This window comes from Afipia birgiae 34632, from assembly GCF_000308295.2.
Classification (GTDB): Bacteria; Pseudomonadota; Alphaproteobacteria; order Rhizobiales; family Xanthobacteraceae; genus Afipia; species Afipia birgiae.
In genome coordinates this window covers 133,692-179,855 of record NZ_HG326653.1, presented here as the reverse complement: position 1 = coordinate 179,855, position 46,164 = coordinate 133,692, and the positions used below count along the sequence as shown (strand labels likewise).

Annotated in this window: 40 protein-coding genes and 1 tRNA gene (1 of these 41 cut by a window edge); 23 read left to right on the top strand and 18 right to left on the bottom strand. The window is 61.6% G+C overall.

The genetic code is table 11. The annotated features are described in order from the left end of the window. Positions 1-384 precede the first annotated feature (384 nt). The 3 genes from BN32_RS14745 to BN32_RS14735 form a co-directional block, all read right to left on the bottom strand. On the bottom strand, positions 385-789 hold the full coding sequence (locus tag BN32_RS14745) for a (deoxy)nucleoside triphosphate pyrophosphohydrolase (protein ID WP_019199566.1): 405 nt from the start codon (positions 787-789) through the stop codon (positions 385-387). Then, entirely contained in the window at positions 786-2,027 is a 1,242-nt protein-coding gene (argJ, locus tag BN32_RS14740; protein WP_040426751.1) for a bifunctional glutamate N-acetyltransferase/amino-acid acetyltransferase ArgJ, read from the bottom strand. The genes BN32_RS14745 and argJ overlap by 4 nt, the downstream gene beginning before the upstream one ends. Positions 2,028-2,187: 160 nt before the next feature. Then, the gene (locus BN32_RS14735; RefSeq protein WP_082757500.1) at positions 2,188-3,147 is read right to left on the bottom strand and encodes a peptidylprolyl isomerase; all 960 of its coding nucleotides are present in this window, start codon (positions 3,145-3,147) and stop codon (positions 2,188-2,190) included. Between the two features lie 389 nt (positions 3,148-3,536). Here BN32_RS14735 and secA point away from each other — a divergent pair, with 389 nt between their 5' ends. Beyond that, positions 3,537-6,371, top strand: a complete 2,835-nt coding sequence (gene secA / locus BN32_RS14730) for a preprotein translocase subunit SecA (protein ID WP_019199569.1) — start codon at positions 3,537-3,539, stop codon at positions 6,369-6,371. A 74-nt stretch (positions 6,372-6,445) separates the two neighbouring features. Here secA and BN32_RS14725 read toward each other — a convergent pair whose 3' ends face one another. The 4 genes from BN32_RS14725 to BN32_RS14710 all read right to left on the bottom strand — a co-directional run bounded on the left by BN32_RS14725 (position 6,446) and on the right by BN32_RS14710 (position 10,741). After that, the gene (locus BN32_RS14725) at positions 6,446-7,942 is read right to left on the bottom strand and encodes a L,D-transpeptidase family protein (RefSeq protein ID WP_019199570.1); all 1,497 of its coding nucleotides are present in this window, start codon (positions 7,940-7,942) and stop codon (positions 6,446-6,448) included. A gap of 395 nt (positions 7,943-8,337) precedes the next feature. Next, the gene (locus BN32_RS14720; protein WP_019199571.1) at positions 8,338-9,300 is read right to left on the bottom strand and encodes an acetyl-CoA carboxylase carboxyltransferase subunit alpha; all 963 of its coding nucleotides are present in this window, start codon (positions 9,298-9,300) and stop codon (positions 8,338-8,340) included. A 320-nt stretch (positions 9,301-9,620) separates the two neighbouring features. Next, the gene (gene xerD / locus BN32_RS14715; protein WP_019199572.1) at positions 9,621-10,580 is read right to left on the bottom strand and encodes a site-specific tyrosine recombinase XerD; all 960 of its coding nucleotides are present in this window, start codon (positions 10,578-10,580) and stop codon (positions 9,621-9,623) included. 14 nt (positions 10,581-10,594) lie between these two features. Beyond that, entirely contained in the window at positions 10,595-10,741 is a 147-nt protein-coding gene (locus BN32_RS14710) for a hypothetical protein (RefSeq protein ID WP_019199573.1), read from the bottom strand. Positions 10,742-10,946: 205 nt separating this feature from the next. Between BN32_RS14710 and BN32_RS14705 the strand changes: the two genes are divergently transcribed. The 3 genes from BN32_RS14705 (at position 10,947) to BN32_RS14695 (ending at position 14,120) form a co-directional block, all read left to right on the top strand. Next, on the top strand, positions 10,947-11,570 hold the full coding sequence (locus BN32_RS14705) for a shikimate kinase (RefSeq protein WP_019199574.1): 624 nt from the start codon (positions 10,947-10,949) through the stop codon (positions 11,568-11,570). Further along, positions 11,567-12,709: a 3-dehydroquinate synthase gene (gene aroB / locus BN32_RS14700; protein WP_019199575.1), complete on the top strand. Its 1,143-nt coding sequence runs from the start codon at positions 11,567-11,569 to the stop codon at positions 12,707-12,709. Before BN32_RS14705 ends, aroB begins: the two co-directional genes overlap by 4 nt. A 61-nt stretch (positions 12,710-12,770) precedes the next feature. Further along, the gene (locus BN32_RS14695) at positions 12,771-14,120 is read left to right on the top strand and encodes a hemolysin family protein (protein ID WP_019199576.1); all 1,350 of its coding nucleotides are present in this window, start codon (positions 12,771-12,773) and stop codon (positions 14,118-14,120) included. A 23-nt stretch (positions 14,121-14,143) separates the two neighbouring features. On the opposite strand, the gene BN32_RS14690 is transcribed toward BN32_RS14695, so the two are convergent. Continuing rightward, positions 14,144-14,449: a BolA family protein gene (locus tag BN32_RS14690; protein ID WP_019199577.1), complete on the bottom strand. Its 306-nt coding sequence runs from the start codon at positions 14,447-14,449 to the stop codon at positions 14,144-14,146. A gap of 302 nt (positions 14,450-14,751) precedes the next feature. On the opposite strand from BN32_RS14690, the gene BN32_RS14685 reads away from it, so the two are divergent. After that, positions 14,752-15,399: a J domain-containing protein gene (locus BN32_RS14685; RefSeq protein ID WP_019199578.1), complete on the top strand. Its 648-nt coding sequence runs from the start codon at positions 14,752-14,754 to the stop codon at positions 15,397-15,399. On the opposite strand, the gene BN32_RS14680 is transcribed toward BN32_RS14685, so the two are convergent. Then, positions 15,374-15,928, bottom strand: coding sequence for a DUF1801 domain-containing protein (locus BN32_RS14680; RefSeq protein ID WP_019199579.1), 555 nt, complete (start codon positions 15,926-15,928; stop codon positions 15,374-15,376). The genes BN32_RS14685 and BN32_RS14680 overlap by 26 nt on opposite strands. Continuing rightward, positions 15,925-16,602 (bottom strand): DedA family protein, encoded by a 678-nt coding sequence (locus tag BN32_RS14675; RefSeq protein WP_019199580.1) that lies wholly within the window; start codon positions 16,600-16,602, stop codon positions 15,925-15,927. Before BN32_RS14675 ends, BN32_RS14680 begins: the two co-directional genes overlap by 4 nt. Before the next feature lie 238 nt (positions 16,603-16,840). Here BN32_RS14675 and cobS point away from each other — a divergent pair, with 238 nt between their 5' ends. The 3 genes from cobS to BN32_RS14660 all read left to right on the top strand — a co-directional run bounded on the left by cobS (position 16,841) and on the right by BN32_RS14660 (position 20,906). Next, the gene (cobS, locus tag BN32_RS14670; RefSeq protein WP_040426564.1) at positions 16,841-17,836 is read left to right on the top strand and encodes a cobaltochelatase subunit CobS; all 996 of its coding nucleotides are present in this window, start codon (positions 16,841-16,843) and stop codon (positions 17,834-17,836) included. 130 nt (positions 17,837-17,966) lie between these two features. Continuing rightward, a complete protein-coding gene (cobT, locus tag BN32_RS14665; protein ID WP_019199582.1) occupies positions 17,967-19,865 on the top strand; it encodes a cobaltochelatase subunit CobT in 1,899 nt (632 codons plus the stop codon). 12 nt (positions 19,866-19,877) lie between these two features. Beyond that, positions 19,878-20,906 carry an esterase-like activity of phytase family protein gene (locus tag BN32_RS14660; RefSeq protein WP_019199583.1) on the top strand — a complete coding sequence of 343 codons (1,029 nt, stop codon included), beginning with the start codon at positions 19,878-19,880 and terminating at the stop codon, positions 20,904-20,906. Between the two features lie 184 nt (positions 20,907-21,090). Here the strand turns inward: BN32_RS14660 and rpmB are convergent, their stop codons facing one another. Continuing rightward, on the bottom strand, positions 21,091-21,384 hold the full coding sequence (gene rpmB / locus BN32_RS14655) for a 50S ribosomal protein L28 (protein ID WP_019199584.1): 294 nt from the start codon (positions 21,382-21,384) through the stop codon (positions 21,091-21,093). 359 nt (positions 21,385-21,743) lie between these two features. Here rpmB and BN32_RS14650 point away from each other — a divergent pair, with 359 nt between their 5' ends. From BN32_RS14650 to BN32_RS26240, 5 genes are all read left to right on the top strand, one after another. Then, entirely contained in the window at positions 21,744-22,610 is an 867-nt protein-coding gene (locus tag BN32_RS14650) for a DUF3108 domain-containing protein (protein ID WP_040426563.1), read from the top strand. 351 nt (positions 22,611-22,961) lie between these two features. Then, a complete protein-coding gene (locus tag BN32_RS14645) occupies positions 22,962-26,309 on the top strand; it encodes a helicase-related protein (RefSeq protein ID WP_040426746.1) in 3,348 nt (1,115 codons plus the stop codon). An 8-nt stretch (positions 26,310-26,317) separates the two neighbouring features. Further along, on the top strand, positions 26,318-26,587 hold the full coding sequence (locus tag BN32_RS14640; protein WP_019199587.1) for an RNA-binding S4 domain-containing protein: 270 nt from the start codon (positions 26,318-26,320) through the stop codon (positions 26,585-26,587). A 92-nt stretch (positions 26,588-26,679) separates the two neighbouring features. After that, a complete protein-coding gene (gene fdxA / locus BN32_RS14635; RefSeq protein WP_019199588.1) occupies positions 26,680-27,018 on the top strand; it encodes a ferredoxin FdxA in 339 nt (112 codons plus the stop codon). Positions 27,019-27,426: 408 nt separating this feature from the next. Beyond that, positions 27,427-28,206, top strand: coding sequence for a CarD family transcriptional regulator (locus tag BN32_RS26240; RefSeq protein WP_244438182.1), 780 nt, complete (start codon positions 27,427-27,429; stop codon positions 28,204-28,206). Positions 28,207-28,283: 77 nt separating this feature from the next. Here BN32_RS26240 and BN32_RS14620 read toward each other — a convergent pair whose 3' ends face one another. The 4 genes from BN32_RS14620 to BN32_RS14605 all read right to left on the bottom strand — a co-directional run bounded on the left by BN32_RS14620 (position 28,284) and on the right by BN32_RS14605 (position 32,906). Next, the gene (locus BN32_RS14620) at positions 28,284-29,771 is read right to left on the bottom strand and encodes a M48 family metalloprotease (protein WP_019199591.1); all 1,488 of its coding nucleotides are present in this window, start codon (positions 29,769-29,771) and stop codon (positions 28,284-28,286) included. Positions 29,772-29,775: 4 nt separating this feature from the next. Continuing rightward, positions 29,776-30,414: a thermonuclease family protein gene (locus BN32_RS14615; RefSeq protein ID WP_244438181.1), complete on the bottom strand. Its 639-nt coding sequence runs from the start codon at positions 30,412-30,414 to the stop codon at positions 29,776-29,778. Positions 30,415-30,622: 208 nt separating this feature from the next. Continuing rightward, a complete protein-coding gene (locus tag BN32_RS14610; protein WP_019199593.1) occupies positions 30,623-31,942 on the bottom strand; it encodes a flavin-containing monooxygenase in 1,320 nt (439 codons plus the stop codon). Beyond that, entirely contained in the window at positions 31,935-32,906 is a 972-nt protein-coding gene (locus BN32_RS14605; protein ID WP_019199594.1) for an NAD-dependent epimerase/dehydratase family protein, read from the bottom strand. The genes BN32_RS14610 and BN32_RS14605 overlap by 8 nt, the downstream gene beginning before the upstream one ends. 182 nt (positions 32,907-33,088) lie before the next feature. On the opposite strand from BN32_RS14605, the gene BN32_RS14600 reads away from it, so the two are divergent. The 5 genes from BN32_RS14600 to BN32_RS14580 all read left to right on the top strand — a co-directional run bounded on the left by BN32_RS14600 (position 33,089) and on the right by BN32_RS14580 (position 37,447). Further along, entirely contained in the window at positions 33,089-34,294 is a 1,206-nt protein-coding gene (locus tag BN32_RS14600; RefSeq protein ID WP_019199595.1) for an ABC transporter substrate-binding protein, read from the top strand. A gap of 60 nt (positions 34,295-34,354) precedes the next feature. Beyond that, a complete protein-coding gene (locus tag BN32_RS14595; protein ID WP_019199596.1) occupies positions 34,355-35,143 on the top strand; it encodes an enoyl-CoA hydratase in 789 nt (262 codons plus the stop codon). A gap of 85 nt (positions 35,144-35,228) precedes the next feature. Further along, complete coding sequence (locus BN32_RS14590) at positions 35,229-35,978, top strand: VOC family protein (protein WP_040426743.1); 750 nt, start codon at positions 35,229-35,231, stop codon at positions 35,976-35,978. Positions 35,979-35,986: 8 nt separating this feature from the next. Then, positions 35,987-36,499 (top strand): CoA-binding protein, encoded by a 513-nt coding sequence (locus BN32_RS14585; RefSeq protein ID WP_019199598.1) that lies wholly within the window; start codon positions 35,987-35,989, stop codon positions 36,497-36,499. A gap of 144 nt (positions 36,500-36,643) precedes the next feature. Continuing rightward, on the top strand, positions 36,644-37,447 hold the full coding sequence (locus BN32_RS14580) for an SDR family NAD(P)-dependent oxidoreductase (RefSeq protein ID WP_019199599.1): 804 nt from the start codon (positions 36,644-36,646) through the stop codon (positions 37,445-37,447). Between the two features lie 37 nt (positions 37,448-37,484). Here BN32_RS14580 and BN32_RS14575 read toward each other — a convergent pair whose 3' ends face one another. Further along, a complete protein-coding gene (locus BN32_RS14575) occupies positions 37,485-37,757 on the bottom strand; it encodes a GlsB/YeaQ/YmgE family stress response membrane protein (protein WP_019199600.1) in 273 nt (90 codons plus the stop codon). 87 nt (positions 37,758-37,844) lie between these two features. Further along, positions 37,845-38,453, bottom strand: coding sequence for a YidB family protein (locus tag BN32_RS14570; protein WP_019199601.1), 609 nt, complete (start codon positions 38,451-38,453; stop codon positions 37,845-37,847). A gap of 150 nt (positions 38,454-38,603) precedes the next feature. Here BN32_RS14570 and BN32_RS14565 point away from each other — a divergent pair. Further along, positions 38,604-38,680: transfer RNA gene (locus BN32_RS14565), tRNA-Arg, on the top strand. 100 nt (positions 38,681-38,780) lie between these two features. Here BN32_RS14565 and BN32_RS14560 read toward each other — a convergent pair. Then, the gene (locus BN32_RS14560) at positions 38,781-39,761 is read right to left on the bottom strand and encodes a Bug family tripartite tricarboxylate transporter substrate binding protein (RefSeq protein ID WP_040426741.1); all 981 of its coding nucleotides are present in this window, start codon (positions 39,759-39,761) and stop codon (positions 38,781-38,783) included. 388 nt (positions 39,762-40,149) lie between these two features. On the opposite strand from BN32_RS14560, the gene BN32_RS14555 reads away from it, so the two are divergent. The 4 genes from BN32_RS14555 to BN32_RS14540 form a co-directional block, all read left to right on the top strand. After that, entirely contained in the window at positions 40,150-42,381 is a 2,232-nt protein-coding gene (locus tag BN32_RS14555) for a TonB-dependent receptor (protein ID WP_019199604.1), read from the top strand. A 63-nt stretch (positions 42,382-42,444) separates the two neighbouring features. Then, on the top strand, positions 42,445-43,140 hold the full coding sequence (locus tag BN32_RS14550) for a sulfite exporter TauE/SafE family protein (RefSeq protein WP_040426738.1): 696 nt from the start codon (positions 42,445-42,447) through the stop codon (positions 43,138-43,140). 299 nt (positions 43,141-43,439) lie between these two features. Then, complete coding sequence (locus BN32_RS14545) at positions 43,440-44,312, top strand: patatin-like phospholipase family protein (protein ID WP_019199606.1); 873 nt, start codon at positions 43,440-43,442, stop codon at positions 44,310-44,312. Positions 44,313-44,568: 256 nt separating this feature from the next. Then, positions 44,569-46,164 carry the 5' portion of an FMN-binding glutamate synthase family protein gene (locus BN32_RS14540; protein WP_019199607.1) on the top strand. The gene runs 66 nt beyond the window's last position, so the window shows 1,596 of its 1,662 coding nt (coding positions 1-1,596); its start codon is at positions 44,569-44,571; its stop codon lies beyond the right edge, outside the window.

Genomic DNA, 46,164 nt, shown 5'->3' with positions numbered 1-46,164 from the left:
CTGTCCGCGTCCAGCCACTGAAGGCAGAGCCACGTAGTTGGCCCGGACGCTGACCCCAGCCTCCCGGACGACATGGCTGCGAACCACGCGCGCGGGCGCCGCATCCTGCTCCGCTTCAAAAGCGCCCTCGAGAAGCGCCCCTCACGAACAGGACGATGAAGAATATATTCCTAGGTCGAGACATGTCAAGGAGAGATCGGAAATCTCGACACGTCCCCGCACAGGCGGGGACCCATACTCCCTGAGTCATCGACTTGAGAAAGATGCTGAGCAATCGGCCATCACCACGACGTTTGGTGGTTATGGGTCCCGGCGTTCGCGGGGACGACATTGGATGTGTGGCAGCCGTCTCGTCTGCGGTGCCGGCGTTAGATGACGCCGCGCCTACAGCAGCAAATCCGTCAGATGCGCGATCAGCGGAATGTCCGCAGGCGGCATCGGATAATCGCGCAGCTTGTTGGCGCGCACCCATGCGAGCTGCTGGCCTTCGTGCGGCGTCACGGTGCCTTCCCACTTTCTGCAAATGTACAATGGCATCAGCAGGTGGAAGGTTTCATAGCTGTGGCTGGCGAAGGTGAGCGGCGCCAGGCATGGCTCTTCCACCTTGATGCCGAGTTCTTCCGCGAGTTCGCGGATCAGGGCCGGTTCCGGCCGCTCGCCGGGCTCCAGCTTGCCGCCGGGAAACTCCCACAGCCCTGCAAGCGTCTTGCCTTCGGGGCGCTGCGCGATCAGGACGCGGTTGTCCGCATCGATCAGTGCGCAGGCGACAACGAGGACGAGCTTGATCACGAGCGGTAGTCGCCGTTGATTGCGACATATTCCTTGGTGAGATCGCAGGTCAGCACGCGGTCGCGGCCCTTGCCGAGGCCAAGCCCGACCTTGATCTGGATTTTCGGCTGCTTCATCAGCGCCGAGACTTCCGCCTCGTTATAGGATGGATCGCGCGCGCCCTTGCTGGCGACGCGAATGCCGTTGAACGAGATCGAGAGCTTGTCGCGGTTGGCCGGCTCGCCGGCCTTGCCGACGGCCATGACGACGCGGCCCCAGTTGGCGTCCTCGCCCGCGATCGCGGTTTTCACCAGCGGCGAATTGGCAATCGACATCGCGATTTTCCGCGCGGATGTCTTCGACGCCGCGCCCTCGACAACGACTTCGACCAGCTTGCGTGCGCCTTCGCCATCGCGCGCGACCTGTTCGGCAAGATCGGCCAGCACGGCGTGAAACGCTTTGGTGAAGGCCTTCAACCGCGGATCGTTGGCGCGTTTGATCGCCGGCGCGCCTCTGGCGGCTGCGGCCCCCGTGGCGAACGCCAGCAGCGTATCCGAGGTCGATGTATCGCCGTCGATGGTCACCGCGTTGAACGTATCCCCGACACCGGCCTTGAGCAGCGATTGCAGCACGGCCGCGGACAGCGGTGCGTCGGTGAAGATAAACGCCAGCATTGTCGCCATGTCCGGCGCGATCATGCCTGCGCCCTTGGCCATGCCGTTGATGGTGACCTTGGCCTTGCCGAGCTTGACGGTCGCGGTGGCGACCTTCGGAAACGTATCCGTGGTCATGATCGCGCGCGCGGCGGTGTCCCATCCCTCGGGCGTCGCGGTCTTTGCGAGATCGTCGAGCACGCCGTTGAATTTCGTCGCGTCGAGCGGTTCGCCGATCACGCCGGTGGACGCCAGAAAGATCTTGGCTGCGGTGGTTTCAGCGGCCTTGGCGGCGATCGCGGCCGTCAGCGTCGTCGCCTGCTTTCCTGTTTTTCCGGTGAAGGCGTTGGCGTTGCCGGAATTGACCACCAGAGCGCGCGCCTCGCCGCCCTTGAGCTTGGCGCGGCACCAGTCCACCGCAGCGCTCGGGCACTTCGATTTCGTGAAAACGCCAGCAACGGTGGTGCCCTTGTCGAACAGCGCCAGCAGCACATCGGTGCGGTTCTTGTAGCGGATGCCGGCGGCCGCCGTCGCCAGGCGCACGCCGTCGATGTTCGGCATGTCAGGAACGTTGGTGGGGGCGAGCGGCGAGACGGCGGTGGACATGAGATTGGTGACCCTGAATCGAGGATTGTCAGTCGTCATGACCGGATTATTCCGGCCATCCACGTCTTACTTCCTCAATTGTGAAGGTCCTAAGACGTAGATGCCCGGGGCAAGCCCCGGGCATGACGTCAAGTTACTGAAGGTTCGGTGCGAAGTCGATTTACTTCTTCGCAGGGGGAGTCTTCGCCGCCGGCGCAGCCTTAGCATCGGGCGTTGCAGCCGGAGCAGCAGCGTCCGCCGGCTTGTCCAGGCGCTCGACCTTTGCTTCGGTTCGCAGCTTGGTGACGTAATCGGCCTGAGCCTTGCGCACCACGAAGGTCTGGATCTGGCCCTTCACCTGTTCGAAATCCGGCGGCTTGCGGTCGCGCTTTTCCTCGACCTTGATGATGTGCCAGCCGAACTGCGACTTCACCGGGTCGGAAATCTTGCCGGGATCGAGCGCGAAGGCGACGGCCGAAAATTCCGGCACCATCTGTTCCTTGGTGAAGAAGCCGAGATCGCCGCCGTCGGCAGCGCCTGGATCTTTCGATTTTTCCTTGGCGAGCTTGGCGAAGTCCGCGCCCTTTTCGAGTTCGGCCTTGATCGCTTTCGCCTCGTCCTCGGTCGGAACCAGAATGTGCCGGGCGTGAACTTCCTTTTCGCCCGAAACCTGCTTGGTTGCGTCCTCATAGACCTTCTTCATGGCGTCGTCGGTGACTGCGGCCTTGCCTTCGGTCGCGAGCAGGCTGTCCATCAGAAGGCGGTCACGCGCGAAGGCAATCTTCTGCTTGAAGTCCGCCGTATCGCCGACCTTCTTGGCTTCGGCCGCCTTGGCGACGATTTTCATGTCGATCAGGAACGAGATCAGATTCTCGCGGCGGGTCGACGGGTCCATCTGCTGAAGGCTGGGTCCCAGCTCTTCTTCAGCCACAGCAAGGTCGCCCTGGCGGATTTCGGCGCCGTTAACCTTTGCGATCACGGCATTCGCATCCTGTGCATGCAGCGGCTGGCCGATTGCCGTCACAACCGTGAGACAAGCTGCCGCAGCGGTGGTCAGAAGTCCAAATCGCAGTCCGAGTCCCAGTCCAGGTCGCACGCCCAGTCTGCTGAGAGGGGCCGTGCTGTTTGGAGAAACGGTCATGGAAAATCCTTATGGGGTCAAAGCTGGTGTCCCGTATCCGGCGTTCGCTGGATCACTGGGCGGGTTCGGGAGGCGGGACACTCGCCCAACCTCCGCCCGGAAGCAACGCGAAAAAGCCGCCAAAATCATGAAATCCCTGACAGGTTCGCGCGTTGACAAGGCTTTGGACGGCCCATATCTCTCCCCGCAGGCGCTCCTGGCTGCCGCGGGGCTTTGCCGCGGTCGAGCGGGTGAACCTCGGAATTCGCTTCCCGCACTCACGCTCAAGGACTCGCGCAAGGGTTTGTCCCCGCACGCAATTCCGGAGATACGCCTCATACGGGTCTGATATGGGTCTTGGGCTGCGGTGATCGCGGCCGCAAGGCCAAAATGCAAGACAGGAATGTTTCATGCTCGGCGCGCTCGCCCGCAAGTTTTTCGGCTCCTCAAACGACCGGCGGATCAAGGGATACCAATCCCGCGTCGACGCGATTAACGCGCTGGAACCCGAGATTGCAGCGCTGTCAGACGAGGCGCTGAAGGCGCGAACCGCCGAGTTCCGCAAGCAGATAGCGGAAGGCAAGACCCTCGACGATCTTCTCGTGCCGGCCTTCGCCACGGTTCGCGAGGCCGCCAAGCGCACCCTCGGCCAGCGCCATTTCGATGTGCAGCTGATCGGCGGCATGGTGCTGCACGAAGGCGATATCGCCGAAATGAAAACCGGCGAAGGCAAGACGCTGGTGGCGACCCTTCCGGTTTATCTCAACGCGCTGGCCGGCAACGGTGTCCACGTGGTGACCGTCAACGACTACCTCGCCAAGCGCGACGCCGGCTGGATGGGGCAGATCTATTCGTTCCTCGGCATGACCACCGGCGTGATCGTTCATGGTCTGGACGACACCGAGCGTCAGGCGGCCTATGCCTGCGACATCACCTACGGCACCAACAACGAATACGGCTTCGACTATCTGCGCGACAACATGAAGTACCGGCTCGAGGACATGGTCCAGCGCGGGCACTTCTTCGCCATCGTCGACGAAGTCGATTCGATCCTGATCGACGAGGCGCGCACGCCGCTGATCATCTCTGGTCCGCTCGATGATCGTTCGGAGTTCTACAACACCATCGACACCTACATCCCGAAGCTTGAGAAGACGACGGACTTTGAGGTCGATGAGAAGCAGCGCACGGTCACGCTGACCGAAGCCGGCATGGAGAAGATCGAGAACCTGCTGCAGGCAGCCGGTCAGCTCAAGGGCGACTCGCTCTACGACGTCGAGAACGTCTCGGTCGTCCATCACATCAATCAGGCGCTGCGCGCGCATTCGCTGTTCCAGCGCGACAAGGACTACATCGTCCGCGACGGTGAAGTGGTTATCATCGACGAATTCACCGGCCGCATGATGCCGGGCCGCCGCTATTCAGAAGGCCTGCATCAGGCGCTGGAAGCCAAGGAGCACCAGCCGGTTCAGCCGGAAAACCAGACGCTGGCTTCGATCACATTCCAGAACTATTTCCGCATGTACAAAAAGCTCGCCGGCATGACCGGCACCGCGGCGACGGAAGCGGACGAACTGTTCGACATCTACAAGCTCGAGGTCATCGAAGTCCCGACCAATGTGCCGATCGCGCGTCTCGATGAGGATGACGAGGTCTATCGCACCGCCGAGGAAAAGCATCGCGCGATTCTGGCGGAGATCGAGCTGGCCAACAAGCGCATGCAGCCGGTGCTGGTCGGCACCGCTTCGATCGAGAAATCGGAAGTGCTGGGCGAGTATCTCGCCAAGAACGGCTACAAGCAGATCGACTTCGGCAATCCCAAGGCGCTGGAAAAGCTCTATGCCGCGGCGCGCGCGGGCAAGCCGGCCAAGCTGTTCGCCGTGCTGAACGCGCGTTTCCACGAACAGGAAGCCTATATCGTCGCTGAAGCCGGCGTGCCGGGCGCGATCACCATCGCGACCAACATGGCGGGCCGCGGCACCGACATCAAACTCGGCGGTTCGCTGGAAATGCGAAGCCAGATCGAGACTGCGGACATCACCGACGAAGCGGAGAAGCAGGCCAAGATCGAGCAGATCAAGGCCGACATCGAGCGCTTCCGCGAGATGGTCCTGAAGTCCGAAGAAGTGATCGAGATCGAGCCTGCCAAGGGCAGCAAGCCGGCCAAGACCATCACCAAGCCGGGCGGCCTCTACATTATCGGTTCGGAACGCCATGAGTCCCGGCGTATCGACAACCAGCTCCGGGGCCGCGCCGGCCGTCAGGGCGATCCCGGCCGCACCAAGTTCTATCTGTCGCTCGAAGACGACCTGATGCGCATCTTCGGGTCGGACCGGCTCGATACCATGCTGACCCGTCTCGGCCTCAAGGAAGGCGAGGCGATCATCCATCCGTGGATCAACAAGGCGCTGGAGAAGGCGCAGCAGAAGGTCGAAGCGCGCAATTTCGACATCCGCAAGAATCTGCTCAAGTTCGATGACGTCCAGAACGATCAGCGCAAGGCGATCTTCGACCAGCGCGTTGATTTCATGCGCGATCAGGAAATCGCCGAGACGGTCGCCGATATGCGTCACACCCTGGTCGAGGATCTGGTCAGCAAGCATGTCCCCGAGCATGCCTATGCCGAGCAATGGGACGTTGCCGGCCTGCATGAAGAACTCAAGCGCGTGCTCGACCTTGATCTCCCGGTCGAGGAGTGGGCCAAGGAAGAGGGCATCGCCGACGAGGAGATGCTGTCACGCATCGAGCAGCGCGCGGACGAGCGGATGGCGGCCAAGTCGGCGCAGTTCGGCCCCGACGTCATGCGGTATGTCGAGAAATCGATCCTGCTTCAGACGCTGGATCATCTGTGGCGCGAGCATCTGGTGATGCTGGATCACCTGCGTCAGGTCATCGGCCTGCGCGGCTACGGTCAGCGCGATCCGTTGCAGGAATACAAGACCGAGGCATACAATCTGTTCGAAAGTCTGACCGCTCACTTGCGTGAAGCGGTAACCGCGCAACTGGTACGCGTCGAGATCGTGCCGCCGGACGAGCAGCCCGAATTGCCGCAGATGGAAGCGCACAAACTCAATCCGAATACCGGAGAGGACGAAATGGCGTTCGCGCAGGCCGCGCTTTCGTCAGTCCCCGCCGCCCAGCGCGATCCGCAAAATCCTGCGACGTGGGGCAAGATTGGCCGCAACGAGGATTGCCCGTGCGGCTCCGGCAAGAAGTTCAAGCACTGCCACGGCAAGTACGCCTGAACGGCGCCGCCGTCGAATAAAACAAAAACGCCGGTCATTCGACCGGCGTTTTTTGTCAGGTCAGTTGTTCCGTTTTAGCGGACGGTCGACCAGCGGCTGTCGAACGAATTGGCCGGCACCGCAGGCTGGGCTCCCGCCAGCGACTGTTGCGGCGCTGGTGCGGCTGCTGCGACGGCAGGGGCCGGAGCGGAAGGCTTGGCTTGCGGCTGGGCCTGAGCCTGCTGCGGACGCTCAAGCGGGATCACCCGCGCCGGCGTGCTCTTGGCGGCTTCCCTGGTCGGTCCAGCCGATTTCGCCTTTGGCGCGGCTGTGGCCGCGGCGGGCTTCGCAGGCGCTGCGGCAGGCTCGGGGTCCGAGCCGCGCAGGCCGACACTGCGCGAGAGCTTGCTCAGGAAGCCCTCCGACGAGCTTGCGCTGGCATTGGCCGACGCGGTGCGCGGAGCGGGCGTGGTGCTCGTGACTGCCACCATAGGCTCGCCGTTAGATGAGTTGGATGATGAGGCGAAGCTGAACGACGGCGCGGTTTCCGGCGCCTTTGGAACGGTCACATGCGAGGGCACGGTGCCCGGCGCGGGCTGATTCGACGCGACGGCGTAATCGGTGACGTCCCTGTCGATCGCAGCTTCGCCTTCCGGCAGCTTGGATGCAAACACCGGATGCATGCCGCCGTCGACGCCGGCTCGCGAACGCGCGGTCGGTGTGCCGCGTGAAACCAGTTGCGCGGTCTTCAATTCGTCCTGGCGCTGCTTGTTCTGAACGGCTTCGGCAATCTCGGGGGAAACCTGATAGGCCGGGCACTGGGCAGAAGCGTTGAAGGCGAGCGGACGGGTCGCGCCTGCCGGCTTCTCCGCATCGAAGACGTACTTCTTCTCGCAGAAGTCAACCTTCGGCTCCTGCTTCGTGACCTCGAAGTGATCGTTGCCTTCCTTGATCATCTTCCAGAACGCCATATGCGGGCTGTTACGGTGGCGGGCCATGTTCTGCGCCGTCATGCGGAACGGATAGGCCTGCACCTGAAACGCGTTCTGGCCGCCGAAGAAGGATTCGCGGCCGAGCGCGTAGATTTCGGTGATCTGTTCGTCGGTCATCGCGTAACAGCCGCGCGACGAGCAATCGCCGTGCACCATCAGCTGCGATCCGGTGCGGCCCCATGACTTGTCGTAGGCATTCGGATAGCCCATGTTGAACGACAGGAAATAGGCGGATGTCGGATTCATCTGCGCCGGCGTGATCGAATAGAAGCCTTCAGGGGCCTGCCGGTCGCCTTCCTTGATCTTCGGTCCAAGGTCTCCCGACCAGCGGCAGATCGGATAGGTCTTGAGCAACGCGAACTTTCCGTCGCGATTCTGCTTCCAGACCTCGAGTTCGGCTTCCTGCTTGAACAGGCGAACCAGCAATGGCGACGCCTTGTCCATGTTCTTGGATTCGATTTCCGCGAGCAGTTTGTCGGGAATCGGACGATTGGCTTTTGAGCTTGGCGAGAGCTGCTCGCCGTTGCATGCCGACAGTAAAACGCCGGCCGCGAGCGCAGCCGACGTGACAAGCGCGCGTACATGCGTGCGGTCGATCAAGACAAGCCTCCGCGGCAGATCGTCAATCCCCATACTCCGGCTAGACCCAAGACTAGACCCCAAGACCGGTGGCAGACCATCTCCCGACAAAGTGGCGCACAATAGGCGGCCGGAAAACGCTGCCCTCTAAACAGGTCGCATGTGTTTTCGTCGTAAAAGCGGCGTTCGCTTTTTGGCTAAAAACGTGCGTGACCAGTTGATCGATTATTAGCCTTAAATAGCCCCGGGTCGCAAGCCGAAGCGGCCGCAACCGGCCGGCATTGACGGCTTTATGGTCAACGCTAAGTAAATCAAAAGACTGGGGAAAAACGGCTGTTGCCGGAAGCGGGCCTGTCCAGAAAAAGCCACGATCTGACTGCGCAGCCGTTGCTCGCCGATTTTGGCGGCGCGCCGCGCTAGCCGAGCTTGCGGCCGATATCGAGGAACTTCTGCCGGCGCTGGGTCCGCACCGCCTTGGAATCGAGGCTTCGCAGGTCGTTGAAGGACTGGGCAATGGCGTCGCCGGTCCGGGCGACCATCGCTGCCGGATCGCGATGTGCGCCGCCCGGGGGTTCCTTCAGGATGGTGTCGATCACACCGAAGCGCGCAAGGTCCTGCGCGGTAATTTTAAGATTGGTTGCGGCTTCCTGGGCCTTGGCCGAATCGCGCCACAGGATCGACGCGGCGCCTTCCGGCGAAATCACGCTGTACACGGCATGTTCGAGCATCAGCACGCGGTTCGCTGTGGCGATCGCGATGGCTCCGCCCGAGCCGCCTTCGCCGATGATGACAGCGACATTGGGCACGCCGAGGTTGAGGCAAGCGTCGGTGGATCGCGCGATCGCTTCAGCCTGTCCGCGCTCCTCGGCGCCAATGCCGGGATAGGCGCCCGCAGTGTCGACCAGCGACAGCACGGGAATGCCGAAACGATCCGCCATTTCCATCAGCCGCACGGCCTTGCGATAGCCCTCGGGCTTGGCCATGCCGAAATTGTGCTTGAGCCGGGTTTCGGTGGTCGAACCCTTCTCCTGGCCGATCACGCAGATGCTCTCGCCTCTGAAACGGCCGAAGCCGCCGATCAGGGCTTCGTCGTCGCCGAACTTGCGGTCGCCCGCGAGCGGCGTGAACTCGGTGATGAGTTCCTTGACGTAATCCACGCAATGCGGTCGCAGCGGATGTCGCGCGACCTGGGTTTTTTGCCACGGTGACAGATCGGCATAAAGCTCGCTGAGCGCCTGCGCGGCCTTATCTTCGATGCGCGACACTTCTTCGCTGATGTCACTGCCGCTCGCGGCAAGCGCGCGCAATTCATCGACCTTCGAATCAAGTTCGGCGACAGGCTTTTCAAAATCGAGATAACTGCGCATCGGGTCCGGCATGTCGCGAATATATAGGGATTGTGGTGTTCAGGCGAAGGGCACCAGAAACGGTAATTTCCGTTCCGGGCAATGTCTGGAGCGCCTTTCAAGTCAAGAAGCGGTCCCAAGTCAAGCGCCGCGGTGAAAAGTGCCGATATTGCTAGTGTCCCGACTCCGAAGTTCGCCCTGTTTTGCGGCATTTTTCATAGCGAACTTCGGATTCGAAGGGACACTAGCCAAATGTAATTCCAGTGTGGTTTTGGTTCGCAAGGCCGCAAACGGAGCGTGCTTGGAGAACGATGCGGCCTTGCGAACCACCACACTGGTGCTTTTCAATGGGGTCATTTGTCCGCCAGCGGATGCAGATCGCGCACCAGGCTCTTCAGTCGCTCCTCGACGATATGGGTATAGATCTGTGTCGTGGAGATGTCGGTGTGGCCAAGCAGCGTCTGGACGATTCGCAGATCGGCTCCATTGTGCAGAAGATGACTTGCAAAGGCGTGGCGCAGCACATGCGGACTGACGAGGCGCGGCGCGATGCCGGCGGCCGCTGCAAGCTCCTTGAGGTCGCGTGCGAAGTGCTGCCGCGTCAGATGGCCGCTCTCGCCCGACGATGGAAACAGCCACTTCGAGACCGCGGACGATTTCTTCTGCTCGCGATGCGTGGCTTCCAGCGCGGCAAGATAGTCCGCCATGGCCTGCTTCGATGTTTCGTTGAGCGGGACGAGGCGTTCCTTGTTGCCCTTGCCGCGTACGACGATCATGCGGGCGTCACGCCGCGCGGCTGACACCGGCAGGGCAACCAGTTCCGAAACGCGCAATCCGGTCGCGTACAGGATTTCGAGCAGGCAGGAGAGTCGCAGCGCGCGCAACTTCTGCAGCGGCGACTGTTCCGGGGAATCCGCTAGCGCCTTCGCCTGCGTCAGGAGGCGGTCGACATCCGCAATGGACAAGACCTTCGGTAGCGCACGTCCGCGCTTCGGGCCGGACAGGATCGCGGCCGGATCGTCCGCGCGCATGCGCTCGCTCAGAAGAAAGCGAAACAGATGCCGCGTCGATGACAATTTGCGCGCGACGCTCGACGATTTGAATCCGCGGGTATCGAGATCGCCGAGATAGTCGCGCAGCATCTGCGTATCTGCATTCTGGAAGGTCGATTTGCGGCGGGCGAGAAAACCGGACAGGTCTTCGAGATCGCCGCGGTAGGCGTCGAGCGTGTTGACGCCGGCGCCCTGTTCGGCCGCAAGCATGTCGAGAAACAGGGCGGTCAGCCGGCTGTCGGAAGATTTGTCGGATGGCATGATCCTCCCGCCGCCTATCGCTTGAGGAATTTGTCGGGCGGAACGCTGACCGTCATCTCGCGCGGCTTCGGATTGACGAAATTGGCGAGTGCAAAGATGCCGCCGTAGATCAGCCCGCCGAGCACCGCGACGACCGTCAGGAAGCGAAACAGGGTGGGCATCGAATGGGCCTCGAATTACCGCCGGACTGCCGGCCGGGATGCCGTGTTAACCAGCGGAACGCGGCGTTCAGCGGCTCCAAAGTACCAACATGTTCGCGCCGGTTCGGCAAGAGTCTCCAGCAGCCCGACGTTCGCTCTAGCGGCGGTAACAGGAGGAGTAGTATAGGTGACTTCTCAGCCGCATTTGCGGCCAACCGAGCCAGAGATGACCGAAAGTGCGGCCAGGCATCAGGACGGCATGACACGCGAGGCCGACATTGTCGCCGCCCTGGGTGGCCGCCCGATTGTGCTTGTCGGCATGATGGGGTCGGGCAAATCGACCATCGGGCGCCGTCTCGGCGTGCGGCTTCACATGCCGTTTCTCGATGCCGATCATGAAATCGAGATCGCGCATGCGGGCATGACTGTCAGCGAAATCTTTGCGCAGCACGGCGAGCCGTATTTTCGCGACGGCGAGGCGCGTGTGATCGCCCGCCTGCTGGAGGGCGGTCCTTGCGTGATTGCGACCGGTGGCGGAGCGTTCATGCGCGACGAAACGCGTAACCGGATTCGCGCCAAGGCCATCTCGATCTGGCTTCAGGCGGATGGCGATGTGATCCTGAAGCGGGTCAAGCGCCGCGCCGACCGGCCCCTGTTGCAGACTGCCGATCCTGCCGCGACCATCGAGCGCCTTATCGGGGAGCGCAGTCCTTTCTATCAACTCGCCGATCTGGCGATTGCATCGCGCGATGTACCGCATGAAAAGATCGTCGACGAATGTATCGACGCGCTTTCTGCGTATCTGCTATCTGGCCGCGCGCCGTCCTCTTCCTCAAGCGAAACGCGATGACAGCCCCACTCAAGAAGACAAGTCCGGTGACCATAGGTGTTGCCCTCGGAGATCGCGCTTATGACATCGTCATCGGCCGTGATGTGTTGCCGTCGCTCGGCCATCGCGTCGCTGCGCTGCGGCCTGGTGCGCGCGTCGCCATCGTGACGGATCGCACCGTCGCCAAACACTGGCTCGGAAAAACCGAGGCGGCTCTGGCTGATGCCGGCATTGCATCGTCGCGGATCGTTGTGGGTGAGGGTGAGGCGTCCAAAAGTTATGCGGTGTTGCAGGAGGTTTCCGAGGGGCTGATCGCAGCGAAGATCGAGCGCAACGATCTGGTGATTGCGCTGGGCGGCGGCGTGATCGGCGATCTTGCAGGATTTGCGGCGTCGATTGTCCGGCGCGGCGTCGACTTCGTGCAGGTGCCGACATCGTTGCTCGCGCAGGTCGATTCGTCGGTGGGCGGCAAGACCGGAATCAACTCGCCGCATGGCAAGAATCTCGTCGGCGCGTTTCACCAGCCGGTGCTGGTGATCGCGGATACCGCGGTGCTCGACACGCTGCCGCCGCGCCAGTTTCGCGCGGGCTATGCCGAAGTTGCAAAGTACGGTGTGCTGGGCGATCTGGAATTCTTCGACTGGCTGGATGCCAATCATGCGGAGATTTTCGCAGGCGGTGCGGCGCGCGAACGCGCCATCGCCGCCAGTTGCCGCGCCAAGGCGGCGATCGTGGCCCGCGACGAGCGCGAAACCGGCGACCGCGCGTTGCTCAATCTCGGGCACACCTTCGGCCATGCGCTGGAGGCTGCGACCGGTTTCTCCGATCGCCTGTTCCATGGCGAAGGCGTCGCTGTCGGCATGGTGCTGGCCGCGGAATTCTCGGCACATCTGAAGATGATTTCCGCGGCGGACGCGGCGCGTGTGCAACGTCACCTCGCGTCGGTCGGCCTGCCGACACGGCTGCAGGATATTGCAGGCTTTCAGCAGGAAGGTCTCTCCGATGCCGACACGCTGCTCACGCTGATGGCGCAGGACAAGAAGGTGAAGCGCGGGCGGCTGACCTTCATTCTGCTCGAACAGATCGGCAAGGCCGTGATCGTCAATGATGTCGATCCGCCGACAGTTCGCGATTTCCTTCAAGAAAAGCTATCGGGGTGAGGGCGATGCTGTCCCGTGTGGTCGGCGCGCCGCATAAAGACGAGGCAGTCGCGAGACAAACATGAATTCAGCGGCCGTCAATCTGCTCATCGCCATCCTTCTGCTCGCTGCCAACGCATTCTACGTGGCGGCTGAATTCGCGCTGGTGAAGAGCCGCGGGTTTCGCGTCAAAGCCATGGCCGAGCAGAACCGCTTCGGCGCCCGTCTCCTGATGAGAATGATGGGCAACATCGAAGCCTATCTCGCGTGCTGCCAGCTCGGCATCACCATGGCCTCGCTTGGTCTCGGCTGGGTTGGCGAGCCGACCGTTGCGGCATTGCTCCAGCCTGTTCTTGAGCCGCTGGGCATGCCTGAATCCGCGCTGCATTTCACGGCCTTCCTCACCGGCTTTCTGGTGTTCTCGTCGCTGCATATCGTCATCGGAGAACAGGTGCCGAAAACGCTTGCGATCCGGCAGCCTGTGCCGGTCTCGCAATGGATCGCGTATCCGCTCTATGCGTCCTATCTCGTTCTCTATCCGCTGAACTGGCTGCTGAACGGCGCGTCGCGCGCGATTCTGCGGCTGCTTGGCGTGCAGGAATCGTCGCAGAACGAAATTCTCACCGATTCCGAAATCGAAGGGCTTGTGGAGGAATCGGCCGAGCACGGCAAGATCGAGAGCGGCGAGGCTGAGTACATCCAGAACGTGTTCCGCTTTGGCGATCTTGCGGTGTCCGATGTCATGGTCCATCGCACAAAAATGGTCAGTGTCAATGCGGACGGACCGCCCGATGTGGTGATCCGTGGCATTCTCGAATCCGAATACACCCGCATTCCGTTGTGGCGCGAAAAGCCCGAGAACATCATCGGCGTTTTGCACGCAAAGGATCTGCTTCGCGCCATCCGCACCACCGATGGAGATCTCTCCAAGGTCGATGTTGCCGCGATCGCGCTGCCGCCATGGTTCGTGCCCGAAATGCGGCCGCTGTCGGAACAGCTCAAGGCCTTCCGCCGCCGCAAAACTCACTTCGCGCTGGTGGTTGACGAATACGGTGAGGTCGAAGGCCTCGTGACGCTGGAAGACATTCTGGAAGAAATCGTCGGCGATATTTCGGACGAGCATGACGTGGCTGTTGCAGGTGTGCGTGCGCAGCCCGATGGGTCGGTCGTGGTCGATGGTTCGGTGCCGATCCGCGATCTCAATCGCGCGATGGATTGGCATCTCCCGGATGAGGAAGCCACCACCATTGCCGGTCTTGTCATTCACGAGGCGCGCTCAATTCCGGATCGCGGCCAGAGCTTCACGTTCCACGGTTTCCGTTTCCGGGTGCTCCGGCGGGAGCGAAACCGCATTACGGCGTTGCGGATTGTACCGCTGCCGCGCGAGAGCGACGCGCCGGAGAAGAAACCAAAGGCGGGAACCGCATTTTAGCGCGCGGCGCAGATTCGCCGGTGCTAGTGCTTGCAGGCTGCTGCGGGCGCGGGGCGTCGGCCGCCTTCATCCGGTGCATAGGCATGAATCGCCAGTGCATGGACCGAGCCGGACAGTTCCGGCGCCAGCAGCGAATTTATCATGCGATGACGGTCGATCCGGCTCTTCCCTTCGAACGCTTTCGACACGATATAGAGCCTGAAATGCGTTGCGCCGCCCGGCCTGTGGCCTGCGTGACCCTCATGCAAATGGGATTCATCGACCACGTCGAGGCTTTCCGGAGTGAAAGCTTCGTTCAACTTGTTCGTGATAGTGTCTTTGGTGGTCATGATCCGCGCAATATCGTGCGTTATTCGCTGAGGTCAATAGCCGTTTCAATTGCGGTTTGCCGCCGCGACGATGTATAATCCGCGCTCGCGAAAATTCGCGTCAAGTGTTCCGAAGCCGACGTTCGCTGCATTCTGCAGCGCATTCCATATGCGAACGTCGGATTCGAAAGGACACTTGAAAATATAAATTCTGGTGTGGTTTTGGTTCGCAGGTCCGTATCTGGCGCGCTGTAGAAGTGATACGGACCTGCGAACCACCACATGAGACTTGAAGCTTCCAGCAAGGCGTTGTCATAGCAACCATGGCCATCGACTCATCCAAATTCTTCGACAGCATTCGCATCAAACCTAACAAGCAGAGCGCGAAGCAGCAGGCTGCTGCGCGCGAGGAAGCTGTGATGTGCGAAGCGCCCGGTTGCAAGAACAAGGGCGGACATCGCGCCCCTAAGGGCCGTGGACATGAGAAGGAATACTGGCACTTCTGTCTAAACCACGTCCGCGAATACAATCAGGGCTATAACTTCTTTCAGGGCATGGCTCCCGACGCGGTCGCCAGCTACCAGAAGGACGCGCTGACCGGCCATCGTCCGACCTGGAAGATGGGTGCGAACGGCGGCAAGAAGAGCAAAGCGAATCCCGATCTCGACAGCGCCTCCGATCCGTTCAAGATGTTCGACGAGATGAACGGCCGTGGCCGCTGGCGCCCAGGCCCTGGCTCGGCTGCAAAGCCGGAGCCGGAGACGCGCAAGATTTTTAACGCCGAGAAGAAAGCGTTGCTGGTCATGGGCCTCGGTCCTGACGCGACGCTGGAAACCGTCAAGGCCAAATACAAGCTGCTGGTGAAACAGCATCACCCCGATGCCAACGGTGGTGACCGGTCGACCGAAGATCGCCTGATCGAGATCATCAAGGCCTACAACTATCTCAAGACGGTCGTACGCGCGTCCTGAGCGCCGGCTTTTTTGGCGTGACGGATTCACGCTTGTTCTTTGAAGCCCCCTTTCTTGCTGAAACAGGCTTCTTTATCGAGGCCGTCTTGTTCCTCGAAGCTCCCTTGCGCGCGTGATAGGTCAGCGCAAGTCCGATGCAGTGACGCAGCGCTTTTTCAGGAATCCGGGCCGCGGCATCGAACAGGATGCTCCGGTTGCCACCGTATTCCATCTGCGTCGGATAGAGCTCACGGAATGTTTCGACCAGATCGGTCTGACAATGGAAATACATCGCGACGCGACTGTCGTCCGATTTGACGCGGTCGATCCGGATCGTACTGCCGGTACCGGACTCTGCGGTAAGATAGCTGGGTTGGCCCCACTTCAGTGTTTCCTCAAGGGGGCCTACGCCGTCGATGCTTGCAGCTGTCTCCAGGATCATCGCCCGCAGGAGCATCACCTTCGCGCGAACGGTGTCAGGATAGGCGTCAAACACTTTTGCGACATTGCGGTCGGTGAAAGGTCTGCTGCGTTCCGCGGCTCGCTTCACCCGAACCTCCCGTCAGCCTCGCGCCGGCTGCGCCAGTGATACACGCCCACTGCGATGGTGCCCACCGCGATGATGCCGCCAACCAGCGGCCACCCATAATGTTCGATTTTCATGCCCCATTGTTCGGCGGCGGAGCCGGCCAGCGCACCTGACAGCACATGCGCGGAGGCCCACACCAGAACGGCGGCGGCATTGACCGGATAGAAGCGCTGCGGGGGCATGCCGAGCGCACCGGCCGTGATAGGTACGACGGCGCGAACGGGAGGGACGAAACGCGCAAAGAACACCGCGAGCGTCCCATAGCGGTGGAAGAAGGCTTCGCTCTTCGCCACCAGCAGCGGGTAATTCGACATCGGCCAGGAGGTCAGCACCTCGCGCTGGCTGGCGCGGCCGATCCAGTAGGCGAGCCCGTCTCCCAGCAGCGCCCCGGCGATCGCCGCCATCAGCACCGGCATCAGGTGGAGACTGCCGGCGGGGACCAGTGCGCTGAGTGCCAGAATCACGGTCGACCCCGGGACCAGTGACCCCAGGATGGGGACGGCTTCCAGAAATGCAGCGAGGAAAACCGCTGCATAAGCCAGTGCGGCGTGGAGCGAAACGAAGCCAATCAGTTGATGGAGGTGCGAATTCACCTGACGTCCGATGCTGGGCGCGATTCCAAGGAAATCCAGCATATACCGCCATGCCGGCCGAAACCGCCAATCGGGCGCTCTCCGAATCCGGGGCGTTCCCCGGCAATCGCAGGGCAGACCTACCAAAGCTGCGAAAACAGCTTATCTCAATGAAAATACGATGGAACTTTCATTGCGCGGTGGGCTTCTGCCATCGGCATCTGTCTGCTACGTTGCAGCACGCACCCCACCCGCAGCAAGCACGTCTGGTTTCGGGAGCATCCGGGACCACGGAGGATTGATGAGCGCCGCCACGACTCTATCCCAGGAACCCACGAACCTTCCCGACATGAAAGTGTCGGTTCGTCAGGTCTTCGGCATCGACAGCGATCTCGAGGTTCCGGCCTATTCCAACAGTGATCCCCATGTGCCCGACGTCGATTCGGACTACCGTTTCGACCGCGCCACCACGCTCGCGATTCTTGCCGGGTTCTCGAAGAACCGCCGCGTCATGGTCACCGGTTTCCACGGCACCGGCAAATCGACCCACATCGAGCAGGTCGCCGCCCGCCTCAACTGGCCCTGCGTGCGCGTCAACCTCGACAGCCACATCAGCCGCATCGATCTGGTCGGCAAGGATTCGATCGTGGTCCGCGATGGCAAGCAGGTTACGGAATTCCGTGACGGTATCCTGCCGTGGGCGCTCCAGCACAATGTCGCGCTGGTGTTCGACGAATACGACGCCGGCCGTCCTGACGTGATGTTCGTGATCCAGCGCGTGCTCGAAGTGTCGGGCCGCCTGACGCTGCTCGACCAGAACAAGGTCATCAAGCCGCATCCGGCGTTCCGCCTGTTCTCGACCGCCAATACGATCGGTCTCGGCGATACGTCGGGCCTCTATCACGGCACCCAGCAGATCAACCAGGGTCAGATGGACCGCTGGTCGATCGTCACCACGCTGAACTATCTGCCGCATGACGAGGAAGTCGAAATCGTGCTCGCCAAGGCGAAGCACTATCGCACCGATGCCGGCCGCGACACCGTCAACAAGATGGTTCGCCTCGCGGACCTCACGCGCAACGCTTTCGCCAATGGCGATCTGTCCACGGTGATGTCGCCGCGTACGGTCATCACCTGGGCGGAGAACGCCGAGATCTTCGGCGACATCGGTTTCGCTTTCCGCGTCACCTTCCTGAACAAGTGCGACGAGCTTGAGCGGCCGCTGGTGGCGGAGTTCTATCAGCGCTGTTTTAATGCGGAGCTGCCGGAAAGCGCTGTGAACGTGGCGTTGAGCTGATTACTGGGGTGGGGGTTGTTTTTCAATTGCAGCGATCTGATCCCCCGCCCGACGCATTGTTCGCTTCGCTTCCAATGCGCCACCCTCCCCACAAGGGGGAGGGAAAAGAGTCTTCGGGGTTCACGCCGCAATGAGCACGTCCAATATCAAGTTCAGGACCGGGTCGAAGGAATCGCCGACGGAGCCGTTCAAGCGCGCGGTGACCTCGGCATTGCGCGCCATCGCCAAGCAGCCAGAACTTGAAGTGACATTCGCCGCCGAGCGTCCGGGCCTGTCGCCCGGCAAGGCGAGGCTGCCGGAACCGGCGCGCAAGCTGACCCGCAAGGACGCCGCCATCGTGCGCGGTCATGCGGACTCCATTGCACTGCGCGTCGCCTGTCACGATCCGAAGGTTCACCGCAAACTGGTGCCGGGTAATCCGCAGGCGCGCGGCGTGTTCGACGCGGTTGAGCAGGCCCGCGTGGAGGCGATCGGCGCCAAGCGAATGAGCGGCGTCGCCAGGAATCTCACCGCGATGCTCGACGACCATTTTCATCGCGGCAAATACGACGAGATCACCGACCGCGCCGACGCGCCGCTGGCCGACGCGCTGGCGATGATGGTGCGCGAACGGCTGACCGGTCTCGCGCCGCCGGCTGCGGCGCGCAAGATGGTGGACCTCTGGCGGCCTGTTCTTGAAGACAAGATCGGCCAGCGCCTCGATGTGCTGAAGAACTTCACCGAGGATCAGGCCCGCTTCGGCGACGCGATTCACGACGTACTGCAGGCGCTGGAACTTGGCGACGACCGCAATGCGGATCAGGACGAAGACGACGATCAGGACGAGAACCGCGACGGCGAGAAGGATCAGTCCGGTGCGGACGGTTCGCCGGACACTGAATCCGCGGAGGAGATGAGCGCCGATCAGTCGCAATCTTCCACCGAGGAGATGTCGGACAACGCCATGGAGAGCGCGCAGGCGTCCGCCAGCGACGCCTTCGACGACAGCGAGATGGGCGAGGACGAGACGCCCGGCGAGGCGCATCGGCCGCCAGGCCGAGGCGGCAACGAACCGCGCGGGCCCGAATATCACGCCTTTGCACCGAAGTTCGACGAGGTCGTTTCGGCGGAAGATCTGTGCGAGCACGACGAACTGGAGCGGCTGCGCAGCTATCTCGACAAGCAGCTCGCGCACTTGCAGCACATCGTCGCGCGGCTGGCCAACCGGTTGCAGCGAAAGCTGATGGCGCAGCAGAACCGCGCCTGGGACTTCGATCTCGAGGAAGGCATCCTCGATCCCGCGCGGCTGTCGCGCGTCGTGACCGACCCGTATCACCCGCTCTCGTTCATGCACGAGAAGGAAGCCACCTTCAGAGATACGGTGGTGACGCTGCTGCTCGATAATTCCGGCTCGATGCGCGGGCGGCCGATCACTGTTGCTGCGACCTGCGCCGATATTCTGGCACGGACGCTGGAGCGCTGCGGCGTCAAGGTCGAGATTCTCGGCTTCACCACGCGTGCGTGGAAGGGCGGTCAGTCGCGCGAGGCGTGGCTGGCGGCGGGCAAGCCCGCCAATCCGGGCCGTCTCAACGATCTGCGGCACATCATCTACAAGTCGGCGGACGCGCCTTGGCGGCGTGCGCGCAAGAATCTCGGCCTGATGATGCGCGAAGGCCTGCTCAAGGAAAACATCGACGGCGAAGCGCTCGACTGGGCGCACAAGCGGCTGCTCGGTCGTTCCGAACAGCGCAAGATCCTGATGATGATTTCGGACGGTGCGCCGGTGGACGATTCGACGCTGTCGGTGAACCCCGGCAACTATCTCGAACGGCACCTGCGTCACATCATCGAGGAAATCGAGACCCGCTCGCCCGTTGAACTGATCGCCATCGGTATCGGTCATGATGTCACGCGCTACTATCGCCGCGCCGTGACCATCGTGGACGCGGAAGAACTCGGCGGTGCGATCACCGAAAAGCTGGCCGAACTGTTCAGCGAAACCCATGTCGAGACTTCGTCGCCTTCGCGCCGGCGCAGACTTCATTCCTAGCGTTCACTCGACATGACCGACATCACCCGCCGGCGGTTTCTGGAGAGCGCCGCGGCTGTACTGCCTGTTTGTGTGGCCGGTCTGGATGCAAGCCCCGCTGCCGCGCAGGCGTCAATCGCGTCCGTCGCGGTCAAGGCGCGCCCGATCGAATCCTTCGATCCGCGCGACCCGACCCACCTTCGTTATGGCGCGCTGGAATTTCGTAGCGGGCTCATCCTCACTTCGTCGTTTCGCGGATTCGGAGGCCTGTCGGGATTGCGGCTCGACAAGAAGGGCGAGCAGTTCATCGCGATCAGCGACAAGGGCAACTGGTTTACCGGGCGTATCGCCTATCGGGGCAAGCGGATGGCCGGTCTGGCCGATGTGAAATCCGCGCCGATGCTGGACAGCGACGGCAAGAAGATCACCGCGCGTGGCTGGTTTGACAGCGAGTCGCTCGCGCTCGACGGCTCCATGGCTTATGTAGGCTTCGAGCGCGTCAATCAGATCGTACGGTTCGATTTCGGCAAGGGTGGCATTCGCTCAAGAGGCGAAGTGGTGCCGGTGCCGCCCGGGATCGCCAAGCTGCCCTTCAACAAGGGGCTTGAAGCGCTGGTGTTTGTCCCAAAGGGACAGCCGCTTGCAGGAAGTCTCATTGCTATTTCGGAGCGCGGGCTCGATCCCTCGGGAAATATCCTGTGCTTCCTGATCGGCGGACCGTCGCCCGGGCAGTTCACTGCCAGGCGCACCGGCAATTTCGACATCAGCGATGCGGTCCTGCTGCCGTCCGGCGATCTGCTGCTGCTGGAACGAAAGTTCTCGCTGCTTGAAGGCGTGGGCATTCGGATTCGCCGCATTCCGATCAAATCCGTTGTCCCGGATGCTGTGATCGACGGCCCGACCATCTTCGAGGTCGATCTCGGATACGAGGTCGACAACATGGAAGGCATCGATGCCCACGTCACCGAAGACGGTGAAACCGTGCTGACGATGGTCTCTGACGATAATTTTTCGATGATTCAGCGCACACTGCTGCTGCAGTTCACGCTGGTGGGGGAGTGAATGTTCCCTCCTCGTCATTGCGAGCGGAGCGAAGCAATCCAGGATGATGTTCATCCATAAAGAACTGGATTGCTTCGTCGCTTCGCTCCTCGCAATGACGAAGGGTTGGGTAGGGGCTGCCAAAAAAACAAAAAGGCCGGGCAAAAAACCCGGCCTTTTGAAAACCTGCTGCAGATCGAAACAATCAGCTCGCTGCGGCGAGCTTCTTCTTTTCGATCTGGCGCTTCAGCTCCAGTGCCTTCGGCGAGAGGTCGCCTGCGCTTGCCTTGGTCAGGAACGCGTCGAGGCCGCCGCGGTGGTCGACCGACTTCAGCGCGTTGGTCGAAACACGCAGGCGCACCGAGCGGCCGAGCGTGTCCGAGATCAGGGTGACGTTGCACAGGTTCGGCAGAAACCGGCGCTTGGTCTTGTGGTTCGAGTGGCTGACCTTGTGGCCAACCTGAGGGCCCTTGGCCGTCAATTCGCAGCGCCGAGACATGGCGAAATCCTTGTGTCGCCCCGGACCGCCAGAGAGGGGTCGCGTGGGGGTTTGAAACCGTCCATTTCAGGAACGGCGGAGCTATAAGGGGCTAGCCGCCTAGCGTCAAGGTTGGGAGGCGATTTCAGCAACTTATCTGCAGGTCGGGGAGCAGGCATCCGTCGGCAAAAATGACAATTTTCCCCGTTAAACCAGTGATTTCCTAACATATAATCGACGTAATCCCTGACCAGACAAGCTAACACAGGCTTTCGATATCAACTTTCGCGGCCTATGCGGGATAGCCGTCCCGCCGACGCCGTGCCCCGGGGCGCCGGTCAATCGCCGGTCATTGCGTGCAAGGATTTTCGTCGGTGGACATGCCCCGGTTCCCAAAATTCGCTTGGAAACGCTTGCGGATCGCAAGGCTCGGGCTTTGCGTGCCGTGGGCGCTTGCGCTCTGCGCGGCCTTGGTCGTGCCTGCGAGTGCCCAGGGCCGCCTGGACGCCAAGTATGAGGCCTCGCTGGCCGGGCTTCCGATTGGCAAAGGCGCCTGGATCGTCGATATCTCCGAGGATCAGTATTCGGCGGCGGTGAGCGGCGCCACCACGGGGCTGATGAAATCGATCGGCGGCGGCAACGGCACAGGTACTGCGCAGGGCCGCATTGCGGCAGGTCAACTCGCTCCGTTGAGCTACGTGTCGACTGTCAATTACGGAAAGAAAGCCGAAGTTATCCGTATCGCGCTGGGCGGTGGCAACGTCAAAGACTCCGCTATCGAGCCGCAGCCGCCGGAAAGTCCGGATCGTATTCCGGTCACGGACGCGCATCGCCGTAACGTGCTCGATCCGATGACGGGCTCGCTTCTCAAGGTCGCCGGCACCGGCGATCCGGTTGGTCCCGAAGCTTGCCGCAGGACGCTGTCGGTGTTCGATGGCAGGATGCGCTACGATCTGCGGCTCGACTACAAGCGCATGGAAACGGTCAAGGCCGAAAGGGGCTATCACGGGCCGGTCGTGGTCTGTGCGGTCTATTTCACGCCGATCGCGGGCTACGTTCCGGATCGTGTCTCGATCAAATACGTCGCGGCCCAGCGCAACATGGAAATCTGGTTTGCACCGATTGCCGGAACGCGCGTGCTGGCGCCTTTCCGGATCACCATCCCGACGCCGCTCGGCACCGGCATGATCGAAGCGACGGAATTCGTTTCGGTGCAGAAGACCGCCAAGACGAACTCGACGAACTGACCCGATCGGTCCGGGTCTGCGGCCACCCCGCGCGCTGATTCAGTCGAGATTCTCACCATGAATCGTGTTGACTCTCGGGCCAATCCGATTCGACTCCGGATTTAACGATTTCATCCCGATCGCGGCATGCGCGGAGTATCTTCAAACCCCATATAGTATCGTCGGCCGACGGATTGTGCGACATGTTGAGGGGAGCACGACATTCACACCGCGAGTCAGCGATTCGGGCTTCTTTCGTTCCTTAACCGTTCCAAATCTTAAGTTGAGGCGTGAAAACCGTCGCATTGTGAGACACTTCCTTCAAACTGGCTGCGGCGTCCGCGTCGTGTGCGTCATGCGGACTTTCTGATCATGCCCTTGTCGTCCTCTGCTCCGCTGTTTTCGAATGAGCGTGCTCCCGGAGCCGGTGTTACGGCAGTGCTGGGCCCGACAAACACTGGCAAGACCCATCTCGCTATCGAGCGGATGCTGGCTCACTCCTCTGGCATTATCGGTCTGCCGCTGCGTCTGCTGGCGCGCGAGGTCTACAACAAGATTGCCGCGCGGGCCGGAGCTGACGCGGTTGCGCTGATTACCGGCGAAGAGAAGATCAAGCCGCCGCGGGCGCGGTACTGGGTCTCCACGGTCGAGGCGATGCCGCGCGATCTCGATGTGTCGTTTCTCGCGGTGGATGAGATCCAGATCGCCGCTGATCTGGAGCGCGGTCACGTTTTCACCGACAAGATTCTGAACCGGCGCGGGCGGGACGAAACCCTGCTGCTGGGTGCGGCTACCATGCGGCCGATCATCGAGCGTTTGTTGCCCGGTGCCAATATCGTCACGCGGCCACGGCTGTCGCAGCTCGAATTTGCCGGTGACCGCAAGATCACGCGGCAGCCGCGGCGCACTGCGATTGTCGCATTCTCCGCCGACGAGGTTTACGCCATCGCCGAACTGATCCGGCGTCAGCATGGCGGGGCCGCTGTGGTATTGGGCTCTTTGTCCCCGCGTACGCGCAATGCCCAGGTGGAAATGTTCCAGTCTGGCGACGTCGATTACCTCGTGGCGACCGATGCGGTGGGGATGGGGCTCAATCTCGACGTCGATCACGTCGCCTTTGCATCAGACCGCAAATACGACGGCTATCAGTTCCGCCGGCTGACCCCTTCTGAATTTGCGCAGATCGCGGGCCGCGCCGGCCGCGCCACGCGTGATGGGACATTCGGAACCACGGGACGCTGTGCGCCGTTCGAGCCCGAACTGGTCAATGCGCTCCAGAACCACACCTTCGACAGCGTCAAGATGCTGCAATGGCGGAACACGCGGCTGGATTTCTCGTCGCTGGGCGCGCTCCAGGTGTCGCTCGCGCTTGTCCCGAACCACGAAGCGCTGACACGTGCGCCGATTGCCGAGGATATCCGCGTGCTCGACCATGCCGCACGCGACGAGGACGTCCGGGACATGGCAAAGGGCGCTGCCGCCGTCGAGCGGCTGTGGGAGGCCTGCCAGATCCCCGACTACCGCAAGCTGTCGCCTGCGGCCCACGCCGAGCTTGTCACCACGCTGTACGGGTTTTTGATGCGAAAGGGCCGGATTCCGGACAATTGGTTCGAGGCCCAGATCGCGCAAACCGACCGCACTGATGGTGATATCGACACATTATCTGCGCGGATCGCGCAGATCCGGACCTGGACATTCGCGGCAAATCGTCCCGATTGGCTGGTGGACCCCGAGCGCTGGCAGGCGATTGCCCGCGCTGTCGAGGATAAATTGTCAGATGCCCTGCATGAACGGCTAACTGAGCGTTTCGTTGATCGCCGGACCAGTGTATTGATGCGGCGCTTGCGGGAAAACACGATGCTGAATACTGAGATTGGGAAGACGGGCGAAGTGATCGTAGAGGGCCATATGATTGGCCGTCTCGATGGATTCATGTTCGCGCCGGAGTCGGCTGAGGCGGGCTCCGATGCCAAGGCCTTGCAGGCTGCTGCTCTGAAGGCGCTGGCGGGCGAGATCGACGCGCGCGCCGAAAAGCTTGCGAAGGCGCCGGACGATCAGTTCGTGCTGGCGTCCGATGGGACCTTGCGCTGGACCGGCGATGCCGTTGCCAAGCTGGTCGCAGCCGACGATGTGCTGCACCCCCGTATCCGCATCATCGCCGACGAGCGCCTGACCGGCCCGTCGCGCGAGGCTGTGCAGGCGCGGCTCGATCTGTGGCTCAAGACACATATCGAAAAAATTCTCGGCCCGATGTTCGAACTGTCGAAGGCCGAAGACATTACCGGTATCGGGCGTGGCATCGCCTTCCAGCTGATCGAAGCGCTCGGTGTGCTGGAACGGTCGAAGATCGCCACGGAGATGAAGGACCTCGACCAGCCGTCGCGCGCAAGCCTGCGCAAGTACGGCGTTCGTTTCGGCGCCTATCACATTTTCCTTCCCGCGCTGCTGAAGCCTGCGGCGCGCGGACTTGCGTCGCTGCTGTGGGCGCTGAAGCGCGACAACGTGGATTGGTCGGCGCTGACCGGCGGGCAACATCTGGCCGCCAGCGGACGCACGTCGTTTCCCGCCGACAGGGCGCTCGATCAGGAGGCTTACCGGACGCTCGGCTACAAGCTGTGCGGCGATCGCGCAGTGCGCGTCGATATTCTGGAGCGTCTTGCCGACCTTATTCGTCCCGCGCTGTCATGGCGCCCCGGCTCATCGGGCGACAAGCCCGCGGGCGCATTCGATGGCCGCTCATTCATTGCGACGCAGGCCATGACGTCGCTGACCGGTTCGGCTGGTGACGATTTCGCCTCGATCCTGAAGGCGCTCGGCTACCGCATGGAAAGGCGGCCGCCGCTGCCGGTCGAGGTTGCGCCGCCCATCGCTGCGGAAACCGTGGCTGACGCGCTCCCTGAAGCAGCCGAAACGCCTTCGGCATCTGAGGCGATTGTCGCCGAACCCGAAGTTGCCGCGGCAACGGATTCGGTCGCTGACATCACCAACGACGCCGCGGTACCTGACGGGGCGGTGGTTGCGGATGCGTCCGCTTCGCGCTTGCCCGAAGTGAATTTCGCTCCGCCATCGGAATCGTCCGAACCCGCTGTGGAAGCTGTTGTCGCTGATACGCCTGCTGTTGTGGCCGACGTCACTGAGGCGGCGGCGGTTGAAGCTCCTGCTGGCGAGGTTGCTCCCGATCAGGCTGCAACTGAGGCGACTGTTTCAGCAGAACCGGTGCTGGTCGAAGTCTGGCGGCCGGGCGGGCGTTCCGACGAGCGCCGGCCGCGTCATGACCGCAGCCGCTACAAGGGTCCGGATAAATCCGCCGCGCCGGCAGCCGAAGGTGAAGCTGCTACCGATGCTGACAAGCGCGAGCGACATGGCCGTCATCGCCGTGATCGCAGCAATGAGCATCGCCGTCCACGCGGTGATGCTCCGGCTGTTGCCGCAGAAGGCGCTGATGCAGCGCAGGCGCGCCCGCCGCGCGACGACAGGGGCGGCCGGCCGCCGCGTGAACACTTCAAGGGCAAGGACCGCAATCAGGATCGCGGCAAGGGCAAGTTCGACAAGCGCGGCCGGGACGGGCGCAAGGACGATCGCGACCGCAGTGGCGGCGCGCTCCGGACCTACGCGACCAGTGCCACTCCGCGCGAACGCGATCGCCCCGCAGATCCGAACTCGCCTTTCGCAAAGCTGGCGGCGCTCAAGGAACAGCTGGCAGGTAACCGCAAGGAATAATCTCAAGCTTGGATCGGCAGCGCCTCGACAAGTGGCTGTGGCATGCGCGGGTGGTGAAAACCCGGACGGATGCTGCGGCCCTCGTCGCCAATGGCCGCGTCCGGATCAACGGAGCACGTCAGACATCGCCGGGGCATGCTGTGAAGGCGGGTGAGGTGCTGACCATCGCGCTCGACAGCCGGGTGCGTATTCTGAAGATCACTGGATTTACGGACCGGCGCGGAGACGCTGCCGCTGCGCGGACCATTTACCTCGATTTGCAATCGTTCCCGGAATGACTAGTTGCAGATAGTCGCATGACGGCGTCTCTTGCAGCGCCGCACGTCCTGCGCTACGCCAAACCTGAAAATTGGACCTTCCGGAGCCTTGGATGACGTACGTCGTCACTGAAAACTGCATCAAGTGCAAGTACATGGACTGCGTGGAAGTTTGCCCCGTGGATTGCTTCTACGAGGGCGAAAACATGCTGGTGATCCACCCGGATGAATGCATTGACTGCGGTGTCTGCGAGCCGGAATGCCCTGCCGATGCGATCAAGCCCGATACCGAGCCAAGCCTTGAGAAATGGCTCGAGGTGAATGCGGAATACGCCAAGTCGTGGCCGAACATCACCCAGAAAAAAGACGCGCCGGACGACGCCAAGGAATTTGACGGCGTCGAGGGCAAATTCGACAAATATTTTTCTGCCAAGCCGGGTTCCGGCGACTGATTAAGCCTGCTGGAGCCGTCAGGCCGGAGCCAGCGGGCCCCTCGACTGCGGATAACTTTTAACCCTACCGGTGAGGAATGTTGCCGCTGAGGCCGCCAAACGCGCGCCGCAGTCCATAAATCATTGATTTTTGCGGGAAATGTGCTATTTTGGGCACATTCTAAAGCCGAACCCTTTTTGCCCCATGTTTAGGGCCCCGATGGGTTCCCGAGAAACCATTGAACAGGGGCGTGGCGGTTTCCACGCATAGGCGCTGTGTCAGACAAATTGCGTCATAAAAAGAACTCCAAAATCAGCAACAAGGGTTCCAAGGATAAGGGCACTAAAAAGACGCTCGCGGCGAGCCGCAGCGCGTCCAAGAAGGATGCTCGCGCGTCCGCTACACCCTCAAAAAACAAAAGAAGCACAATGCCTAACAAAAAAACTGCAAAGACGTCCGCGAAGGCCCCCGCAAAGTCCGCTGCGAAGCCTTCGAAGACGGTGACGAAGCCTGCTGCCCCCAAGGCCCCTGTGAAAACCGTTGCCGGCAAGCCTGCCGCGAAGCCGGTTGCTGCTGCGCCGCGCGTGGAGGAGCCGAAGAAGCCTTTGACCCAGCGTCAGGGATTCAAGACCAACGAATTCGTGGTGTATCCGGCGCACGGCGTGGGCCAGATTCTCGCGATCGAAGAGCAGGAAATCGCAGGCGCGCGGCTTGAGCTTTTCGTGATCAACTTCATCAAGGACAAGATGACGTTGCGGGTGCCGACGGCGAAGGTCGCCAATGTCGGCATGCGCAAGCTATCGGATCCCTCGCTCGTCAAGCGCGCGCTCGAAACCCTCAAGGGTCGCGCGCGCATCAAGCGCACCATGTGGTCGCGCCGCGCGCAGGAGTACGAAGCGAAGATCAATTCGGGCGACATCGTCGCTATCGCCGAAGTGGTGCGCGACCTGTTCCGCTCCGAATCGCAGCCCGAGCAGTCCTACAGCGAGCGGCAGCTTTATGAAGCCGCGCTTGATCGCCTGTCGCGCGAAATCGCTGTCGTTCAGCACGTTACCGAGACTGAAGCGGTCAAGGAAATCGAAGCAAACCTTGCCAAGAGCCCGCGTCGCGGCGCCAAGGCGGATGCTGACGCAGGTGCGGACGCGTCGGCTGATGATTCGGACGATGGCGACGGCGACGACTCGGTATCTGCCGACGAAGCCGCCTGATCGGGTCTTGAATAACTGGAATGAAAAAGCCCGGCGCGTCGCGCCGGGCTTTTTACTGAGCGATCCTTGGACGAGATCTAGTCCACCACGATCTTTACGCGTTCGCGCGGCTTGAGCGTCGAGCGGGCGTCGAGGCCGTTCAGGACGCGGAATCGGTCGACCGGCCGATCGACGCCCTGCATCCGCTGCGCGAGCGATTCCACCGTATCGCCAGGCTGTGCGGTGATGACCTTGATTCGCAGTGGTCGGGCGGCCTGAATTTCGGCCAGCGTCAGGCGCCGGAATGAATTCACCGTGTCGCGGAAGCCGCGATCACTTTCCGGCGTTTTCTTCTTTGTTGCGAAAATGAAGCGGTAGACGTCGCTGCCGAACCGCAGCGCGTATATTCTGAACTGCCATTGATCGCCGCCGGCCGTCGCAGTCGCGGACGGGAAGCCGTTGATGCTGATGTCCTCGGTCGATGACTTGTCGACATTCTCCATCCAGCCGGAGTTGAGATAGTCGCCAAGCGTCTGTTCTGCGGGAACGCGCACCACGTCGAAGCGCATCGCCTGCGTGCCACCTTCGCGCACGCCGACGACCGCCTGTGCGGTGTTCTCAAGCACGAAGCCGTCCGGAACCTGGAATGTGAAGCCGAGCTTCGGATGCAGGAAACGCCGTCCGCGCACAAAGCCTTCACTGGGGTCTTCGCCGTAAACAAGATTATCGATCGCGGAGAGATAGGCATCGCGATCACGCTCGCCGCCTTCCGGCGACGAGTACTGACGCGCGCTTGCCTGCGCGTTCTGCACCCGCTCCGGTGTCGCCGGGTGTGACGACAGGAAGTCCAGCGAGCGGGGATCGGCGGGCGCGCGGCCTGCCTTCAGGGCGGCGTTGCGTTCCATCGCGGTGAGGAAACGAGATGCGCCAAACGGATCGAACTTGGCACGCGCTGCGATGCCGACGCCAATTCCGTCGGCTTCGAACTCCTGCGCGCGCGAGAAGCTCGCCATCGTCAGTTTGGTCTTCGCCAGCGCCAGCGCGCTCATGTCGGGATCGCTGCCCATATCGGCGACCACGCGGGTGACGACGGCGGCCTGCTTGGCCTGATCTTCGCGAATCGCAGCGTGCTTGGCCAGCACATGCGCCATTTCATGAGCCAGCACGGACGATAGCTCGGATGTATCGCTGGCGAGCGCGATCAGCCCGCGCGTGACATAAAGCTGTCCGGTCGGGAGCGCGAAGGCGTTGACCGCGCCGGAATTCAGGATCGTCACTTTGTAGGAGAGGTCGGGCCGCTCTGAGGCCGCGACGAGACGCTCGACGGATTTGGTGATCAGGGCTTCCAGTCGCGGATCGTCATAGGATCCGCCATAGGAGGAGAGGATGCGGCTATGCTCGCGTTCGGTCGCCGGGGTTTGGGCGGCGGGCTTGTTCGGCTTTGTGGGTGCTAAGCTCGGGTTCGATGCGGTCTGGAATCGGCCAAGGTCGCCGCAGGCGCTCAGAGCGAACGATGCGCATAGAGCCGCCGCCGCGAAAACGCGGCGTAAACTCCTCGGACCTCGTTGGCTCGCGGGTGCTGCCACGCCTCTATTTACCCTCATCCTCAGGCCCAGTAGCGGCCAGATCGCTTTTCGGGATCGGCCTGGCCGCGCCGATCATCTCAATCTGCCCGACGTGAGTGACCTCGATCCTCGGTCCGCCGCGCTTCTCGATCCAGCCTCGAACTCGAACCTTCTTGTCTTTCAGAGACTTAAGGTCAATTCCAGCGGCCTCGACGGCCGGCATCATGCGCCTTGGAATAGTCACGGCAAAGTCCCGTGTCCATCGACGTCCGAAATTGACATAAAATGTCGCGCCGGCCAGCCGGGCCGACGAAACCGTTCCTTCCACCATAGTAAATTGTCCCAATCGTGCCAAAATATCGTCGGTGCTTTTCGCGTTTTTTAAGGCAGCGGAACCAGCCCAAATGCCGCGCCTTGCCGCACGCGCGGCGGCCTCTCTGGCCAGCAGCGCCTGGAAACAGGCAGGGTCGCTGCCGGTCGGCGACACCAGGGCTTCGCCGCGTGTGAGCATCTCGAACTGAACCGGCGCTGCCGAGTCTATCAAGGCGACGAAAGCCGGTTGGCGTCCGTATCGATCCGGCGTGTCGTCGAAGCCGTGCAACGTGACGTCACGGCCTTCAATCAGCGAGGATAATATTACCTTACCAAGGCCTGCGGCGTCCACCGCAAGCTCGATTCCTGCGAGACGCACCTCGCGTCCGTCCTCAAGCCGGAAGGTTCTTGCGTCAAGCACGCTGCCGACCCGGCCCTCGCCCTGCCGCACGAATTCGCATGCGGCGAGCGCCGGGCTATCGCAGACACAGATGATCAACGCGAACCCTGTCGCAATTCCTGTGATGCGACCCCCGCGTCTGCTCATCCGCATTTAGCCATTAGAGGCCTGCTTGATTGCGCTCCATGTCTTTGCGAAGCGCGCCGACGTAGCTCTTGAAGTCCACTTCCAGAGTATAGCGTGCCGAGTTCAGCCACGTCCGCTGCTTCCGCTCGTGGTGCGATCTGACTTCACGTGCCATCTCGGCGGCAGAGGGCAGCGCCATTCTATCCGCAAGGGCGGCGGCGATCCATCGCGCCTGCACCTCGACCAGCGGAATTGTTGCGCCGATCGGCTGCACCAGGCCGGCGAAGAAAAGCCCGGGCAGGCCGGGCGGCGTCATTCGCCGGTAGAGATCGACCATTTCGCCGTCAGGGACGGAGAACAGTGACGGCGTCAGGAACGGGAATGTCGTTTTGTATCCTGTCGCATAAATGATGGCGTCGAATGGATTGCGCGACCCGTCCGCGAACTCGACGGCGTCGCCGGCGAGCTTCACGACATTCGGTTTGATGCCGATCCAGCCGTGCCCGATATAGGGCAGCAGTTCCTGGCTGATGGTCGCATGCTCGCGCCACATCGGGTGCTTCGGCTTCGGAATTCCAAACCGGCGCTGATTGCCCACAGCGAAGTAAGCCAGCCGCGCCATGATCATGCGCGTCAGCAGCGTGGGGAATTTCAGCTTGCGGGAAAAGAACGCCGACCAGCGGTCGGTCGGAATTCCCATCATGTATTTCGGCATCACGTGAGCGCCGGTTCGCGTCGACAGCGCGACGCTCTTTGCGCGCTTGCAAAGGTCGACCGCAATATCGACGGCGGAGTTGCCGATGCCGACAACCAGAACATTCTTGTCATCGAACGGCGCAGCCGTGCGGTATTCGCTGGAATGGATGGTGATGCCGTCGAATGTGCCGGGGAATGACGGGTGGCGCGGATTCCACAGATGCCCGTTTGCGACCACGACGGCGCGGTAGTTTCGCGCACGGCCATCGTTGGTTACGACCCGCCAGCGCCCGCCGCCGGTCTTCTCGACGGATATCACCTCGGTATTGAACGCAATCGCGGGGCGGACCTTGAAATGATCCGCATAGGACTCGAGATAATTCAATAGTTGCCGATGCGACAGAAAATCCGGCTGGTCGGCGGGAATGGGAAAATCCGGATAGCCGAGATTGTTGCGGCTGGTGTCGATGTGGAGGCTGCGATAGGCGCAGGACAGGCCGTTGTCATTCTCATAGCGCCACATGCCGCCGAGATTCGATCCCTTCTCGAAGCAGTCGAACGAAAGCCCTCGGTCGCGCAATGCCTTTGCGACCGCGACACCCGATGAGCCGGCGCCGATGATGCAGATATCCGGTGAAGCTGCGGCCGTGTCATGCATTGCCGAGACTCGCGATGTAGTGCCGCACGATGCCTTCGAAGGTCTCGTCGCCTGAAATGCCGGCGGCGGAAGCCGTCTGTGAAACAAAGCCCTTCGGCCAGCCATCGACAATGGATTCCAGCGCCATGTCAGGTGCGAAGGTGATTTTTCCGAGGCGCGATGAGTCTACAGTTCTTTCCAGGGCGGCAACGATGTCCGCCATACTGACTGTCAGCGCGGGAAGATTGATCGCGGTGGCGCCATTGAGTGTCGTGGACGGGACGTTATGCATCGCAATCAAGCCTGCCACGACAGCGGATACCGATGCGACGGGGATACGGGTTTCGCTGTTCAGCGGTACGATAACATCGTGCCCGGCAACGGCGTCGCGGACGATGGCGGCGATGCGATCCGAGACCGACGACGTCGGCGGGCCGGGATGCACAAGAACGATCGGCAGCCTCAGCGACCGGCCTTCGATCTCGCCGCGCCGGGCCGCGTCCGCAAGCATCAGTTCTGCAATCGACTTATGCGTGCCGTACGACGTTTGCGGATGCTGAACCAGATCGTCGCCCACGGTATCAGGCAGGACACCGCCAAAGACGGCGATTGAACTCGGAAAAATGAACTTCGGCGGCACAGTTTGCGATCCGACCATGCCGATGAGTTGCGCCAGTGCTGACACATTCACATGCAGCGCGCGGTCGGGCTCTTTTGCGGCTGCGCTGGTGAGCATGGCGGCGAGGTGGAACACGCTGTCAGGTTGCCAGTCTGCAATGCGCCGCAGAACGGCGTCATCCGATATGTCGCCCAAGATTCGTTCAACCCGGTTATCCGAGCAGGTGGGAAGATATGAATCGACCAGCAACATGCGATCAATCCGCCGTGAAGCTCCGTGTCTGTCGGTCAGTTGTCCCGCGCTCAGCAGCGCGCGCACAAGGTGAGAGCCGATAAATCCGCCCGCTCCGGTAATCAGAATCCGCATGCTATTCCGTCTGGCGAAACGTGTGCCCGCGAAACGGGCCCGATGATCCGCAAGCTTGTAATTTCGCCGGCACGAGTCAAGGGCAAGAGCCGCATGGCCTTGTCGCTGACGTGTCATTGCGTCATGATGAAACCAATGAGATGCCGCCGACAAAGGCGCACCATTGATAATGGGAGACAACGTTGAAGAAGATTATCGCAACGCTTATTTCATCCGCTGTGGTGCTCGGCTCAAGCGCGGCGTTGGCTCAAGGCAAGCCGCCGCTGAAACTTGGTGCGATCCTCGATATGTCGGGCCTTTACGCCGATATCACCGGCGTAGGCAGCGAGACTGCGGCGAAAATGGCGGCGGAAGATTTCGGCGGCGAAGTGTTGGGTCGCAAGATCGAGATCATCGCTGTCGATCACTTGAACAAGGCTGATCTGTCGTCGAGCATTGCGCGAGACATGTTCGACAATCAGGGTGTCGAAGCGATTGTCGACGTTGCAGCGTCGGCCACCGCGCTTGCCGCCAACGAGATCGCGAAGACGCGCAACAAGATCATCATGTTCAACGGCCCCGGGTCTGTTCGCTTGACGAACGAGGCGTGCGGTCCCTACACGGTTCATTATGTGTTCGACACATTCGGGCAGGCGAACTCAACAGGCCTCGCTGCCGTGAAGGCGGGACTCGACACCTGGTTCTTCCTTCAGGCCGATTATGCGTTCGGGCAGGATCTAGAGAAGGACACGTCCGCTGTCGTGACCAAGATGGGTGGCAAGGTGCTCGGCACCGTCAAGCATCCACTCAATACATCGGACTTCTCGTCGTTCCTGCTGCAGGCTCAGGGATCGAAGGCGAAAGTCGTCGGTCTTGCCAATGCCGGCGGCGACACCATCAATGCGATCAAGCAGGGTGCGGAGTTTGGTCTGATGAAGGGCGGACAGAAGATGTCGCCGCTGCTCGCCTTCGTCACCGATATCGACAGCATCGGGCTTGAGACCGCGCAGGGTCTCGTTCTGGCCGAAGCCTGGTATTGGGATTTGAATGACGAGACGCGCGCGTTCTCGAAGCGCTTCATGGACAAGGTCAAACGCGTGCCGACCTCTGCGCAGGCAGGCGTGTACTCCTCGGTCACTCACTACCTCAAGGCAGTGAAGGCTGCAGGCACCACCGACTCCGCTGCTGTCATGAAGATCATGAAGTCGACGCCGATCAACGACATGTTCGCCAAGGGTGGCAAAATCCGTGAGGACGGGCGCATGACCCACGACATGTATTTGTTCGAGGTGAAGAAGCCATCGGAATCGAAGGGGCGTTGGGACAACTACAAGCTGCTCGCCACGATTCCGGGTGATCAGGCCTTCCAGTCACTGGATGCATCACGCTGCCCGTTCATCAAGAAGTAAATCCTGTCACGAGCGCCGGCTTCGGCCAGTGCTCGCTGACGTCCTGCACAGGGAATCTCCATGAGCGGCACAGTTCTCCAAAGTCTTGATCGCGGTCTGTTGACGATCACGATGAACCGTCCCGAGCGGCGTAACGCGATCAACGCGGAAATGTCTGCGGATCTCATTGAGGCGGCGCGGCGCGCCGCGGACGACTCGGATGTCCGCGCTGTGCTCCTGCGCGGAGCCAACGGCACGTTCTGTGTCGGCGGCGACGTCAAGTCGATGGCCGAAAACAAGTCGGAGCTCACATATGAGGTGAAGCGCGCCAATCTGCGGCGGGGCATGGAAATCTCGCGGCTGCTGCATGAATTGCCGAAGCCGGTCGTTGCCCAGATCGACGGCGCTGCAGCCGGCGCGGGTTTGTCGATTGCGTTGTCCTGCGACCTGCGTGTCGCCGGCGCATCCGCCAAAATCACGACGGCGTTTGCCAAGGTCGGCTTCTCCGGCGATTATGGCGGCACCTATTTCCTGACGCAGATGCTGGGCAGCGCCAAGGCGCGCGAGCTTTATCTGATGTCGCCCGTTCTCACGGCGCAGGAAGCCCTCGCACTCGGGCTGGTCACGAAGGTTGTCCCGGACGCTGATGTTGCGGATGCGGCGACTGATCTTGCCATGTCGCTGGCACAGGGGCCGACCGTGACGCTGGGCTACATCAAGCGCAACATCAACAACGCGGAAACCCTGTCGCTCGAGGCCTGCTTCGACGCTGAGGCCGCCCATCATACCCGCTGCTCGGAAACCTCCGACCATCGTGAGGCAGCGAAGGCCTTCATGGAGAAGCGCGCCGCGGTGTTCAAGGGGCGCTAGGGCATGATCCGAGCGCGGGCTTTCGAGCATCGTGCCTGTTGAAGATATCGTCTATCAAGAACAAGAGCGACGCTGGAGCGCCGGCATGACTGACACGACACGGATGCGGCAAATCTGTCTGGTCGCGCCGTACCTTGAGCCGGTGGTCGGCGATATCGCGGCGATCCTGGGGCTGACGGTCTGTTATCGTGATCCCAATGTCGCGCGCTATGGTCTGGAGAACGCGCTGCTCCCGATCGATACCATTCTGCTCGAGGTCGTCGCCCCTTTCCGGGACGGCACTGCCGCCGGGCGTTTCATCGACAAGACCGGTGGCCGCGGCGGCTACATGGCGATCCTGTCCTGTCCCGATCCGCGCGAACGGCAGGCCAATGCCGAACGCATCGGCGTTCGGACTTCTCACGTCATCGATCGTCCGCCCTATCTCGGTATTCAGCTTCATCCGCGCGATTGCCGCGCCGCCTTCATCGAATTCAATTACACCGCCGGCAGCGACAACGTTCGCGGCGCCTATCCGCCGGCCGGGCCTGAATGGGATAAGTCGATCCGTGACGATGTGACGATCGCGCTGACGGAAGTCATCCTGACAGGCCCCGATCCGCAGGGGCTTGCGGATCACTGGAGCCGCATCATCGGTATTTCCGCGACCGGCACCGAGATTGTTCTGGTCAATTGCAGGATTCGGTTTGTTGAAGGCGACAGCGAGATCATGAGCGGGCTCAGCTTTCGTGTCCGCGATCCGGCCGCCGTACTGCTCGCCGCACAGGCGCGTGGACACGCGGTGACTGGAAGTTCGTTCGGCCTTGGCGGGGTCGATTTTCACATCACCGCCTGAGCGCCGACGTGCCCAAACACCCGCTGGATACATTCTTTTCGCCGGACAGCATCGCAATCATCGGCGCGTCGCGGGACGACAAGAAAATCCCCGGGATGTTGTTGACCTTCCTGCGCAGGAATGGATTCGCCGGGGAGGTTTATCCCGTCAATCCCTCGTATGACAGTATCGGCGATCTCCGCTGCTATCCATCGATCGCTTCGATCGGAGCGCCGGTCGATCTCGCCATCGTCATCATTCCGGCGCGTGCGGTTCTTCCGGCCTTGCAGGAGTGTGCGGCAGCAGGAGCAAAGAACGCGATCGTGATCTCCTCGGGTTTCGCGGAGGAGGGAGGAGAGCGCGCCGGTATTCAGGCCGAGATTGCGCAGCTTGCGAATCGCACCGGTATGCGCATCTCGGGGCCGAACGCCGAGGGCTTTTACAACGAGCCCCAGCGCATCGCGGCCACTTTCAGCCCGACCGTCGACGTCAAGCCGGACGCGCCGCGGCTGCTGGTAAGTCCACCATCATTGATGCGTTGATTGCCGGAGGGGCTTCAGCTTCGGGCTGATCTCGTCCGCGCATCTGCCATTCGTGCTCCGGATCGACGGGAAAATCGCTGTTGCGGCCGGAGATTGGCCGCTAGATTGCGCGCGCTAACGACAGCCTCGCAAGAAGGGTAAAAGATGGCCAAGGATGGATTGACGGTAATTGTAACAGGTTCAGCGTCGGGCCTCGGTGCGGCTTCCGCCGCACTGCTGGCGAAGCAGGGTGCGCGCCTCGTCATCAACTATTCGTCGAGCCAGAAGGAGGCCGAACAGACCGCCGATCTCTGCCGAAGCGCCGGCGCAGAAGTTGTGGTGGTGCAGGGCGACGTGTCGCGCGACGAGGATTGCAGGAAGATCGCGGCCGCTGCGGCGCCGTGGGGCCAGCTTGATGGCTTGATCAACAATGCCGGCACGACCAAGCATGTCGATCATGGCGATCTTGACGGTCTGTCGGCGGAAGATTTCCAGCGCATCTACGCGGTCAACACCATCGGGCCTTTTCAGATGGTCCGCGCAGCGCGGGCACTGCTGGAAGCTGGTGCAAGGAAATCCGGCCGCAGCTCGTCGGTCGTGAATGTCTCGTCAATTGCGGGGATCGCCGGCATCGGATCATCGGTGGCCTATGTCGCGAGCAAGGGCGCGCTGAACAGCATCACTCTCTCATTGTCGCGTGCACTGGCGCCGTTGATCCGCGTCAATGCGGTCTGTCCCGGTTACATCGATACGCCCTGGTTCACCAAAGGCCGAGGACCTGAACTCGCCGGGAAAATCCGCAACATGGTGACGGAGCAATCGCCGCTGAAGATCGCTTCCACCGCGCAGGATGTTGCCGAGCTTGTCTGCTTTCTCACCAGCCCGGCGTCACGCAGCATGACCGGAGAGATCGTGCGGATCGATGCGGGCGCGCATCTCGGGCCCGCGGTTCTGCCCAAACGGAACTAACCCGAAATCCTGAGCGGAGAGATGAGCTTCCTGCCGCTCAGACCTTGTTGCCGGGGTCGGAGACGACGCCGCGCGCGACCAGTCTGTTCCAGATGAACAGCACCACCAGCGCTCCGATGGTGGCCGTGATAAACCCGGCGCCCTGGCTCGGGCTGTAGTGTCCGATGGCCTGACCGATGAAGGTCGCCAGGAATGCGCCGGCGATACCGAGGACAATCGTCAGGATGAAGCCTGTCGGATTGTTCGGACCGGGTGATAACAGCCGTGCAATAAAACCCGCGACCAGGCCGACGAAAAGAATGTAAAGCATTGCTGGTATCCTTCGTGCTCGAATTCAAAGAGACGCTTGTCGGTCGGCGTGGAGCGAAAAATCACCCCACGCCGGTCGTGACGCCGATCAAATCCAGCGCGAAGCTTCGCGCTCCGTTGGCAGCCGTCCGTCGGGCGTCAGCTGATTGATGACGTCGGGCAGCTGCCGCGCGAGGCCCGCAAGCAGTTCGTCGCGCGACAAGCCGGTTTGTGATGTCAGTGTGCTGATCTGGTCCGCACCGAGCGCGGAGCCGAGGTCGGTGGGTGAGATCTGCTTGTTGGGACCGGGGCCGACCCACGAATTCGCAGCTTCTGTTTGGCCCTTTTCCTGAAACTGCATGAGCAGATCGTTCAGTCCGCCGCTGAGAACACTTCCGGCCGCGCCGCCTGCCAGCAATCCGCCGAGGGCTCCGCCGAGCGGCCCCTTCATCAGGTCGCCCAGCCCGCCGCCAAGTCCGCCGGTGCTGGCCGTTGTCGTTCCGGGCAGCGACGTCGGTGTGGATGGCGCCGGCGCGTTGCCCGCCGGGTTCGCCCCGGACTGGCTCCCGCCAATGTGTTTGACCGCTTTGTAGGCAAGAAGAGCAAGGATCGCCATGGTCATCGGCGACATCCCGCCGCTGCTTTCGCCCGGTGCGCTTGGCTCGCTTGGACCGCGAGGTCCGTTCTGCATGCCGTTGAGAATGTCGAGCAAACCCATCGTTTGTCTCCTGTCGAGCGCCCACCCTGCATGAAGACTAGTGTTTCGACATGACGGTTACAAGGCAGGGTGGCGGTGGCGCGCGCCCTCTGGTATGGAATCGCGAAAGTTTTAAGCGCTCTTGCGGGTTTCTCCGTGAGGGATGCATCCGGTCCCGTAGCTCAGCCGGATAGAGCGGCGGTTTCCTAAACCGCAGGTCGGAAGTTCGAGTCTTCCCGGGATCGCCAACAGCCTTAGACAATCCGAAGGTTGCTCATTTCGTGATTGTCACGCTTCCAGTCCAGCATCACGCTGGACTGGACTTTGCGCGAGTTCGCCTCCTGGAGGTCAGTCCAGTTTCACGCCTGCCTCTGTCACGACCTTTTGCCAGCGCACGGTTTCCGCTGCCACCATAGCTGCGAACGCCGCGCCCGTGACGTCGGGAACGTCGGAGCCGTTCCGCTCCCACGCATCCTTGATCGTCGCCGTCTGCATGGCCTTCTGGAGTTCCCTGGTCATGCGTTCAACGATTGCCGGCGGTGTTTTCTTCGGCGCGAAGACACCATACCAGGTCGCCACTTCGTATCCCGGCACACCGGCTTCCGCGGCAGTGGGAACATCGGGGAACGCCGCAACCCGCTTTGGAGCCGCGATCGCGAGTGCGCGCAACTGGCCGCCGCGAATTTGCGGTGCGGACGAGCCGAGCCCGTCGAACACCAGCGGCACGTGGCCCGCGACGAGATCCGCCATCGCCGGTCCGGCTCCGCGGTAAGGCACATGAAGAATGCGCGTCTTGGTCAGGATCTTGAACAGTTCGCCGGCGAGATGATGCGTGGTGCCGGCGCCGGCGGAGCCATAGTTGAGTTTGTCCGGATTGGCGCGGAGATAGGCGATGAATTCGGGAAGGGTTTTTGCGTCGACCTTGCCGGGATTGACGACGATAACCTGAGGTGGCCGCGCGATCAGCGCTACGGGCACAAAATCCCTCTCGAGGTTGTAGTCGAGATTGGGATAGATCGCCGGAGCGATGGCGTGGTGTGCTGCACCGACGAAGAACGTATATCCGTCTGGTGCGGCCTTGGACGCCTGCGATGCGCCTACGGTGCCGCCTGCGCCCGCGCGGTTTTCGATCAGCACGCGCGTTCCCAGTTGGGTGTCGAGCTGGGCAGCAAGCGGGCGAGCGAAGGCATCGGTGCCGCCGCCGGCTGCGAACGGCACGATGAAGATGATCGGCTTTTCCGGCCACGTTTGAGCCTGGGCATTGCCGGCCATGACAAACGAGCCTGCAAGAACAGCGAATAAAGCGCGCCAACCGAATTTCAGATTCACGACATGTCCTCCCGGGATATTTGATTTGCGCCACATCGTCGCGGCGCCTTTTTTGCCGGATGTTTCCGGATCGATGATTGAGCGGATGCCGCGGTGCTGCAAAGCACCGCGCACAATCATAATCATGGAAGGCGTGGCCCCCGGCAACCGGGTTTTTCGTCGCGTCAATCGCCCCGGGCCGACGGCCCGACCGGGTCCGACGCGGATTCTGCGCACCGGTATGAGGAATTATTGACAATATCATACTTTGCGTGTCAGCGTACTCTGCCGGTCAAGATCGATGTGCGGGGGCATTTCAATTCAACGGTTTGGTTCAGGACGTCGCGAGGCGGCAGCGGCTTGCCGACGCGCGCGATCGCGCGCGTCGAGCCTTCACCAGACATCGCGAGTGATCGGGGTGGCGGTTGCAGGGCTGATCGCTGCGCCGCAAGGTGCGTTTGCTCAAAGCGCCGGGACACCAGTTGCATCGACGCCGTTGCCGACTGTCGATGTGATTGCGCCCCGCATTCAACAGGAGCGCAGGACGGCCTCCCGCGTGACGTCCGCTGCGGCAACCTCTGATGTGGCCTCCAATGCCGAACAAGCGCCGGTCGCGTCTGCCAGCGAACAGAACTTTACTGGCGCCGAGGTCAACGCGCGGCCGTTTTCGCGGCCCGCGGAAGCTCTCGAAGTCGTGCCCGGTCTCATGATCACGCAGCACAGCGGCGACGGCAAAGCCAATCAGTACTTTCTGCGCGGCTTCAATCTGGATCACGGAACAGATCTGGCGATCTCGGTCGATGGCATGCCGGTTAACATGCGCACCCACGGCCATGGACAGGGCTATGCCGATCTGAATTTCCTGATCCCGGAATTGATCGGATCGGTCCATGTGCGAAAGGGGCCGTATTTCGCCGACGAGGGCGATTTCTCATCCGTCGGCTCGGTCCATGTCGGACTGATCGACACCATTCACAAGTCGATGGCGCTGGCAACTGTCGGCAGCTTCGGTTACCGGCGGGCATTCGGGGTTACATCGAGCAAGGTGGGCGACGGCAACCTGCTGATCGCCGGAGAGGCCGGCACCTACAATGGTCCGTGGGACAATCCCGACAAGCTGCGCAAGCTGAACGCCGTGGTGCGCTACACGGAAGGCTCCGCGGCCAACGGGTTTTCGCTGACGGGGATGGCCTATTCCAATCGCTGGAATTCGACCGACCAGATCCCGCTTCGTGCCATCACATCGGGTCTTGTCGGCCGTTACGGCGCGCTCGATCCGACCGACGGCGGCAATTCCGATCGCTTCTCGGTGTCCGGACGCTGGGCGCAGACCGACAAAGACGGCGCGTCGAGGATGAATTTCTATGCGATCAAAAGCTCGCTCGATCTCTACAACAACTTCACCTTCTTCCTCGACAATCCGGATCTCGGCGATCAGTTTCATCAGCGCGACGATCGCCTTCTCGCCGGTGTGAATGCCTCGCACACCTTCAATCACGCGTTCGCCGGTCTTCCGATGCAGACCGAAATCGGCATCCAGAGCCGCTATGACGACATCAAGGTCGCGCTGTCGAAAACCTATCAGCGCCAATTTTACGAAGGCACGCGCAACGACAAGGTGAAGGAGGGCAGCGTCGGGATTTTCATCCAGAACACCGTTCACTGGACGGGCTGGATGCGCACCACGCTCGGTTATCGCGGCGACTTCTACACCACCAATGTCAGTTCGCTGCTGACGCCCGCGAATTCCGGCAATGCCAATGCATCGATCGGCAGTCCGAAACTGAGCATCGTGTTCGGACCGTTCGCGAAGACCGAATTGTTTCTCAACGCGGGTGAGGGCTTTCACAGCAACGACGCGCGCGGCGTGACCATCAGCGAATCGCCGTCCGACGGTTTGCCGGTGGATTCATCGCCGTTTCTCGTGAAGACACGCGGCGCCGAGGTTGGCGTCCGGACCCGATTCATCCCCGGTCTCGACAGCTCGCTCAGCCTGTTTGTGTTCGACTCGGCGTCGGAGATTCTGTTCGTCGGCGATGCGGGCGATACCGAGCCGAGCCGGCCAAGCCGCCGCTACGGCGTGGAGTGGACCAATCATTACAAGCCGGTGTCGTGGCTGCAGATCGATGGCGATCTTGCCGTCACCCATGCGCGGTTTCGCGGCGATAACTCGGCTCAGGCGGCAGCCTATTCCGAACTCGCCGGCTATCCTGCGGCGCAGATCGGCAACGCGCCGGGCAATTTTATTCCGGGGGCGCCAAACATGATCGCGTCGGCGGGGATCAGGCTAGGCGAGAAAACCGGGTGGTTCGGCGCGCTGCGCTATCGCTATTTCGGGCCGCGCCCGCTGACCGAAGACGGCGCCTTCGTGTCGCCGGCCACGGGATTGCTCAATGGACAGATCGGCTATCGGTTCGACAATGGGTGGCGGATCCAGCTCGACGCCTACAACCTGACTGCCAGCAAGTCCGACCAGATCACCTATGCTTACGGGTCGCTGCTGAAGACCGATGCGCTGTTCGCCCAGTGCCATCCGGTGCAGGTGGCACCCCCCGCAGTGTGCCAGACCGGTGTGATGGATCGCGTGTTGCATCCGGTCGAGCCGTTGGCGGTTCGGCTTACTCTCGCGGGAAGGTTCTGACAAAGTTCTTTGCTGCGCGCCGGTATCGGCTATGGTCGCCCGTCACATGAGGTCGTCACGCGAATGTTCGGAATTCTAGGCCTCGGCTTTCTTATCGGAATGCAGCACGCCCTTGAGGCCGATCACGTCGCAGCAGTGTCCAGCATTGCGGCCCGGCGAACCAGCGTCCGAGACATCGTCAAGCACGGGCTGACCTGGGGGCTGGGTCACACCATCACATTGTTCATTTTCGCCGGCGCAGCGATCCTTCTTGGTCACACGATTCCGGAACATCTGGCGGCTCCGCTGGAAACCGTCGTTGGCATCATGCTGGTCGGCCTCGGTGCGCATGTGCTGTGGCGACTATGGCGCGATGGCGTGCATTTCCATCGGCACCGGCACGGCGATGGCACCGCGCATCTTCATCTTCACAGCCATGGTGTGGACTCCGTTCCGCACCAGCGCAGCTGCCACGACCACCGTCACGGTTTCCGGTGGCGGACTTTGCTGGTCGGGCTGATGCACGGCATGGCGGGCTCGGCCGCGCTGCTGGTTCTGGTCGTCTCGCAGTTCGCGAATCCGCTGCATGGCTTGTTCTACATTCTGCTGTTCGGAATAGGCTCAATGCTCGGGATGGGGGCGCTGTCGACCGTGATCGCGGTGCCGCTGGCGGTTTCTGCAAGGTCGCTCACATGGGCCAATCGCGGGCTTCAGGCTGCTGTCGGCATTGTCACCATCGGAATCGGGGCAATGACAATCTATTCGACGGCGCTGGCATAACGCAGATCATTCCCTTCTGCGGCTTGTCGTGATGGCGGACGATGTGCAGAGTGTCGGCAAAACAACGGTCGACGAGGAACGCCGTGGCCCATTTCAGCGAGATCTACGCAATCCGTTATGCCACGATGACGGGGCGTCAGCCGCACCAGAATTATCTAACTGTTCACAGCTCTGCCTGCCGGTCGAACAAGCAATCTTGATTGCTTGTCCGGTAGGTGCATTGGTATAAACCAGCGCATCCGCACGGATCTCGCCGGCGGGTTGCAACCTGAAGTGAATCGAAAGCTGCTGTAGGCTCGATGCACGGGAAAGACGGTCATAGCAGAAAAAAGACGGCTTTCGTTTTCGCGGGCGGCGGCAGTTTTGGTGCGATTCAAGTCGGGATGATGCAGGCTCTCGCAGCCCATGGCGTCACGGCTGACCTCGTGGTCGGATCGAGCGTGGGCGCGATGAACGGCGCCTATTATGCCGGCTCGCCGACGCTGGACGGCGTCAAGAAGCTGGCGGACATCTGGCGGGGGCTGACGCGGCAGGATGTGTTTCCGGTGTCGCTGTATTCGTTCGCATCGTTTTTGTGGCGGCGGGATTTTTTGATTTCGCACGACGGTGTTCGCAAGCTGATCGAGGATCATCTTCCGTACAACAAGCTGGAAGAGGCTGTTGTTCCGGTTCATATCGTGACGACCGACATCGTATCCGGTGAGACCGTGGTGCTCTCCGAAGGCTCTGCGGCTGAGGCGATCGTGGCCAGCACGGCGATTCCGGGGGCCTTCGCACCGGTCAAGCACAACAACCGTTTCCTGGCCGACGGCGCGATATCGAGCAATACGCCGATCCGCGTCGCGATCCAGAAAGGGGCTCAACGGCTCATCATCATGCCGACGGGATTTGCCTGCGCGGGACAGGACCCGCCGGTGGGGGCTGTCGCAACGGCCCTGCACGCACTGACGCTGCTGATTGCGCGGCAGATGACCACTGAGCTGGAGTATCTTGAGGCGACCGTTGAGTATTGTGTCGTGCCGCCGCTGTGTCCGCTGGTCGGCTCGCCTTATGACTTCACCCGTACGGACGATCACATCACGCGGGCGATCAAGACCACCGAGGCGTGGATCGCTGAAGGCGGCCTTGAGAAGGGCGGGGTCCCCGGCGAGATGCGTCCTCACCAGCACTGAGAGAGCTTTCGACGCCGGGTCGCTCGTATATTGCTTTGCAATATGTCTTGCAGATGGCAAGCCGTAACCGCGCGATAAGACAGGATGACGTCAAGCCAGCGGCGTGCTGGCAGCACTGTTGATGTCGATGCCTCACGCTTTGGTGTATAGTTTGTGCCTATCGTGGCTGTTCTCGCTGCGCTATCGACCTGCGCAGGGAAACGCGCCAACATACGGGGCCGGCGCTGCGCCTTACGAACTTGTTGTCGAGGTTTTTATGCAAACTCTCTCGCTGCTGCTTTCGCCTCGTTTCATCATCCTCACGCTTTGTATATGCATCACCGCGCTTCTGATCGGCTGCGCGATCTACTTCGATTTCAAGCATATTTTTCTGTTTGCCATCCCGATCACTATTTTCGGCTCGCTGTCGGTGCTCGGCATTCACGACATGCTGCAGAAGAGTCACGCCGTTCTGCGCAATTACCCGATCTCCGCCCATATCCGTTTTCTGCTGGAGGAGATACGGCCCGAGATGCGGCAGTATTTCTTCGAGAGTGAAAAGGATGGCAAGCCGTTCAGCCGCGATACCCGCGCGGTGGTCTACCAGCGCGCGAAGATGGTTCTCGACAAGCGCCCGTTCGGCACCCAGGAAGATGTCTATGCGCAAGGCTACGAATGGATGAACCATTCGGTCTCGCCGAAGCCGCTGGCCGACGCACCCTTTCGCGTCACGATCGGCGGGCCGGACTGCACCAAGCCGTACTCGGCCTCGGTGTTCAACATTTCCGCCATGAGCTTCGGCGCGCTCAGCCCCAACGCCGTGCGTGCGCTCAATGCAGGTGCGAAAAAAGGAAATTTTGCGCATGATACCGGTGAAGGCGGTGTCAGTCCCTATCATCGTGAAAACGGCGGCGATCTGATCTGGGAAATCGGATCGGGATATTTTGGCTGCCGCAATCCCGACGGAACCTTCAATCCTGAACTCTTCGCGAAGGTTGCGACCGACGACCAGATCAAGATGGTTGAACTGAAAGTCAGCCAGGGCGCGAAGCCGGGCCACGGCGGCGTGCTTCCAGCCGCGAAAGTTTCCGAGGAGATTTCACGCATTCGCGGCGTCGCAGTGGGCGAGGATTGCATTTCGCCGGCCTATCACCGGGCGTTCTCAACTCCGATCGAGATGATGCAGTTCATTGCCGAAATGCGCAGGCTCTCGGGCGGCAAGCCGGTGGGCTTCAAACTCTGCATCGGTCATCGCTGGGAGTTTCTTGCGATCTGCAAGGCGATGGTCAAGACCGGAATCTATCCTGACTTCATCGTGGTCGACGGGAATGAAGGCGGCACCGGCGCAGCCCCGGCAGAGTTCATGGATCATCTCGGCATGCCGATGCGCGAGGGCGTCAGCTTCGTCCACAACGCTCTGATCGGGATAAATGCGCGAGATCGCATCCGGATCGGTGCGGCCGGCAAGATCGCGACGGGTTTCGACGTGGCGCGCGCCATGGCGCTCGGCGCAGACTGGTGCAATTCGGCGCGGGGCTTCATGTTTGCCTTGGGTTGCATTCAATCGCTCAGCTGTCACACAGATCGCTGCCCGACCGGCGTGACGACGCAGGATCCGTCACGTAACCGTGCGCTGGTAGTCCCCGACAAGACCATGCGTGTTTACAATTATCATCGCGCGACCCTGCACGCGCTGGCGGAATTGATCGCGGCATCCGGTCTCAGCCATCCGCAGGAGATCCGGCCGATCCACTTCTCGCATCGCCTCTCGGGAACGGAGGTGCTGTCGTTCGCGCGGCTTTATCCGCAGCTTCGTCCTGGCGAACTGCTTGAAGGTCATGTTGAGAACCCGCGCTTCCATGCCTGGGCATTC

Bases quoted from the DNA above. Each gene is read 5' to 3' on its own strand.
- BN32_RS14595 (WP_019199596.1), top strand. From the start codon at position 34,355: ATGAGCGGCACAGTTCTCCAAAGTCTTGATCGCGGTCTGTTGACGATC.
- BN32_RS14705 (WP_019199574.1), top strand. From the start codon at position 10,947: ATGACCGAAAGTGCGGCCAGGCATCAGGACGGCATGACACGCGAGGCC.
- BN32_RS14720 (WP_019199571.1), bottom strand. From the start codon at position 9,300: ATGCCGGACCCGATGCGCAGTTATCTCGATTTTGAAAAGCCTGTCGCC.
- BN32_RS14570 (WP_019199601.1), bottom strand. From the start codon at position 38,453: ATGGGTTTGCTCGACATTCTCAACGGCATGCAGAACGGACCTCGCGGT.
- argJ (WP_040426751.1), bottom strand. From the start codon at position 2,027: ATGTCCACCGCCGTCTCGCCGCTCGCCCCCACCAACGTTCCTGACATG.
- BN32_RS14695 (WP_019199576.1), top strand. From the start codon at position 12,771: ATGAATTCAGCGGCCGTCAATCTGCTCATCGCCATCCTTCTGCTCGCT.
- BN32_RS14610 (WP_019199593.1), bottom strand. From the start codon at position 31,942: ATGCATGACACGGCCGCAGCTTCACCGGATATCTGCATCATCGGCGCC.
- BN32_RS14685 (WP_019199578.1), top strand. From the start codon at position 14,752: ATGGCCATCGACTCATCCAAATTCTTCGACAGCATTCGCATCAAACCT.
- BN32_RS14690 (WP_019199577.1), bottom strand. From the start codon at position 14,449: ATGACCACCAAAGACACTATCACGAACAAGTTGAACGAAGCTTTCACT.
- BN32_RS14735 (WP_082757500.1), bottom strand. From the start codon at position 3,147: ATGACCGTTTCTCCAAACAGCACGGCCCCTCTCAGCAGACTGGGCGTG.
- BN32_RS14580 (WP_019199599.1), top strand. From the start codon at position 36,644: ATGGCCAAGGATGGATTGACGGTAATTGTAACAGGTTCAGCGTCGGGC.
- BN32_RS14660 (WP_019199583.1), top strand. From the start codon at position 19,878: ATGACCGACATCACCCGCCGGCGGTTTCTGGAGAGCGCCGCGGCTGTA.
- BN32_RS14605 (WP_019199594.1), bottom strand. From the start codon at position 32,906: ATGCGGATTCTGATTACCGGAGCGGGCGGATTTATCGGCTCTCACCTT.
- xerD (WP_019199572.1), bottom strand. From the start codon at position 10,580: ATGCCATCCGACAAATCTTCCGACAGCCGGCTGACCGCCCTGTTTCTC.
- secA (WP_019199569.1), top strand. From the start codon at position 3,537: ATGCTCGGCGCGCTCGCCCGCAAGTTTTTCGGCTCCTCAAACGACCGG.
- BN32_RS26240 (WP_244438182.1), top strand. From the start codon at position 27,427: ATGCCTAACAAAAAAACTGCAAAGACGTCCGCGAAGGCCCCCGCAAAG.
- BN32_RS14545 (WP_019199606.1), top strand. From the start codon at position 43,440: ATGCACGGGAAAGACGGTCATAGCAGAAAAAAGACGGCTTTCGTTTTC.
- cobS (WP_040426564.1), top strand. From the start codon at position 16,841: ATGAGCGCCGCCACGACTCTATCCCAGGAACCCACGAACCTTCCCGAC.
- fdxA (WP_019199588.1), top strand. From the start codon at position 26,680: ATGACGTACGTCGTCACTGAAAACTGCATCAAGTGCAAGTACATGGAC.
- BN32_RS14675 (WP_019199580.1), bottom strand. From the start codon at position 16,602: ATGCTGGATTTCCTTGGAATCGCGCCCAGCATCGGACGTCAGGTGAAT.
- aroB (WP_019199575.1), top strand. From the start codon at position 11,567: ATGACAGCCCCACTCAAGAAGACAAGTCCGGTGACCATAGGTGTTGCC.
- BN32_RS14710 (WP_019199573.1), bottom strand. From the start codon at position 10,741: ATGCCCACCCTGTTTCGCTTCCTGACGGTCGTCGCGGTGCTCGGCGGG.
- BN32_RS14550 (WP_040426738.1), top strand. From the start codon at position 42,445: ATGTTCGGAATTCTAGGCCTCGGCTTTCTTATCGGAATGCAGCACGCC.
- BN32_RS14650 (WP_040426563.1), top strand. From the start codon at position 21,744: ATGCCCCGGTTCCCAAAATTCGCTTGGAAACGCTTGCGGATCGCAAGG.
- cobT (WP_019199582.1), top strand. From the start codon at position 17,967: ATGAGCACGTCCAATATCAAGTTCAGGACCGGGTCGAAGGAATCGCCG.
- BN32_RS14645 (WP_040426746.1), top strand. From the start codon at position 22,962: ATGCCCTTGTCGTCCTCTGCTCCGCTGTTTTCGAATGAGCGTGCTCCC.
- BN32_RS14575 (WP_019199600.1), bottom strand. From the start codon at position 37,757: ATGCTTTACATTCTTTTCGTCGGCCTGGTCGCGGGTTTTATTGCACGG.
- rpmB (WP_019199584.1), bottom strand. From the start codon at position 21,384: ATGTCTCGGCGCTGCGAATTGACGGCCAAGGGCCCTCAGGTTGGCCAC.
- BN32_RS14590 (WP_040426743.1), top strand. From the start codon at position 35,229: ATGACTGACACGACACGGATGCGGCAAATCTGTCTGGTCGCGCCGTAC.